This window comes from Pseudoalteromonas sp. SG45-2 (genome assembly GCF_014164115.1).
GTDB lineage: Bacteria > Pseudomonadota > Gammaproteobacteria > Enterobacterales > Alteromonadaceae > Pseudoalteromonas > Pseudoalteromonas distincta.
The window spans coordinates 1-43,522 of record NZ_JACJEO010000032.1; the positions used below are offsets into that span (position 1 = coordinate 1).

General features: G+C 39.1%; 43 protein-coding genes and 1 riboswitch. Of the genes, 29 read left to right on the top strand and 14 right to left on the bottom strand.

The features are described 5' to 3' along the window. Positions 1-51: 51 nt before the first annotated feature. From H5116_RS18450 to tolC, 3 genes are all read right to left on the bottom strand, one after another. Entirely contained in the window at positions 52-624 is a 573-nt protein-coding gene (locus tag H5116_RS18450; protein WP_165723828.1) for a toxin co-regulated pilus biosynthesis Q family protein, read from the bottom strand. 41 nt (positions 625-665) lie between these two features. Continuing rightward, positions 666-1,595 (bottom strand): LpxL/LpxP family Kdo(2)-lipid IV(A) lauroyl/palmitoleoyl acyltransferase, encoded by a 930-nt coding sequence (gene lpxL / locus H5116_RS18455; RefSeq protein WP_149603220.1) that lies wholly within the window; start codon positions 1,593-1,595, stop codon positions 666-668. Between the two features lie 111 nt (positions 1,596-1,706). Further along, the gene (gene tolC, locus H5116_RS18460) at positions 1,707-3,062 is read right to left on the bottom strand and encodes an outer membrane channel protein TolC (protein ID WP_002961956.1); all 1,356 of its coding nucleotides are present in this window, start codon (positions 3,060-3,062) and stop codon (positions 1,707-1,709) included. Positions 3,063-3,213: 151 nt separating this feature from the next. On the opposite strand from tolC, the gene H5116_RS18465 reads away from it, so the two are divergent. The 10 genes from H5116_RS18465 to H5116_RS18510 all read left to right on the top strand — a co-directional run bounded on the left by H5116_RS18465 (position 3,214) and on the right by H5116_RS18510 (position 14,062). Beyond that, on the top strand, positions 3,214-3,840 hold the full coding sequence (locus H5116_RS18465) for an NUDIX domain-containing protein (RefSeq protein WP_002961957.1): 627 nt from the start codon (positions 3,214-3,216) through the stop codon (positions 3,838-3,840). A 26-nt stretch (positions 3,841-3,866) separates the two neighbouring features. Next, complete coding sequence (locus H5116_RS18470) at positions 3,867-4,325, top strand: DUF1249 domain-containing protein (protein WP_002961958.1); 459 nt, start codon at positions 3,867-3,869, stop codon at positions 4,323-4,325. Then, positions 4,312-5,097: a metallophosphoesterase gene (locus H5116_RS18475; protein WP_182716803.1), complete on the top strand. Its 786-nt coding sequence runs from the start codon at positions 4,312-4,314 to the stop codon at positions 5,095-5,097. Before H5116_RS18470 ends, H5116_RS18475 begins: the two co-directional genes overlap by 14 nt. Continuing rightward, entirely contained in the window at positions 5,082-5,642 is a 561-nt protein-coding gene (locus H5116_RS18480; RefSeq protein WP_002961960.1) for a YqiA/YcfP family alpha/beta fold hydrolase, read from the top strand. The genes H5116_RS18475 and H5116_RS18480 overlap by 16 nt, the downstream gene beginning before the upstream one ends. 107 nt (positions 5,643-5,749) lie before the next feature. Further along, positions 5,750-7,639 carry a DNA topoisomerase IV subunit B gene (gene parE / locus H5116_RS18485; protein ID WP_002961961.1) on the top strand — a complete coding sequence of 630 codons (1,890 nt, stop codon included), beginning with the start codon at positions 5,750-5,752 and terminating at the stop codon, positions 7,637-7,639. Between the two features lie 29 nt (positions 7,640-7,668). Continuing rightward, positions 7,669-8,763: a sorbosone dehydrogenase family protein gene (locus tag H5116_RS18490; RefSeq protein ID WP_024605067.1), complete on the top strand. Its 1,095-nt coding sequence runs from the start codon at positions 7,669-7,671 to the stop codon at positions 8,761-8,763. Positions 8,764-8,773: 10 nt separating this feature from the next. Further along, complete coding sequence (parC, locus tag H5116_RS18495; RefSeq protein WP_024605066.1) at positions 8,774-11,068, top strand: DNA topoisomerase IV subunit A; 2,295 nt, start codon at positions 8,774-8,776, stop codon at positions 11,066-11,068. 162 nt (positions 11,069-11,230) lie between these two features. Next, positions 11,231-11,944 (top strand): 1-acylglycerol-3-phosphate O-acyltransferase, encoded by a 714-nt coding sequence (locus H5116_RS18500; protein WP_149603218.1) that lies wholly within the window; start codon positions 11,231-11,233, stop codon positions 11,942-11,944. After that, positions 11,944-12,279 carry a ribonuclease E inhibitor RraB gene (gene rraB, locus H5116_RS18505; RefSeq protein WP_002961968.1) on the top strand — a complete coding sequence of 112 codons (336 nt, stop codon included), beginning with the start codon at positions 11,944-11,946 and terminating at the stop codon, positions 12,277-12,279. Before H5116_RS18500 ends, rraB begins: the two co-directional genes overlap by 1 nt. A 610-nt stretch (positions 12,280-12,889) precedes the next feature. Continuing rightward, positions 12,890-14,062, top strand: coding sequence for a polysaccharide lyase family 7 protein (locus H5116_RS18510; RefSeq protein WP_182716804.1), 1,173 nt, complete (start codon positions 12,890-12,892; stop codon positions 14,060-14,062). Positions 14,063-14,119: 57 nt separating this feature from the next. Here H5116_RS18510 and H5116_RS18515 read toward each other — a convergent pair whose 3' ends face one another. After that, positions 14,120-15,091 (bottom strand): zinc transporter ZntB, encoded by a 972-nt coding sequence (locus H5116_RS18515; protein WP_024605062.1) that lies wholly within the window; start codon positions 15,089-15,091, stop codon positions 14,120-14,122. A 287-nt stretch (positions 15,092-15,378) separates the two neighbouring features. Between H5116_RS18515 and H5116_RS18520 the strand changes: the two genes are divergently transcribed. The 3 genes from H5116_RS18520 to H5116_RS18530 are packed head-to-tail and all read left to right on the top strand — an operon-like array spanning position 15,379 to position 17,766. Continuing rightward, entirely contained in the window at positions 15,379-15,813 is a 435-nt protein-coding gene (locus H5116_RS18520) for an ATP-dependent zinc protease (RefSeq protein ID WP_002961974.1), read from the top strand. 2 nt (positions 15,814-15,815) lie between these two features. After that, entirely contained in the window at positions 15,816-16,721 is a 906-nt protein-coding gene (rimK, locus tag H5116_RS18525) for a 30S ribosomal protein S6--L-glutamate ligase (protein WP_002961977.1), read from the top strand. Beyond that, the gene (locus H5116_RS18530; RefSeq protein ID WP_002961978.1) at positions 16,708-17,766 is read left to right on the top strand and encodes a succinylglutamate desuccinylase/aspartoacylase family protein; all 1,059 of its coding nucleotides are present in this window, start codon (positions 16,708-16,710) and stop codon (positions 17,764-17,766) included. The genes rimK and H5116_RS18530 overlap by 14 nt, the downstream gene beginning before the upstream one ends. A 104-nt stretch (positions 17,767-17,870) precedes the next feature. Here the strand turns inward: H5116_RS18530 and H5116_RS18535 are convergent, their stop codons facing one another. From H5116_RS18535 to recQ, 4 genes are all read right to left on the bottom strand, one after another. Then, positions 17,871-18,443, bottom strand: a complete 573-nt coding sequence (locus tag H5116_RS18535) for a mechanosensitive ion channel domain-containing protein (RefSeq protein WP_138489650.1) — start codon at positions 18,441-18,443, stop codon at positions 17,871-17,873. A gap of 64 nt (positions 18,444-18,507) precedes the next feature. Next, positions 18,508-20,217 carry a BamA/TamA family outer membrane protein gene (locus H5116_RS18540; protein ID WP_033021578.1) on the bottom strand — a complete coding sequence of 570 codons (1,710 nt, stop codon included), beginning with the start codon at positions 20,215-20,217 and terminating at the stop codon, positions 18,508-18,510. 169 nt (positions 20,218-20,386) lie between these two features. Next, positions 20,387-20,671 carry a DUF3630 family protein gene (locus H5116_RS18545; RefSeq protein ID WP_002961372.1) on the bottom strand — a complete coding sequence of 95 codons (285 nt, stop codon included), beginning with the start codon at positions 20,669-20,671 and terminating at the stop codon, positions 20,387-20,389. Positions 20,672-20,678: 7 nt separating this feature from the next. Further along, positions 20,679-22,502 (bottom strand): DNA helicase RecQ, encoded by a 1,824-nt coding sequence (gene recQ / locus H5116_RS18550; protein WP_024605058.1) that lies wholly within the window; start codon positions 22,500-22,502, stop codon positions 20,679-20,681. Between the two features lie 133 nt (positions 22,503-22,635). On the opposite strand from recQ, the gene H5116_RS18555 reads away from it, so the two are divergent. Beyond that, a complete protein-coding gene (locus tag H5116_RS18555; RefSeq protein ID WP_024596241.1) occupies positions 22,636-23,091 on the top strand; it encodes a thioesterase family protein in 456 nt (151 codons plus the stop codon). Positions 23,092-23,142: 51 nt separating this feature from the next. Next, positions 23,143-24,060 carry an EamA family transporter RarD gene (gene rarD, locus H5116_RS18560; RefSeq protein ID WP_039488332.1) on the top strand — a complete coding sequence of 306 codons (918 nt, stop codon included), beginning with the start codon at positions 23,143-23,145 and terminating at the stop codon, positions 24,058-24,060. 16 nt (positions 24,061-24,076) lie between these two features. Here rarD and H5116_RS18565 read toward each other — a convergent pair whose 3' ends face one another. Together H5116_RS18565 and H5116_RS18570 are read right to left on the bottom strand one after the other, a co-directional pair. Beyond that, complete coding sequence (locus tag H5116_RS18565; RefSeq protein WP_024605056.1) at positions 24,077-25,312, bottom strand: response regulator; 1,236 nt, start codon at positions 25,310-25,312, stop codon at positions 24,077-24,079. An 84-nt stretch (positions 25,313-25,396) separates the two neighbouring features. Next, positions 25,397-25,771, bottom strand: a complete 375-nt coding sequence (locus H5116_RS18570; RefSeq protein WP_024596244.1) for a DUF413 domain-containing protein — start codon at positions 25,769-25,771, stop codon at positions 25,397-25,399. Positions 25,772-25,862: 91 nt separating this feature from the next. Here H5116_RS18570 and H5116_RS18575 point away from each other — a divergent pair, with 91 nt between their 5' ends. From H5116_RS18575 to ung, 8 genes are all read left to right on the top strand, one after another. Then, complete coding sequence (locus H5116_RS18575) at positions 25,863-26,735, top strand: LysR family transcriptional regulator (RefSeq protein WP_024596245.1); 873 nt, start codon at positions 25,863-25,865, stop codon at positions 26,733-26,735. A gap of 166 nt (positions 26,736-26,901) precedes the next feature. Next, positions 26,902-27,834: a porin gene (locus H5116_RS18580; protein ID WP_002961381.1), complete on the top strand. Its 933-nt coding sequence runs from the start codon at positions 26,902-26,904 to the stop codon at positions 27,832-27,834. 61 nt (positions 27,835-27,895) lie between these two features. Next, a riboswitch (cobalamin riboswitch) is annotated at positions 27,896-28,030 on the top strand. A 245-nt stretch (positions 28,031-28,275) separates the two neighbouring features. After that, entirely contained in the window at positions 28,276-29,088 is an 813-nt protein-coding gene (locus H5116_RS18585) for an ABC transporter ATP-binding protein (protein WP_182716805.1), read from the top strand. Position 29,089: 1 nt separating this feature from the next. After that, positions 29,090-30,094, top strand: a complete 1,005-nt coding sequence (locus tag H5116_RS18590; protein ID WP_182716806.1) for an iron ABC transporter permease — start codon at positions 29,090-29,092, stop codon at positions 30,092-30,094. 4 nt (positions 30,095-30,098) lie between these two features. Continuing rightward, positions 30,099-31,583 carry a cobyric acid synthase gene (locus H5116_RS18595; RefSeq protein ID WP_182716807.1) on the top strand — a complete coding sequence of 495 codons (1,485 nt, stop codon included), beginning with the start codon at positions 30,099-30,101 and terminating at the stop codon, positions 31,581-31,583. Beyond that, positions 31,576-32,175: a cob(I)yrinic acid a,c-diamide adenosyltransferase gene (cobO, locus tag H5116_RS18600; RefSeq protein WP_182716808.1), complete on the top strand. Its 600-nt coding sequence runs from the start codon at positions 31,576-31,578 to the stop codon at positions 32,173-32,175. Before H5116_RS18595 ends, cobO begins: the two co-directional genes overlap by 8 nt. After that, the gene (locus H5116_RS18605) at positions 32,175-33,035 is read left to right on the top strand and encodes a cobalamin-binding protein (protein ID WP_182716809.1); all 861 of its coding nucleotides are present in this window, start codon (positions 32,175-32,177) and stop codon (positions 33,033-33,035) included. The genes cobO and H5116_RS18605 overlap by 1 nt, the downstream gene beginning before the upstream one ends. Further along, positions 33,032-33,694, top strand: a complete 663-nt coding sequence (ung, locus tag H5116_RS18610) for a uracil-DNA glycosylase (RefSeq protein ID WP_024604200.1) — start codon at positions 33,032-33,034, stop codon at positions 33,692-33,694. Before H5116_RS18605 ends, ung begins: the two co-directional genes overlap by 4 nt. Before the next feature lie 87 nt (positions 33,695-33,781). Here ung and H5116_RS18615 read toward each other — a convergent pair whose 3' ends face one another. Together H5116_RS18615 and tal are read right to left on the bottom strand one after the other, a co-directional pair. After that, the gene (locus H5116_RS18615; protein ID WP_002961395.1) at positions 33,782-33,970 is read right to left on the bottom strand and encodes a DUF3545 family protein; all 189 of its coding nucleotides are present in this window, start codon (positions 33,968-33,970) and stop codon (positions 33,782-33,784) included. 213 nt (positions 33,971-34,183) lie between these two features. Next, the gene (gene tal / locus H5116_RS18620) at positions 34,184-35,134 is read right to left on the bottom strand and encodes a transaldolase (protein WP_002961397.1); all 951 of its coding nucleotides are present in this window, start codon (positions 35,132-35,134) and stop codon (positions 34,184-34,186) included. A gap of 225 nt (positions 35,135-35,359) precedes the next feature. On the opposite strand from tal, the gene yaaA reads away from it, so the two are divergent. Both yaaA and H5116_RS18630 read left to right on the top strand, forming a co-directional pair. After that, the gene (gene yaaA / locus H5116_RS18625; protein WP_002961399.1) at positions 35,360-36,139 is read left to right on the top strand and encodes a peroxide stress protein YaaA; all 780 of its coding nucleotides are present in this window, start codon (positions 35,360-35,362) and stop codon (positions 36,137-36,139) included. A 120-nt stretch (positions 36,140-36,259) separates the two neighbouring features. Further along, positions 36,260-37,216 (top strand): mechanosensitive ion channel family protein, encoded by a 957-nt coding sequence (locus H5116_RS18630; protein ID WP_182716810.1) that lies wholly within the window; start codon positions 36,260-36,262, stop codon positions 37,214-37,216. A 577-nt stretch (positions 37,217-37,793) separates the two neighbouring features. Here the strand turns inward: H5116_RS18630 and H5116_RS18635 are convergent. After that, positions 37,794-38,114 (bottom strand): BON domain-containing protein, encoded by a 321-nt coding sequence (locus H5116_RS18635; RefSeq protein WP_002961403.1) that lies wholly within the window; start codon positions 38,112-38,114, stop codon positions 37,794-37,796. Positions 38,115-38,387: 273 nt separating this feature from the next. Next, complete coding sequence (gene srmB, locus H5116_RS18640; RefSeq protein WP_002961405.1) at positions 38,388-39,614, bottom strand: ATP-dependent RNA helicase SrmB; 1,227 nt, start codon at positions 39,612-39,614, stop codon at positions 38,388-38,390. A gap of 75 nt (positions 39,615-39,689) precedes the next feature. Here srmB and H5116_RS18645 point away from each other — a divergent pair, with 75 nt between their 5' ends. The 4 genes from H5116_RS18645 to H5116_RS18660 all read left to right on the top strand — a co-directional run bounded on the left by H5116_RS18645 (position 39,690) and on the right by H5116_RS18660 (position 43,366). Further along, on the top strand, positions 39,690-40,388 hold the full coding sequence (locus H5116_RS18645) for a tRNA1(Val) (adenine(37)-N6)-methyltransferase (protein ID WP_182716811.1): 699 nt from the start codon (positions 39,690-39,692) through the stop codon (positions 40,386-40,388). A 61-nt stretch (positions 40,389-40,449) separates the two neighbouring features. Then, entirely contained in the window at positions 40,450-42,159 is a 1,710-nt protein-coding gene (locus tag H5116_RS18650) for a DUF4153 domain-containing protein (protein ID WP_182716812.1), read from the top strand. A gap of 155 nt (positions 42,160-42,314) precedes the next feature. Further along, positions 42,315-42,761 (top strand): DUF2147 domain-containing protein, encoded by a 447-nt coding sequence (locus tag H5116_RS18655; RefSeq protein WP_149603205.1) that lies wholly within the window; start codon positions 42,315-42,317, stop codon positions 42,759-42,761. 137 nt (positions 42,762-42,898) lie between these two features. Then, a complete protein-coding gene (locus H5116_RS18660) occupies positions 42,899-43,366 on the top strand; it encodes a YHS domain-containing (seleno)protein (protein ID WP_086993855.1) in 468 nt (155 codons plus the stop codon). Positions 43,367-43,522 lie beyond the last annotated feature (156 nt).

The following is a 43,522-nucleotide window of genomic DNA, read 5'->3' on the forward strand; positions in this document are numbered from 1 at the left end:
CAAGCGCTTGCTTGGGTCTATGTACGTGTAAACCCTTAAACCCTTAAACCCTTAAACCTTTAGTTTTAAACAGTTTGTACGTACAAATTCTGATGGTAACTCGGTAATAACCGCTGCTCTTTGTTTATGGCAAAAGTAAGTATAAACCTCATGCTCAAAATCATCATTTATAGCGCGTCCAATTTGGTACAGTGCTGAAGTAAAGTTACTGTCTACTCTAAAATGATCTTTAACTACGTAATCTTTACTTAAGTACCAGTAAAGCTCAATCCCCTCGTTTTTAGCATATTGATTAAGTACATCTTTAAGAGTTGTGCCATTTTCAAAGCGCCTAGGTTCAACCTCTCCAGTCCAATTTGTAGGCATTGGATCTACTGTTCGCGCACGTTCAGCCAATACTCTATCCAAGGTTTGTTCTGGTGTTTTAAGTTTTAAAACAAATTGATCTCGTTCTTTATTACTTTTTACTTGGTTACGAATGGAGGAGTAAAAGCGTGATAATCCTTCGGCGGCTGCATTTTTAGATTTTTTAATATCAAATACAGAACCATCACCCACTAAAAAGTATACGGCGAGTGCTATTAGCACGGCTGCAAATGATATATGTCTAATCCAAAACCACATGATTATTACCCACCTTATTTGTTCCTATTATTGTTATACCATTACTTTTTGTAAAAAGAAGGCGTATTTTTATCCGGTCGAGTTTTAAAGCGACGGTGTAGCCACATGTATTGCTCTGGAGCGGCATTAACAGATTGTTCCATGCGTTGATTTACACGTGTTACATCAGCCTTATCATCACCACTTGGGAAGTTTTCAAGCTCAGGTACTACCTCTAAATGATACTTACCATTTTCGTCGCGACGCGAGATTAAGCTCATAGTTTCGCAGTTTTTACTGCCAGCAAACATAAGAGTACCTGTTGTCGTTGCAGTGTCAGGGACGGCGTAAAATGGCACAAATTCACAGCGGTTACGGCCGTAATCTTGGTCAGGTAAGTAATAGCATACTTTTTTGTTTTTTAATGATTTTAGTAAGCCTTTTACATCTTTTCGGCCAATTAGGTATTCGTTAGAACGAAGGCGGCCATTCGTTGTAAAGTATTCCATTAGAGCGTTGTTATGAGGGCGGTAAAAGCCTAAACCTTGGCATTTTAATCCCATTACACGACTCGCCATTTCAAGATGCAGAATATGAGGTACAAGTAATAAAACACCTTTACCAGATGCTTGAACGCGCTCAAAGTGCTCCAAACCTTTGATTGAGCCATATACACTTTTTACTCGCCACTGCGGCCACCACCAAGCCATGCCGGTTTCAACCATTGCAATGCCGGTGTTTTCCATATTTTTGAGTACAAGTTCTTTTTGATCTGCTTCGCTCATATCAGGAAAACACAGCTTAATATTTACTTCTGCAATATGGCGACGGCGCTTCATAAATTTATGGACTAAGCGGCCAAGTTGCTTACCCATTGCCAGCTGTAGCTTTTGTGGTAGCCAAGAAATTAAGTATAAAAATAAAACGCCAACCCACGTTAGCCAGTATCGAGGGCCTAAAAAAGATGCTTTAAAAGGAGATGAGGTGACCACAAAAATCTCTCTGAGAATAAAAACGATAGTTTAACGCTAAGCGCTATAAAATACAAAAAGCCAGCTACATGCTGGCTTTGAATAAATCTATATTATGTTTAGCTGTAAAAGTTAAGCTGATTTTAAACCTTGGTTTATAGCAACTAAATCTTCACTTGTTAGTGTACCCGCAGCTTGTTTTAAGCGAAGGGTAGATAACACATAACGGTAACGCACATCAGCAAGGTTACGTTTTGCATCGTATAAATTTTGCGTACTCACTAGTACGTCAACAATGGTACGAGTACCTACTTCAAAACCGGCTTCAGTTGCTTTAAGGGCACTTTGAGCTGAAACAACCGCTTGCTCTAGCGCTTTGTAAGTCGCAATATCTGAAACAACTTGATTATAAGATGTAATTACTGTGCGAGTGACTGCGCGGTAATTTGTTTCATAATCTTGGCTCGCTGATACGTAAAACGCACGCGCTTGGTTTGTTGCAGCAACCGTTGCGCCACCTGAGTATAAAGGTACGCTAAAGTTAAGCCCAACAGAACTTGAGTCTGAACGCGGTTGGTCATCAAAATTAGCGCCATTTATTTGAGTGTCTGTAAGAGAATCACCATAACTTGCACTTAGAGTTAGTTTTGGATAATGACCTGCTTTTGCTAATTCAATTTGATCTTTTGCAATATCAACCGTCACTTTAGAGACTTGTAAGTTGATATTTTTATCTTCAGCTACTTTAACAAAGTCGCTTGAGCGCTTCGTTGGCTTAGTTGTTGAGAAAGTATCTGTATTTAAAAAGTCTAATTTTTCGTGATATTTACCAGTTATCTCACGAAGTTGCTCGCGTGCAGTTTCTACAGCATTACTGGCAATAATTTCTTGGGCTACTGAGTTATCAAACTGAGCTTGTGCTTCGTGTACGTCTGTTATAGCTGTTAAACCTACTGCATAACGTTGTTTTGTTTGCTCAAGTTGACGTGCAATGGCACGTTTTTCAGCTTCGACAAATTCAAGGTTATCACTGGCACTTAATACGTTAAAATAACCTTCAGCAACGCGTACAATTAAATTTTGTTTAGCTGCATCATATAGGCCGCTTGCTTGTAGAGCTTGCTTATCGGCAATATCTAAAGTGTTCCAAGCACCTAAATCAAATAATGTTTGGCTTAAACTTACACCGCGAGAGAATTGGTCTGTATCACTTTCAACTTTTACTTGGTTAGATAAGTCGCCAACGCTTTGGTACGACGTTGCATCGCTTTTCGTATAACCCATAGTTAAACCAATTTGAGGTAATAGTGCACTCATCGCCAAATCGCTTTGGTAAGACTGCGCATCGGCTTGGGCTTTTGCTTTTAAAACAGTAGGATCGTTAGCTGTCGCTATTTCAAAAACTTGTAGTAAATCTTCAGCTTTCACTGCTGTTGCACCTAATGCGCATGATAAACTAACTAGCGCCGCAAGAATGTTCTTTTTCATGTGGGGTTCGGTCCTTAGACAATTTTTGTACTAAAAGCATGTTAACCTGTTTTACTGCATAACAAAAAAAATAATTAGTAAAACAGTATGTTCAAGTGTAACAGAATATATTAACGCATTTTAAAGCTTTAGATAAGTAGGAGGTAGGCACGTGGTTGATAAAAAGCTCGTTCAATTTACACATAAAGATGTAAATTTAAAGCCAATAAAAAACCTTTATAAAGGTTTTTTTCAGGTTGATTTATACCAGTTTGAACATGCTCTTTTTGCGGGTGGAAAATCAGAGCTAATTAGCCGAGAAATATTAGAACGTGGCGATGCAATTGCAGTACTCCCTTATGACCCAATATCAGATACTGTTCTTTTAATTGAGCAAATACGTATTGGCGCTATTAAAAGTAAGCACTCGCCGTGGCTACTAGAATGTATAGCCGGAATGACTGACGGCAGTACGGATTACGAATCAGTTGTAAAAAAAGAAGCGTATGAAGAAGCAGGGCTTGAATTAACTGAACTTGAATTTATGCTTTCATACCTATCAAGCCCTGGTGGTACAACTGAGCGCTTACATTTATATTTAGCGCGTGCTGATTTAAGCCAAGTGAAATCAGGTGTATATGGTCTTGAAACTGAAGGCGAGGATATAAAAACTCATATTTTATCGGTTGATGATGCGCTAATGCGCCTCAATAACGGTGAAATGGATAATGCGGCAACGGTTATTTGTATGCAGTGGCTTGCGCTAAATCGCGAAAAAATGGCAAGCAAATGGGCATAAACTCTTACTAATATTATGGCGGAACTTTGACAGCACAATTAGCAACAAATCGATATATTCAAAGCCTCCCAAAGTATTTAACACTTTGTGAGCATAACTATGTGCGACTATTAAAGTTGTTACCGAGCGAGCGCAATATAGGAAGCATTCGTGAAGTAAAACTTGGCAACAGTGAATTTGCTACAAAAATTGATGGCAGCGCAAAATACACTATGGATATTTCAATTAAGCAGCTAACAGGAATGGTTAAAGGGATAGCGCCGCTGTATTTAACGGCTCGCTTGTATCATGATGCGAAAGTAGCTGAAATTATTCATCACGATTACCATCAACGCATAAAACCATCGTACGGATACCCCAACCCTAAAATGCATCAAAAAGATGAAAAGTATCAACTTAATGCTTTTTTATACGACTGGTTAGTGGCCTGTGTAGAGCACGGGCAAGCAACATTAAATTGGGATGTAAATAATGGCTTGGTTTGATGATACATATACATTTGATAAATCATCTTTGTGCATTGCGCATATTACCGACAGCCATTTATTTGCAGATAAAAATGGTGAATATTTTAATGCAAATACTGCAGCTCATTTTGAACAAGCTTTGGCACACATCGCTGAGCAGCCAGTAGATTGCGTAATTTTTGGTGGTGATTTAACACAAGACCATAGTTTCGAATCGTACTTATTATTTAGTGAACTTATAAATGCCAGTGACATCACTTGCCCTGTATTTTGGGTACCAGGTAATCATGATGAACTAGTAATGCTTAATCGCATAAGTGGCGGAAAAATAAATTCGGCTAAACATATTATTGCTAACGGGGTTGAGCTGCTTCTTATTAATTCTAAAGGGCCCACGCCCGCAGGATGGGTTACTGGCGAGCATTTAGATGAAATAACTGATACTTTAGTCAACTCGAATAATAGTAAAGTTATCTTTTGTCATCATAATCCGCTGCCAATAAATGGCTATCTTGATAAGCACTTATTAGAAAATGGTCCACAGCTTTTAAATATTTTAGTTAATAGTAATAATGTATCTGCGCTTTTTCATGGTCATGTACACAACGATTATGAACAAAACTTTAGAGGCTTGCCTATATATGCAAGTCCTGCCAGTTCAGTCCAGTTTGTAAAATACACTCCAAAGTGGGAGCAAAAAAATGCAGGGCCTGCTTACAGAATGCTAAATATAAAGAGTAAAAAAGATAAAGTCGAAGTAAAAACGGAAGTGGTATGGCTAAGCGCGTAATTTATATTCATGGCTTTAATAGTTCACAAAAATCATATAAAGCTGTGCGCTTTGGTGAGCTTATGGCAAACTATGACGTTGATTATTGTGTACCGAACTTAAACCACGAGCCCCTACAAGCTATAATTGAGCTTGAACAATTACTAACGCCAGATACCGTTTTATTAGGTAGCTCGTTAGGTGGTTTTTTTGCCACGTATTTATCGCAGCGTTATCAAATTCCTGCAGTGGTCATTAATCCCGCGGTCGCACCCTATAATTTATTACAGTCGTTACTTGGGCCTAATTATAATCCGTATCAAGATTATCATTACGATTTAAATAACAGTCATATTGAGGCGCTGAAATTACTCGCTGTAGATAAATTAGCACATCCTGAGTTACTTTATTTATTGCAGCAAACAGGAGATGAAGTGTTGAACTTTCAACACGCAGTAAAATATTATTCGCAATGCAAGCAATTGATAGAGTTTGGTGGCGATCATAGCTACGTTGAATTTGAACGCACCTTTGCAAGTATTGTAGATTTTCTTAAAATCACGTAAAACTAGTTAGCCTGAACTGAGGTTAGTTACTATATTAACGCTTTAGCGCATATAACAATAAAACTAGTAAACGTATTAGAGCCTTAGCGGATATAAAGACAAAAACTATGAGTGATCAAAATTATAACGCCGAAGCCATTGAAGTACTTAATGGATTAGATCCGGTAAAACGACGCCCAGGGATGTACACCGATACCGTACGCCCAAACCATTTAGGCCAAGAGGTTATCGATAACAGTGTCGATGAAGCTATGGCGGGCCACGCTACTCGTATCGACGTAATTCTCCACGAAGATAACTCGCTCGAAGTGAGCGATGACGGACGTGGTATGCCTATTGATATTCACCCTGAGGAAGGTATCCCTGGGGTTGAACTAATCTTCACTAAGTTACACGCCGGTGGTAAGTTTTCTAATAAAAACTACCAATTTTCGGGTGGTTTACACGGTGTAGGTATTTCTGTAGTAAATGCCTTATCTACACGTGTAGAAGTAACCGTAAGGCGCGACGCTCAACAATACAGAATGGCATTTGAAAATGGCGATAAAGTAGAAGATTTGAGCGTAATTGGTACTGTTGGTAAGCGCAATACAGGTACCACCGTTCGTTTTTGGGCTGATGTTAGCTACTTTGATTCACCAAACTACTCAATTACCAAGCTTAATCATTTATTAAAAGCCAAAGCGGTTTTATGCCCAGGACTGCGTATTAAGTTTGTTAATAAGCAAACAAAAGAAACCAAAGAATGGTTTTACGAAACTGGCTTAAAAGATTACCTAATTGAAGCCGTTAAAGGGTTTGAAACATTACCGCAAGACCCATTTGTAGGTGAATTTAAAAGCTCAATTGAAGGCGCTGATTGGGCTGTTGTATGGCTACCTGAAGGTGGCGAATCAATAGCGGAAAGCTACGTAAACTTAATTCCTACTGCGCAAGGTGGTACACATGTAAATGGTCTGCGCCAAGGCTTGCTTGAAGCAATGCGAGAGTTTTGTGAGTTTAGAAATTTACTACCTCGTGGCGTAAAGCTAACACCGGATGATATTTGGGAGCGTTGTAGTTACGTATTGTCGGTTAAAATGCAAGATCCACAATTTGCAGGGCAAACCAAAGAAAAACTTTCATCACGTTCATGTGCCGCATTTGTATCGGGTGTTGTAAAAGATTCGTTTAGTTTATGGCTAAATGAACATACCGATACCGCAGAATTATTAGCTGAGTTATGTATTTCAAACGCGCAAAGCCGTTTGCGTGCAGCTAAAAAAGTTGTACGTAAACGAGTTACTGCAGGGCCTGCATTACCAGGTAAATTGACCGATTGTAGTGCTGCCGATAATGACCGAACCGAGCTGTTTTTAGTGGAAGGTGATTCTGCTGGTGGTTCTGCTAAACAAGCGCGAGATCGTGAATTTCAGGCAATTATGCCGCTACGTGGTAAAATTTTAAATACTTGGGAAGTAGAGTCGGGGCAAATACTAGCATCACAAGAAGTACATGATATTTCAGTGGCACTGGGTATTGACCCAGAATCAACGGATATGTCGGGACTGCGCTACAATAAAATTTGTATATTGGCCGATGCTGACTCGGATGGATTACACATCGCGACGTTATTATGTGCACTGTTTGTTCGTCATTTTCCAGAGTTAGTAAAAACAGGGCATGTGTATGTAGCAATGCCGCCATTATTTAGAATAGATATTGGTAAAGAAGTTTATTACGCACTTGATGAAGAAGAAAAAACCGCTATTTTGGCACGTATAGAAGCCGAGAAAAAACGCGGTAAAGTAAACGTACAACGATTCAAAGGTCTGGGTGAAATGAATCCGTTACAGCTTCGTGAAACCACTATGGATCCTAATACACGACGCTTAGTGCAGCTTACGCTTGATGAAGAAGTAGAAACCATGGAAATGATGGATATGCTACTTGCTAAAAAACGATCGCCTGATCGTCGTCAATGGTTAGAAGATCATGGTAACAAGGCGCTCGTTTAATTGCTTGTGCCTAACACTAGGAGAGACGAATGAAAAAATTACTAGGAAGTTTGCTGTTACTTGGGCTGACTAGCGCTCCTGCAATGGCTAAAAATATACTTGATAAGCTCACCGTAGCACCTGGGTTTGAAATTAGTTTATTTGCAAATGATGTAGAAAATGCACGTCAAATAGCCGTTTCAAAAAAAGGTATTGTGTATGTTGGCTCTCGTAAAGCAGGCAACGTATATGCGCTTATTGATCACAATAGCGACGGCGTAGCAGATAAAAAAATTGTTGTGGCTAAAGGCTTAAACATGCCCTCTGGCATAGCAATTAAAGATGGCGATTTATATGTAGGCGAAGTGCATCGTATTATTCGCTTTAAAAATATTGATACCCAATTAAAAGATCCAAAGTTTGATGTGGTCTATAACAAACTACCGAGTGAGCGTCATCATGGTTGGAAATTTTTACGTTTTGCACCAACGGGAGAATTAATCATTCCGGTGGGTGTACCGTGTAATATTTGTGCTGAGGATGAGCGTTTTGGTCGTATTTTTGCCCTTAATGTAGAAACAAAACAAATAAAAACAATAGCTAAAGGCGTTAGAAACACAGTGGGTTTTGATTTTCATCCTGCTACTCAAGCCTTATGGTTTAGCGATAATGGTCGCGACATGATGGGCGATGATATTCCGCCTGATGAGTTAAACCGTGCAACGCAAGAAGGTGAGCATTTTGGCTTTCCGTATGTTCATGCCGGTGCAATTATTGACCCTGAGTTTGGTGAAGGTAAAAACATTGCCGATTACACATCGCCAGCACTTGCACTTCCAGCGCATGTAGCGCCACTAGGTATTCATTTTTATAACGGTAAGCAATTTCCAGCAAGTTATAAGCAACAATTATTTGTTGCTGAACATGGCTCATGGAACCGTTCTAAAAAGTCAGGCTATAAAGTAGGCCTTGCAACAATCGAAGTAGGTCGCGTAACTAAATATACGCCATTTATTACTGGCTTTATGAAAGACGAAACAACATTTGGACGCCCTGTTGCATTTGCAGAATTAGGTGACGGCAGTCTGTTAGTAAGCGATGATTACGCCAATGTAATCTACCGTGTAAGCTATAAGAAAAACTAGGTAAGCTTTAATGAGTGATACAGATACCTTGCTAATGCAAGGAATTGAGCAACAAACAATGGGGCGTTTTACCGAAGACGCCTATTTAAATTATTCCATGTACGTAATCATGGATCGTGCCCTACCGCATGTAGGTGATGGTTTAAAACCAGTACAGCGTCGTATTATTTATGCGATGAGCGAACTGGGCTTGTCAGCTAACGCTAAGTACAAAAAATCAGCCCGTACAGTGGGTGACGTACTTGGTAAGTACCATCCACACGGCGACAGTGCCTGTTACGAAGCTATGGTATTAATGGCGCAGCCGTTTTCTTATCGCTATCCTTTGGTAGATGGACAAGGAAACTGGGGTGCGGCAGATGACCCTAAATCGTTTGCAGCAATGCGTTATACCGAAGCGCGTTTATCTAAGTTTTCTGAAGTTCTGCTTAAAGAGCTTGGCCAAGGCACTGTTGATTGGACGCCAAACTTTGATGGCACCATGGATGAACCTGTAGTATTGCCTTCTCGTTTACCGCATATTTTACTCAATGGTATAACGGGTATCGCCGTAGGTATGGCAACAGATATTCCGCCACATAACGTACGTGAAGTGGCTAGCGCATGTTGTTTATTACTTGATAAACCAAAAACAGAGCTTGAAGAATTACTTGAGCTTGTACATGCACCAGATTACCCAACAGATGCTGAAATAATTACCCCAAAAGCCGATATTCATAAAATATATAAAACCGGTCGTGGGTCTATCAAAATGCGTGCGGTTTACACCGAAGAGCATGGCGATATTGTTATTACAGCGCTGCCGCATCAATGTTCAGGTGGTAAAGTACTTGAGCAAATTGCAGCGCAAATGAACGCTAAAAAATTACCTATGATTGCTGATTTACGTGACGAGTCAGATCACGAAAATCCAACGCGTATTGTAATTATTCCGCGCTCAAACCGCATTAAAGCTGAGCCATTAATGGCGCACTTATTTGCAACCACCGATCTTGAAAAAAATTACCGCGTAAACTTAAACATGTTAGGCCTAGATGGTCGCCCGCAAGTTAAAGACTTGCGCTGTATTTTAAGTGAGTGGCTAACATTTAGACGCGAAACAGTGCGTCGTCGTTTGCAGTATCGTTTAGATAAAGTATTAGCACGTTTGCATATTTTAGAAGGTTTATTAGCAGCCTTTTTAAATATCGATGAAGTGATTGAAATCATCCGCAGCGAAGATAAACCAAAGCCTGTATTAATGGAGCGCTTTGATTTAACTGATACGCAAGCAGAAGCTATTTTAGAATTAAAACTTCGTCATTTAGCAAAACTTGAAGAGTTTAAAATTCGCGGTGAGCAAGATGAACTAGCCAAAGAGCGTGATAAATTAGCGCAAATTTTGGGCTCAGAACGTCGTATGTCGACACTGCTTAAAAAAGAAATTCAAGAAGCCGCTGAAATGTACGGTGACGATCGTCGCTCGCCAGTGATTGAGCGCTCAGAAGCGAAAGCACTTAACGAAAAAGATTTAATTCCGTCAGAGTCAGTTACTGTTGTGCTATCAGACAAAGGCTGGGCACGCGTTGGTAAAGGTCATGACTTAGATGTACAAGGCTTAAATTATCGCTCAGGTGACGGCTTTAGAGCCTCTGCTCGTGGTAAGAGTAATCAACCTGCGGTATTTTTAGATTCAGCAGGGCGGGCGTTTGCAACTGATGCGCACAGTCTACCTTCGGCGCGTAGCCAAGGGGAGCCAATGACAGGTCGTTTTAACTTAACACCAGGTGCTAATTTTGAGCACGTGGTAATGAGTGAAGACGAGCAAGTATTGCTTATGGCGTCAGATGCAGGTTACGGCTTTATTACCGACTTTAAAGACTTAGTGAGTAAAAATAAAAACGGTAAAGCGCTGGTAAGTGTCCCTAAAGGTGGAATATTACTTTCTCCTATTAGAGTGAACGATGTTGCTAGCGATTACTGTATGGCTATTTCTAACGAAGGTCGAATGCTTTTATTCCCGCTGCGAGACTTACCAAAGTTAGGCAAAGGTAAAGGTAATAAAATCATCTCTATACCAGGTGCTAAAGTACAAGCCCGTGAAGAGTTTGTAAAAGTGCTTGCTGTTGTACCACAAGGAAGCAGTGTTACGCTTCATGCTGGTAAGCGTAAACTAACGCTTAAACCAAGTGATTTAGAGCATTATCATGGTGAGCGAGGGCGTAGGGGTAATAAACTACCGCGCGGCTTACAGCGTGTTGACGAAGCCGTTGTTGAGCTAACCCCACAAGATGATGAACCAATAGAAGCCATTAACGAAGAGTAACCAATTACTTTTTTGTATAAATAAAAACGGTCTGCATTTGCAGGCCGTTTTTGTTTTAAAATAAAGAGCTTGCATATTTCAGCGTACACTTGTGCGCTATTGACTCGTCTGTGTCACAAAATAACGCTATAATAATCATAATTGATCTTTGGAGAAACTCATTTGCTAGCTGTTATACGCGTTTTTATTATGCTGATGTTTATATTATTCAGTTGTATTTTTGGTTTATTACTTTCGATTGTAAGACCATTTCATCCCAATAATGTACATATTATAGCGGGCTGGTTTGGCTCAATGGCTAAAATGATTGGCGTTAAATTAGTTTTAACACGTCATAAAGATGCAATTGATGCAGGCCCTGCAGTTTATGTTGCTAATCATCAAAATAGCTACGACTTATTTACAGTGCCTGCAATGGTGCCTAAAAACTGCGTAAGTTTGGGGAAAAAGAGCTTAAAGTGGATCCCATTTTTCGGTCAGCTTTATTGGTTGTCGGGTAATATATTAATAGACAGATCGAATCGCTCCAAAGCAGCGGGAACTATCTCCAAAGCAGCCGAAAAAATTAAAAATAATGGCTTATCTGTATGGATGTTTCCAGAAGGCACACGAAGCTATGGAAGAGGGTTGCTACCGTTCAAAACAGGTGCTTTTCACACCGCAATGAGCGCAGATGTACCCATAATTCCGGTATGTATGAATACAACACATAAAACCATTAAGCTAAATCGTTGGGATAATGGTACAATTTACATCGAAATGTTAGCGCCTATACCGCTTGATAAAGAAATTAGCGCGCGTGAGCATGCTAAAAGCGTGCATAGCATTATGGCTGCTAAAATAACTGAATTAGATGCTCAAGTGAGAGAAAAATAATGGAAAACTGGCGTGAAATAAGTGAAGACATCGTAAGTTCACTACTAGAAGATGGATCAGATCCTGAAATACTTTATGAAGTAGAACACCATTTTGTGTGTGAAGACTTCCCTAAACTAGAGCAAGCTGCATTGGCTGCTTTTAAATTAGGCTACGATGTTGAAGAGCCAGCAGAGCTTGAGCTTGAAGATGGCAGTAAAATTTGGAGCTTTGACATTGTAGTTGAAGCTGAGCTAGACGTAGACGTTATTATGGAAGACGTTGATAAGCTAGCGCAACTAGCCGTTGAGTGCGATGTTGAATACGACGGTTGGGGCACTTACTTTCAAGAGTAATTAATTACCCAGCATTAGAAAAATAGTAAAGGCGAGCATTTAACAATGCTCGCCTTTTTTTAGTTTTACTCCCTGTTTAAGCTTTAAATACACTCATTAGCCTCTATATAAATCAAAAATGTACATTACCAATTTAAATCTGGTTATTACCAATTTGAAATTAGTCTTTAATTTATCTCTATTTTTATTTTTTATTCATACTAAATTAATATTGTCCATAATTATTGGTAAGCAGTGTTATTTATTTTTTAGTACTTATGTCTGAAATTAAAATTTATTTTTAAAAATTAATTCGTTACTTAATAAAATATAATGTGTTGATTAAATTGAAAATTAAATTTGTTTTTAAGTGGTAATAAAGATGTAAGTAATACTTATTTGCTGTAGTACACTGTGTTGACATATTGGTAACAATAAATATAACCTTTACCCCGCCTTCGGGCATGCTTTTTGGTAATGTTAATTGGTAAGTTTTATTTGCCATTTAAATTACCATTACTATTCATACACAATTAAAAACCTGTATAGCGGTAAGATCTAAGTGTTAGTGAATTTCACTAACCTAATTAGTTAGGTTGTTTTTATGTTCAGGTTTAAAGGAATAAAGATAATGATTAACCACAAGAAATTGTTTATTTGCACTGCAATTACTGCAACCTCAGCGTTATCTCACGCTGCAACTATTAATAACCCTGGCTTTGAAAGCGGTTTTAGTAGTTGGAACGAAACTGAGCCAGCGGCTATTTCATCTGATGCATATAGCGGATCTAAATCGTTAAAAATTCAGGGTAGTCCTGCACGTGTTTATCAATTAGTAAATATTCAGCCAAACACTGAATATACGTTAAGTGCTTATGTACTTGGTAAAGGGCAGATTGGGGTTAACGACTTAAACGGTTTATTTAAAAACAAAACCTTTGATGTATCGTCTTGGACTAAGGTAACTAAAACGTTTACTTCAGCGAATACCAATTCACTGCAAGTATTTGCTAAGCATTACAATAGCTCAAGTGATGTACGCTTTGATAATTTTACATTAGTTGAGGGCAGTAATAATGGCGGTGGCACTGATGATGGTGCAGGATCTGGAGACGGTACAACGATTCCAAGCAGCGTTACAAGTGGTAGTGTTTTTGATTTAGAAGGGGATAGCCCTAACCCGTTAGTAAACGATAGTACGTTAGTGTTTGTACCTTTGGAGGCACAGCATATTACGCCTAACGGGAATGGCTGGCGTCATGAGTACAAGGTAAAAGAAAGCTTGCGTGTTGCCATGACACAGTCTTACGAAGTATTTGAAGCAACTGTAAAAGTTGAAATGTCTGATGGCGGTAAAACAATTATTTCACAGCACCACGCCAGCGATACTGGGACTATTTCTAAAGTGTATGTTTCAGATACTGATGAATCAGGTTTTAACGACAGCGTAGCGGGTAATGGCATTTTTGATGTCTATGTTCGTTTGCGTAATACCAGTGGCAATGAAGAAAAATTTGCGCTAGGTACTATTACAAGCGGTGAGTCATTTAACTTGCGAGTGGTAAATAATTACGGCGATGTAGATGTAAGTGCACTAGGTAATTCGTTTGGTATTCCTGTAGAAGATGATTCTGAATCTTACTTTAAGTTTGGTAACTACTTACAGTCTCAAGATCCAAATACTCTAGATAAATGCGGTGAAGCAGGTAACTCTAATTCATTCAAAAATTGCTTTGAAGATTTAGGCATTACCCAATCAAAAGTAACAATGACTAATGTTACTTATACCCGTCAAACAAACTAAGTAGCCACTTAATTATGGCCACTCAATTGAGTGGCCATATTAAATATGCGTTTTAATTTACAGCCATTTTTTATTTTTAAAATACACACCAATACCGCCAGTGAGCACAATTAAAAATATGACAAAAGCACTAAACGCATAAGGGCTCTCTGTACCAGGAATACCTCCTACGTTTACACCTAAAAGCCCCGTTAAAAAGCCCAGTGGTAAAAAAAGTGCTGCCACTACAGACATAACATACATTCGCTGGTTTAACTGCTCAGAAACTTGGTTAGTGATTGTTTGCTGAATAATTTGCGCACGCTCAATCGAACTATCTAGCTCTTCAAGATAACGAATTAATAAGTTAGTGGTTTCATTAAGTTTTGCTTTATCGTCATCTAATAACCATAGGTAGTGGTTATTTACCATTGAGCTAAGGGCTTCTTTTTGCGGTTTTAAATAACGTTTTAAGGCAATAGTTTGGCGTCGCAATTGTGATAAGCCTTGGTTGTCAAACTTTTTACTTGGTTCATCTATTTCTTCTTCAAACTCGTCGAGTGTTTCATCTAGTGAGTCAATAACGCTTTGCATACGTGAGGTTAATTTTTGTGTAATAGAGCACACTAATTCAGAAATATTGCATGGGCCTTTATTTTCATTTAAACAGGCGAGCGTATCTTGCACCGATAATAAACGGCGCTTACGGGTAGTAATAAGAATGTCTTCGCTAATAAATAAACGAATTGATACCATGTCTTCAGGGCTTTGTGCTGGATTTAAATTTACACCACGTAAAAATAACATGTGCCCGTTAGTTGTAGCCGTAATACGTGGGCGTGTTTCGTCAGCAATTAAAGACTCTAGTTCGTAATCGTTTAAATGAGGCTGTGCCTTGAGCCATTCAACTGCCTCACTTTGGCTATAATCCATGTGCACCCAAAGTTTACCTTGGCTTGGTTGCCAGCTATTTAGCTCATTAGTGCTTCCAATAGGACGAGCGCCGCCTTGTCCATCAAGTACAAGTGCATGTAGTAAACCATTAATCATAATTAGTTCTCATAATAGTGTATTTTTAATACTGTTAACTATAGTGTATCTACTTAGTTGCTTACAGGCTTACCTTTACTTTTAATAAGTTAAGCTTAAATAGCAAAATATATGCAGAGCCTCTGTGTTGAGCAAAGTGGCATTAAAGTACGGCTTAGCAAGGCGTGCATTGTGTGACCAGTTGCTTAAAAAGATCAATTTAATTTACTAATCGACTAGATAAATTTATTTCGTTGGTGTTTTTTGGTCTGTAGCGTATAAGTCACTTTTTTATTAAGGGCACATTTATGACAGCAAAGATCACAGTTGGTTGGCGTGAGTGGTTAAGTTTACCTGAGCTTGGTATTAACGAGATAAAAGCAAAAATTGATACTGGCGCTCGCACTTCATGTATTCATGCAATTAACATTGAAGAATACGAAGTTGACTCAGAAAAATGGGTTAAATTTACGGCCCAACCACTGCAAGATGATGAGCAAACGCAAGTCACTTGCAATGCAAAAGTTAAAAAAATGAAGTACGTAACCAGCTCAAGTGGGCAAAAAGAGCTACGCTACTTTATAGAAACTACATTACATGCAGGCGAGCATAGCTGGCCTATCGAGCTTACTTTAACAAGCCGTGCAACAATGAAGTTTAGAATGTTATTAGGGCGTACAGCCATGGAAAATCGTATAGTCGTTGACCCGGCTTTATCTCAACTATTAGGTCGTAAGGTTTAACTATGAAAATCGGTATTTTATCTCGTAACAGAAAGCTATATTCAACACGTCGCTTAATTGAGGCAGCAGAAGCACGCGGCCACGAAGTTAAAGTGATTGATGCATTGCGTTGTTATATGAATATCAACTCTGAGCAACCAGAAATTCACTATCGCGGTGAAAACTTAAAAGAATTTGACGCAATTGTCCCGCGTATTGGTGCATCGGTTACATTTTATGGCTGTTCGGTACTTCGTCAGTTTGAAATGATGGGTGTTTATCCTGTAAACGAATCAGTCGCTATTTCTCGTTCGCGCGATAAATTACGTTCACTTCAGTTACTTTCGCGCAAAGGCGTTGGTATGCCAGTAACAGGTTTTGCCAGCAAACCCGATGACGTAAAAGACTTACTAGAAATGGTAGGCGGTGCACCTGTTGTAATTAAATTACTTGAAGGCACACAAGGCATTGGTGTTGTACTTGCTGAAACACGCAAAGCAGCTGAAAGTGTTATTGAAGCGTTTATGGGCTTAAAAGCCAATATTATGGTTCAAGAATATATTAAAGAAGCGGGTGGTGCAGACATACGTTGTTTTGTACTAGGCGACAAAGTAATCGCAGCAATGAAGCGCCAAGCACAAGAAGGTGAGTTCCGCTCTAACCTTCACCGTGGTGGTAGCGCTACATTAGTTCGCATTACTCCAGAGGAACGTAAAACGGCAGTAGCAGCGGCTAAATCAATGGGCTTAAATGTAGCGGGAGTTGATTTACTTCGCTCATCTCGTGGGCCACTTGTGATGGAAGTTAACTCATCACCGGGTTTAGAGGGCATTGAAATAGCAACAGGTAAAGATATTGCAGGTATGGTAATTGATTTCATCGAAAAAAATGCCTCAAGTAAAGGAACAGCAACACGTGGCAAAGGTTAAAATTAACCGTCCTTTTTCCTTATTAGGAGAAAATGTAGGCGTAGGCGAGCGTAAAACGCTTGCCTTAGAAGCAGCTAAGCTTTACACCCATTCACCACTTAATATTCCTATTGAAGTGGTTAATGGTGTAATGGAAGGCCCTGTGCTTATGGTGTGTGCGGCTATTCATGGTGATGAGCTAAATGGTGTAGAAGTTGTGCGTCAGTTACTTGCTAAAATAGATCCAAGCCAATTGCGCGGAACAATAATCGCTGTGCCTATTGTGAATGTGTTTGGCTTTATTCACAAATCGCGTTATTTACCAGATAGACGCGATATGAATCGCAGCTTCCCAGGTTCTGAACGTGGTTCATTAGCTGGGCGTATGGCTTATATGTTTTTTAATCAAGTGGCAGTACATTGTACTCACATTATTGATTTGCATACTGGCGCTATTCATCGTACTAATTTGCCGCAAATTCGCGCTAATTTAGAAGATGAAGCAACCGCTGAAATGGCTAAAGCATTTGGTACGCCGGCGGTTATAAATGCATCCCTTCGTAATGGTTCATTACGCAGTGAAGCCGCAAATTTAGGTATACCTGTTATTACTTATGAAGCAGGCGAAGCGCTACGCTTTGACCCTATCGCTATTGCGGCAGGTGTGCAGGGCGTTGATTATGTTATGCGCCATTTAAAAATGATCCGTGGCAAGCGCCCTAAAAAGTTACCAGATCCTATTATTGCAGGTTCGACTAGTTGGATACGTGCAGAGGTTGATGGCATTGTGCGTGCACAAGTATCACTAGGGGAGCATGTAACTAAAGGGCAAGTGCTTGCATATATAAGTAGCCCTCTAGGGGATTCTGAGCTTGAGCTTTTAGCGCCTAAAGGCGGTATTGTTATTGGTCAGCAAACGATGCCATTGGTAAATGAAGGTGATGCGGTATTCCACCTTGCTTACTTTGCAAACGACAATAGTTTAGTAGAGCAGCAACTAGAGAACTTTATTGATGAGATAAATGATTTAGATGACGAGCTTAAAACAGCTGAACTAAATAACTAATAGCTAAACTAAATTCTGTTTAGCTAAGCATTAAAAAGCCGCAGTAGGTAATTACTTACTGCGGCTTTTTTGTGGACATTGCTTTATCAACGATGCTTTTTAAACTATGTTTTTTTAGGACCAATAATACGCTTTATAACAGGGGTTTTAGTTGGCTTTGGTTCTTTATTTAAAACCATGACAGGACGGGTCACAAATAAATTGTTAGGGTAAATTACACGGTGCCCATCAATATGTTCAAGTACTACATTCATTAAGCCCATTTCAACAATGCGCCCTTCAACATGATTCGCACCATCAATAATTCGTACCCAATAACCAACACGGCAATCGTTTTGAATAAACATCAGTAAAAATGCGGTGAGGTTACTCAATAATGACCAAGCGGCAAAAAGTGCTACCCCTAACATGGCAAATAAAGAAGAGCCTAAAACCAATAAGCCACGCAGCTCTATACCCCAAAATACTAAAACCAAACACAGTACTACAAAGGCGAGTATAATTTTTAGTAAAAGCTCTGCACGGTATTTTCGGTGCAAATCTACTTTGCCTTTAATCGCTTTTTCGAGTAGTTTTTTGGTTATTTTTAATAGAAGAGGGAAAACCAAAATAGCGATTATAGTTACAACTAACTTATATTGTGATGCAAACAATTCTAAAACTTCTATTATTTCCACATTAGGTCCTGAACTTTCATAACAATTTAATGCAATTGGTATTAGTTTAACGTGTTTGTATTATTTAAAAAGTGTTTTTAACGCTTACTAGCCACTGGACTGAGTCTACATCATCGTAGCTATCAACAGGGGCGGCAATATCAATGTGGATCATGGTTCCTGAGTTTGCGCGACTCGGTGCCAAACGCAGACCAACGCCTACATTTTTCAATACATGTGCATTTTCACCGTTATCTTCATCGTTAAACCATGCTCTGCCTACATCTACAAAAGCTGCGCCACCCACTTTAAATAGTTGCAGTAAATCGTACTCCCAGTAATAGCGCTTTTCTAAATTAACTAAAAAGCTGCGGTCGCCATGTTGATAATCCATAGGGTAACCACGCAGGCCTGTTTCGCCACCTAAAGTAAGCTGTTGATCAGCAGTCAGGTTTTTGGCGTATTGCACGCGGGCTTTAACATACCAAGATTGGTCTTCACTGGTATTTAAATAATATTGTACTTGGCTGGTGGCCATAAAGTTTTCGAGTTTTTTCTGTTCTTTATTCCAATAGCCATCAATATCAGCACTAAAACGCCATAAAGTATTATCGTTAGTAAAGTGGGCTTTTTTAAAGTTAAAAGAATACACCGCGCGGCTGTCGTCATTACTTAATGACTCATCTGAATAGCCAATTAAGCTTTTAATATTCCAACCTAAATTTAAATCCTCAGTGCGAGATATACTGTCAAAATTGCGTACCTTTATGTAGTTATCTTCAAACCAATGGCCGCTTATAAAGGGGTAACTTAAACTTCTGTCATCGGCAAGTGGTGCAAATGTAGTGTCTATAGCTTCAAAGGTATGTTGCTCATCGGTATAGCCTAACGTTAGTCGCTGGGTCCAATTATTATTAAGCGCTTTAGAGTGTCCTATAAATACACGGTTTAAATCGGTAGTTTGATCAAATTCGCTAAACTCTTCGCCGCGTTTATATAGTGACTCTTCGCGCTGCTCAGAATAGCTTAAAATACCGTAACTAAAGGGGGTGTCAATTGCGTAAAATGGATAGGTTAGCTCAAGCAAATGGCGCTTGCCGTCGCTGTTATCGGCGTACTCTAAACGGCCTCGGTAGCGAGTAGATAAAATATTCGGATCGTCGTAAACAAATAAGTAACCGCTGCGATCGCTGTCAGTGGTACGCGAAAAAGAAAGGCGCTTACCCCACCCAAGCAGGTTAGATTCTCTAAAACCTATACTCGATTTGTTTTCTCCACCGCTTCGACTAAAGTTCACTTCAGGTAAAAGTGTCCATAAATCACGGGTAACCACTTCTACATTAACGTCGCCGTCGCAGTTTTCGGTAGCACTAATTTGTGCATCATATAAGTAGCTTTCTTTGCGAAGTAAACGCTCTGATTCTGCGAGCTTTTTAGCGTCGTACTTGTCACCTGGGGAGAATAATAAAAGGTTATTAATGACATCGGGCTCTGTTTGAATGTGAGCGCGATTAGCAAAACGGAATAGGGCAATATTTTCCTCTTCAAGCTCAGTATTAAATACATTAAGTTGCTTGAGCTTTATTGAGGCTATTTTAGCGTTACTATTACTGTGCGTGAGGGTTGTTTTGTCTTGAACTTCTCGGCGTAGGTTTTTATTTGTGCTTAAATCTGTCTGTTCTACAAGGCAGTTATCAGTTTTCATTGAAGATTGTTGTGCGAACGTATTAGGCACATAAAAGCTTAAAACCGTTAAACTAATACAACATTGTGCTATCCATTTCTTGCTCACCATTAAACCTCTTACTGCTACGTAGCAAATGACTATCGTAATATCAGCTTACATCATTGTTATTATAATGTAAGTAAAAGGTATGGATTTTGAAATTAATTAATTGTTACCCATATTCACTTTTGTTAATAGCCAGCTGGTTTGCAGCGACCTATGCGCTAAGCATTAAAAGCTAGCTTAAATAAAATGCTAAAGCGGCGAGTAAGTGTTCAGCTTCATGACCTTCGGCATTAATCCAGATGCTTTGGCTGTAATGCTCATAGTTTAAATTAAAGGTTTGATGATTATAGGTAAAGCGAACTTGATGGCGATCGGCGCCTGCAGAATATTCGTTGAGTGTTACTTCGTCTGAGTGTAAAAATAATGTACTCCACAGCTCAAAGTCTTCATCGTTTGGTAGCTCAATGGGATTAATCAAAATACATTTGTGTGTATGGTCATATTCTATTTGGGTCATAATGCTCTTAATTAGTAGCTAGGTAATGTCGAATTGCCGTTAAAAATTCGCCGCCGTACTTATTTAACTTAGTAAAACCAACACCTGAGACCTTTAAAAATTCACTGTCGTTTGTTGGCATAAGCTGCGCCATTTCGGCTAACGTTTTATCATTAAATACTACATAAGGTGGCACATCGTCGGCATCAGCAAGTTCTTTACGAAGTGCGCGCAGGCGAGCAAAGAGTTTTTTGTCGTAATTAAATTGCGCTAACTTATCTTGATAAACGTGTTTGGCTTGCAGGCGTGGCTCGGCTAATTGCAGTGCGTATTCACCTTTTAAAATTACACGCGCGGCTTCTGTTAATCTAAGTGACGCACCTTGTGTTATATCTTGGCTAAGTAAGCCTTGATGAATAAGTTGGCGTAAAATACTGAGCCAAAACTCACTGCTTTTATCTTTACCTATGCCGTAGGTACTTAATTCATGATGATTATTATCGCGGATGCGGCTCGTGTTTGCACCGCGAAGTAACTCAACAATATAACCAAGTCCAAAACGTTGTCCCGCTCTGTACACACACGAAAGTGCTTGCTGAGCGACTAACGTACCATCAAAGCTTTTTGGCGGATTTAAGCAAATATCGCAGTTGCCACAAGGTTCGCGTTGATATTCACTAAAGTAGTTAAGTAATATTTGACGACGACATGTTTGCGCTTCGGCAAAGCTTGCCATTGCGTTAAAGCGTTGTTCTTCTACGCGGCGGCGTTGTTCGTCGTCTATGTCTTCAAAAAAGCGCCTTACGCGACCTATATCAGCTGGGTCAAAATACATTATAGCTTCTGCGGCAAGTCCATCTCGCCCAGCTCGACCAGTTTCTTGATAGTACGACTCTATACTTTTTGGAATATCGTAATGCAGTACAAAACGCACATTAGGCTTGTTTATGCCCATACCAAAAGCAACGGTTGCGACCACTATCTGTATATCGTCACGGGCAAACCCGGTTTGTACAAATTGTCGTTGCTCGTTACTCATACCAGCATGATAAGCGGCAGCGTTTAGTCCTGCATCTGCAAGCTTTTCAGCAATGTCGTCTACGCGTTTACGGCTGGTGCAATAAATGATACCGCTTTGGCTTTTTTGCTCCTTTAGGTAGCGAAGCAATTGCACCATAGGTTTAAATTTTTCTTCTATGGTGTAACGAATATTGGGGCGATCAAAGCTGCCAGTATGAATATAAGGCTGTTGTAGTTTTAATTGCTCAACTATATCAAACCGTGTGGCTTTATCGGCGGTGGCGGTTAATGCCATCATTGGGACATGTGCAAAACGTTGCTTTAATTCGTTTAAGCGAAAGTAATGAGGTCTAAAGTCATGACCCCAATGCGACACACAGTGCGCTTCGTCAATAGCAAATAAACTCACATTTAAATGCGATAAACGCTCTAAAAATTCGTGTTGTAATACTTTTTCAGGCGCCACATATAAGAGCTTAATTTGCCCCTGATGAAGCTGTTGATACACCAATTGCTGTTCTTCTCGTGCTAAGCTGTTATTAACGTAAGCGGCTTTTACCCCAAGAGCTTGCAGTTGCGTTACCTGATCTTGCATTAGCGATATAAGCGGAGATATAACAATGGTTACGCCTTCGAGTACTAAAGCAGGGATTTGGTAGCACACCGATTTTCCGCCGCCAGTAGGAAGCAATACAAGCGAGTCTTGACCGTTAATAGCGGCATCAATAACTGCTTTTTGACCGTCGCGAAATTCACTGTAGCCAAACACTTGTTTGAGGACAGTTTCGGGTTTACGCACAAGGGTGCTAGAAGGTGGAGTTGATGTATTCATTGGCGGGTATTTTAGTGGTTTTTTAGTGAGATGTCTTTAGCTGAGTTACTTGATAAATTATTTAAGTGGAGTCTCGTAGTTTTACACTATGTATGCTTTACTCATCTTACCTGTTTTGACATAGAGAATAATAATGAATAAAGAAATGTTAATTGAACAAGTAGGTGCGTTATTTGTAAATGGCATGCCGTTTAACCAGTTTTTACAAATATCGGTTGAGTCGTTAAGCCCTGAACAGGCCAAAATTACGTTCCCGTGGCAGGATGTACTAATTGGTAATCCTGCGCAAAAAATACTCCATGGTGGTGTTATTTCAGCCGTACTTGATAATGTAGGCGGTATGCTCGCTGCAGCAAGTGTAATTGATAAACTCACCGATTTAGATATTACAAGCGTGCAAACAAAATTAGCCACACTTGGGACTATCGACTTACGTACTGATTATCTGCGCCCAGGTAAAGGAGAGAGCTTTACTGCCAGCGCAACACTTATTCGTTCAGGTAATAAAGTATGTGTATGCAGAATGGAATTACATAACGAACAGTCTGTTCAAATTGCTTTTGGAACCGGCACGTATTTAGTTGGATAAAACGCGTATGGCAAGTAAACTAGCGGCCTTTTAAATCACTAAGTGTGTATTATGTCGATTGATACTGAGCAGCGTAAAGGTGCTATTTTTGCTTGTCTTGCTTTTTTAATGTGGGGCCTTGCGCCAATATACTTTAAGTTGATTCAGCATGTTTCTGCTTTTGAAATTTTAATGCATCGGGTTATTTGGTCGGTTGTGTTTTTAGTATTGGTAGTAAGTGTTTTACGGTATTGGGGTAAAATTAAACGCATTATCGTTCAACCTAAGCTTTTGCTTATGCTTGTTATCACCTCTGCACTGCTTGGGTTTAATTGGGGTTTATTTATATGGGCTATAAATAATAACCACATGCTTGATGCAAGCTTGGGCTATTACATAAATCCTCTTTTAAATGTATTACTGGGTATGCTTTTTTTAGGCGAACGCCTGCGTAAGTTCCAAGGCGTAGCAGTAGCCCTTGCCTTTAGCGGTGTAGTGCTGCAGCTAATTAGTTTTGGCTCGTTTCCGGTAGTTGCCTTTTCACTGGCTATATCATTTGCACTTTATGGTTTATTACGTAAAAAGTTACCGGTTGAAGCCTTGCCTGGCATTTTACTCGAAGCACTTATATTACTGCCTGTCGCACTTATTTATTGGTGGTTAATGGTGCCTACAGCAACATCAAGCCTGCCAGCTAATGATTGGCATACTAATGTACTACTGATTAGTGCAGGTATTGTAACTACATTACCACTGCTGTGTTTTACCGGTGCAGCTAAGCGTTTGCAATATACTACACTTGGCTTTTTTCAATACATTGGGCCAAGCTTAATGTTTATACTAGCTGTGGTGTTTTATGGTGAAGTGTTTGATGCAGAGCGTGTAGTAACATTTGCATGTATTTGGAGTGCACTGGCTATTTTTAGTTGGGACTCTTACCATCAATCACGCAAACGTAAAAAAGCGGCTATTACAGCCGCAGAAGTATAATTAACTAATAAAATGGTTAACTAACTACTTTATTACGACCAGATTCTTTAGCGTCGTAAAGCTTTAAGTCGGCCTGTTTTAAAAGTTCATCAATTTGATAAACAGGCCCGTTTGCAAAGCCAATAGAAATGGTGAATTTTATTTTAGCTTTACTAAACTCTTGGCTATTCATTTCTATAAAATACCTAAAGCCTTCAAGGCGTTTAAGGGCTTCTTGTTTATCTGCATCTATAAAATAAACTGCAAACTCTTCACCACCTAAGCGCGCTACTAAGTGCTTTTTAAAGTATTTACTGAAGCAAATAGAGAGCCCTTTTAATACTTCGTCGCCAACATCGTGTCCGTATGTATCGTTAATTGATTTAAAGTGATCAATATCAAGCATAGCTAAAGCACCGTCACCTTTAGTATGTTTTATTTGCTTTAATGATTTTTCAGCTTCTTCAAAAAAGTAACGACGATTTGGTAAATTAGTTAAATAATCCGTGTTGGCTTGTCGCCTTATGGTGGCTATAAGGTCTAACATATCGACGTTTTGACTAAGCCTGCAGTAAAACTCTTCGCTATTAAAAGGTTTGTGCAAATAATCGTTTGCGCCATTTTTTAAAAATAAACTAGAAAGCCCTACAGAGTCAGAACCCGAAATACCAATAATAGCTTTTTCATCATTGCTGTATAAGCGGCGAATCTCGCTACATAGTTCATCGCCATTCATATTGGGCATTTCATTATCAGTAATAATAACTGAAATATCAGGTGAAGCTTCAAGCAGGTTTAACGCTTCTTGTCCGTCTTGTGCTTCAATAATTTGATACTTATGGCGCACTAATAAACTACAAATGTATCGTCGGGTCGATTTAGAGTCGTCAACAACGAGTACTTTTACATTTTCGTTGCGAGGCAGGCGCTGTAACTGTTTTTCGAGGTACTGATAAGCTTGTTTATTTTCTTTAATGATGTAATCGATGATTGGGTATTTTTCTACAGTGTCGCGAGTTTTTTTATCAATATTGCCCGTCATTACAATAGTTGGAATGTCTGCATTAATAGTACAAGGTATTGCCTCACCTAATGGGGCATCAGGTAATATGAAGTCAACTACAGCGCAAAAATAGCTATTTTTACTTATAAGCTCTTTTGTTTGCGCTAATGACTCAGCTATATCAACTTCATAACCAGCCTTAAGCGCGATGTGCTTTTGCACTCGCGCCATGGCAGGTGTATCTTCAACTATTAGTATTTTTCGCGTCACGGAACAACCCTATATATTTTGCAAAAATATTTGCTTATACAAGTTGTAACTGTTAAAACGCAAAAAAGCAAATAACTTAAATACTTACAGATTATCCGCTTCTGAATAATACTCTTGGCTAATCGGCGCCGGGCTCGACATTTTTGAACGGCCAAATAAAGTATGAAACTTAGTTTTGCAGGTCGTTAGTTTTAAGTATTTTACCCAAGCTCGTTCGATTGGGTTGGTAGGTTCTTGTGAGCCAGTTACGACTGCTACAAACTGTTCTTGGTGTTCGTTTTGCGGCTCAATTGTTTTACTGTATAAGCCTTTTAAAACAACTCCGTGTTGTTCAAGTATGCTGGCTTCTAATAAGGTGAAGTTTCCGCTGCGGCTAAAGCCTCGTGGAAAGTTTTGATCATCATAAAATTGACGTTGGCTAACAAATGCTTGGCGTAGTAATGAAATGTTATTGCTCATAGCTTTATCCTCATACCTTAGTAATTAGCTGGAGTATGATGCAAGTTTGGCAATTTATTAAACAAATTATTTTTATCGTGAGGATAAAAAATTGGATATCGATTTATTAAAAACATTTGTTGAGGTAGTGCGTACGCGTCACTTTGGTAAAGCGGCCGAAAACCTTTATATTACGCAGTCTGCAGTGAGCTTTAGAATTCGCCAATTAGAGCAAGGACTTGGTGTTAATTTGTTTATTCGCCAGCGTAATAACATTCAACTTACAGCACCTGGCGAGCGTTTATTACCCCATGCACAAATGATTATTACGGGCATGCAACGCGCCAAAGTGGATGTTGCGCTTGCCGATAATATGCATAAGCAAATTAGCTTAGCAGGAACGCCCAATATTTGGGATGCTTTTTTACAGTTTGGTATAACAAATATTGTATCAGCGATGCCGGGCGTGTCATTAGTCGCAGAAGTTAAAGCACAACAAGAAAGCACTCGGCTGTTATTAGAACGCACGCTTGATTTGGCAATATTGTTTGATCCACCAAAAGTAGACGAGCTAGTGGTAGAGCGAATCTGTGAGTTGCCAATCATTCCCGTAAGCGGATACGACACTGCAACGAACGAAAACTTTTTTGATAATCAGTATGTATATGTTGATTGGGGAACTACTTTCTCACTTTGGCATGCGCGTCAGTTTACCGGTAAAACACCGCCTTATTTTAGAACCAGCACAGGACGTATTGCACTTGATTTAATACTGCAATGTGGCGGCAGTGCATTTATACCTCAAGTATTGGTAGAAGGGCATTTAGAAAAAGGTGAACTGTTTCATGTTAAAGATGTAGAAAATACCTCGCGAGACGTGTTTATAGCGTATCACAGAGACAACGAGCAAAAAGAGTTAATAGAAACCTTAGTTAATTTACTATCGCAAATGACCCCAAGCTTGTCATTAAAGAAAAGTAAGTAAGTTCGGCCGTTTATTAGGCTTTCATGTTATTTTGATTTCAAATTTAATGCATTTTTATTAATAAAAAAAGACATTAATATTTCCATTGTAATATTACTGTCATTTAGCGGTGACAAAATGCAGCAGTTTTAAAAATTAGTCTTTTGTGATTATCCAAGGAAATAACATGAAATTTGTAAAATCGAGCTTATGCTTAGCACTATTAAGTGGTTTATCTTTTAATGCACTTGCCGATGTAGACATTTACGGTAAAGCGAATGTAACAGTGCAATCATCTGATGACGGCGAAGGATCTTTTACTGAGATAAAAAGTAATGCATCTCGTCTTGGTGTTAAAGGTTCTGAAAAAATAAATGATAGTTTAGAAGCGGTATATAAGTTTGAGTTTCAAGTTGATGTGTCTGATGCTGATTCAAAAGGCGATAACGACGACAATATTTCTGCGCGTAACCAATACGTTGGTTTAAAAGGTGCGTTTGGCCAAGTGGTTATTGGTCGTAACGATACTGCGCTTAAACAATCTCAAGGTAAGTTAGACTTGTTTAACGACCTTGAAGGCGATATTAAAAATGTATTTAAAGGTGAAAACCGTTTAGGGAATACTGTTAGTTATTCATCAAACTCATACGAAGGTTTTAAAGTACTTGCTACTTTTGTAGCTGAAGATGATGTAGACGCTGATAACGGTTACTCAATGGCGGTTACTTACGGTGACGTGGCACTTAAAAAGAGCGCAGTATATGCCTCTATCGCAGCCGATAGTGAAGTAAATGGCTACGATGTAGTACGCGCGTCAATCCAAGGTAAAGTTGAAAACTTTAAGTTAGGTGCAATGTACCAAACACAAGAAAAAGTTGACGGCAGCGCAGAAGCGGATGGTTATCTATTAAATGCAGCTTACAGCATGGGTAACAACACATTTAAAGTACAATACCAAGACATGGACTTTGACGACAGCGACGATAAGTCAGCAATATCAGTTGGTCTTGATCACAAATTAAATAAAAACATTAAAGTATTTGGCTTTTACTCAAGCTTCGACATGGACAACAACGTTGACCAAGACTACGTAGGCTTAGGTATGGAATACAAGTTTTAACTATTCGCTAAATTAGTTAAAACACTCCCTTTTTAACCGCGCTCTTTTGAGTGCGGTTTTTTTTGCTTTAAATTATTTACTTAGCCGCCCATAATAGAGCTTCATTTGGAATGAGGTGCGAGTCCTCGACTGTTCCCGCAACTGTAATTAGCGCAAAGCTTTAAGTCAGATACAAATGGTATAATACCAATTTTATTAAAAACATGATCTTTCTAGCGAATTAAATAACTTACTAACTTCGTTAAAAATTATTCATATAGAACAAGTATATGTCATAATTTCCGCTTTGTTATTAAGCTATTTCTTTGTCGCTATAATAAATCACTAATTTAGTGCAATTGGTATAAATTCTTTTAACGAGCGGGTTTACTCATTTTTTCTTGTAGTGCATTAGTATTTTTATCGCATTTTAGTGAGTTTAATCCCGTCTAGGACTGACTATTGCACACTCAAACGCCATTAAATATACCATTACTAAACGTTAAAAACGTATCGTGGGGTATTGGCAATAAAACGATCCTCAAAAAAATAAACCTTAAAATAACCACAGGTAAATTTGTTGGTTTAATTGGACCTAATGGCGCAGGTAAATCGAGCTTATTGCGTTGTTTATATCGTTTTAATAAACCCAGTGATGGCGTTGTAGAGTTTAACAACACCGATATTTGGCAGCTAAAAAGCGATGAGTACGCAAAAAAAGTAGCGGTTGTTTTACAAGAAACCCCGTCGCAATTTAACTTAAGCGTATTTGATGTTATTGCACTTGGGCTAACGCCTCATAAATCGCTATTTAGCTCAGTAACTAACATTGATAAACAAAAAATTACCCAAGCTATCAACACTGTAGGGTTGGCAGATCATAGCGATCAAAGCTTTGAGTCACTTTCGGGTGGAGAAAAGCAACGTGCCTTGATAGCCCGCGCCATAGTTCAGCAACCTCAGTTGTTAATAATGGACGAACCAACTAGCCATTTAGATGTTAAATACCAAATACAGGTAATGGAGCTTGCTAAATCGTTGGGTGTAACGGTGTTTGCATCGTTTCATGATTTAAACTTAGCTTCTGCAATGTGCGATGAACTAGTGGTTATTAAAAATGGTGAAATTACACATACAGGCACGCCAAGTGCGGTATTAACCGAAAACATGCTAGGCGACGTTTTTGGTGTCTGCGCCCAAGTAAATAATCACCCGCAAATATCGAAGTCGGGAAATAGCATCCCTCATATCACTTACTTTTATGGTTACGAATAATATGAGCGCAGTTAATACTCGCCACTCACTTGCGCTATTCATCAGTGCTGCGGCTGCTTTATTTAGTTTATTTGCAGCACTTAGTTTTGGTGCAGCAGAGACCTCACTTCAAGACGTACTTAATAGTTTTTTGCTCTCAAATGATGCGTCTTTTAATTCGCGTATTATTTTTGAACTAAGAATGCCACGCACATTACTCGCCTTTTTAGCCGGCTCTGGCTTAGCAATTGCGGGGCTTATTTTACAAACGGTAACGCGCAACCCTTTAGCCGATCCTTACTTATTTGGTATATCGTCGGGTGCTTCATTTGGGGTGGTGTTACTTATGGCATTAGCAGGTATTAGCGCAGGTTTTATGTTATCGGCAGCAGCATTGCTGGGTAGCTTACTCGCCATGAGTTTATTAATACTTATTGCAGGTAGGCAGCAAAGTGCACAGGTAGAATCAATGTTATTAGCTGGTGTTGCTCTGTCGTTTTTATTTAGTGCATTTACCAGCTTGCTGCTTTATTGGAGCGACCCTCAGGCGGTAGCCGCTATTTTATTTTGGACACTGGGCAGCTTTTCGCGTGCGCAGTGGGCTACGCTTTGGTTGCCTTTATTGGTAATTACATTGTGTACGTTTGTAATGCTGAGCTTTAGAAGGCAGCTAAATGCTATGTTACTGGGCGATGAAAGCGCAATTACATTAGGTGTGAGGGTTCAGCGCTTTAGAATACTTATGCTGGTTTTAAGCTCATTAATTACCGCTGTGCTGGTGGCTATGTGTGGTGGTATTGGGTTTGTAGGATTAATGGTGCCGCATATTGTGCGCTTTTTTATATCCCAAGGCACCATCGCTGGCTTACTGGTAACCAGCTTGGTGGGCGGTACATTTATGGTGTGGGTTGATGTACTTTCGCGCTCATTGCTGAAAAACCAAGAACTGCCCGTAGGTGTTATTACTGCAGCTATTGGTAGCGTGTTCTTTTTGAGTTTATTGTTTTTTAGAAAGCGAAGGGTGTAATTCCATGAAAACCTTAATGGTGCAAGGCACTACATCAGATGCTGGTAAAAGCACTTTAGTTGCTGCCCTTTGCAGGGTGTTTGCTAAGCGTGGGGTAAAGGTTGCGCCTTTTAAACCACAAAATATGGCACTCAATAGCGCAGTAACAAAAGATGGCGGCGAAATTGGTCGTGCGCAAGCTTTGCAAGCAATAGCAGCTAAAGTAGAGCCAGAAATAGACTTTAATCCTATTTTACTTAAACCTAATAGCGATACTGGTGCACAAGTGATTATTCACGGAAGAGCCATTAGTAATATGGAAGCGGGCAAATATCACGACTATAAAAAAGCGGCGATGGATGCAGTAATTACCTCACATAACCGCTTAGCTAAACGCTTTGAATTACTCCTTGTTGAAGGGGCAGGTAGCCCTGCTGAAATAAACCTGCGTGAAAACGATATTGCCAATATGGGTTACGCCGAAGAGGTAGATTGCCCAGTAATTATAATTGCTGATATTGATAAAGGTGGTGTGTTTGCACATTTGGTAGGTACGCTTGCGTTGTTAAGCGAGTCAGAACAGGCGCGCGTAAAAGGCTTTGTTATAAACCGCTTTAGAGGCGATATAGGTTTGCTGCAAGGCGGGCTTGATTGGCTTGAAGAATACACAAACAAACCCGTACTTGGCGTATTACCTTATTTACACGACCTTGCGCTTGATGCTGAAGACGCCGTCGCAATTGATAATAACGTAACCAACGCCTCAATTAATATTGCAGTGCTGCTTGTACCCCACATTAGTAACCACACCGATTTTGATGCACTGCGTTTGCACCCAAACATTAATATAAATTACGTGCGCCATATGCAAACGATCCCAGAAGTTGATCTGATAATTCTTCCAGGCAGTAAAAACGTGCTGGGCGATTTAACCTTTTTGAAAAATGAAGGTTGGGACACTCAAATTAAACGCCACTTACGCTATGGTGGTAAAGTACTTGGCATTTGTGGCGGCATGCAAATGCTGGGCAATACGCTCAATGATCCAGATGGTATTGAGTCATCATTAAAGCAAGTAAATGGGCTTGCTCTGTGCGATTTTGAAACCACGCTAACAACACAAAAAGTATTAACTAAAATAACCGCTACACTGCTTTTAAATAACCAATCAACACCCTGTAGTGGTTACGAAATACATGCAGGGATTAGCCAAGGTGCAGCGCTTAATAAGCCATTTTTAACCTTTGATGAAAGCCACCCACATGGCTTTACGTTTGATGGCTTTATTAGCGATGATAACGCCATTGCGGGCACTTATTTACATGGCTTATTTGATGAAGCCGATGCTACATCGCAAATTTTAAAATGGGTAAAACCAAGCGCCTCAATTAACCCAATTAGTATTGCCGCTCACCGCGAGCAGCAGTTAGAACGATTAGCAACCATGTGCGAAACGCATTTAAACATACAGCAAATTATCTCGATTTATGAAGGGTACAATAATGACTGAACAAAACAACGATAAGCATAAGCAGCGCCAACAAAAAGTAAAAGAACAAGTGGATGCACGTGTTGCCGCCGCACAAGATGTAAAAGGTATTTTTCAGGTAATTACCGGTAATGGTAAAGGTAAATCAACCTCAGGCTTTGGCGTTGTAGCACGCTGCGTTGGACATGGTAAAAAAGCAGCCGTTTGCCAATATATTAAAGGTACGTGGGAATGTGGCGAGCGTAATTTATTACAAAGTGCAGGTGTTGAGTTTGTTGTAATGAACACCGGTTTTACTTGGGATACGCAAAATAAAGAAGCCGATACTGCAGCCGCGCAGGCAACATGGCAAGAGTCAAAACGTATGCTTGCTGATAGCAGTATTGATTTAGTATTACTTGATGAGCTTACGTATATGGTGACTTACGGCTACGTTGATTTAGATGAAGTAGTAACAACCCTTAATAACCGCCCACCCATGCAGTCAGTTATTATTACAGGGCGTGCAGCACATCGTACTTTAACCGACCTTGCCGACACAGTAAGTGAAGTGCGTAATGTAAAACATGCATTCGACTCAGGCATAAAAGCGCTCGAAGGGTTTGATTACTAATGTTTAAAGCGTTTTTTATTGGGGTGCTGCTTTTTTGTGTATCGGGCAGTGCACTTGCAGAGCTGGCTAATGATTCTAAAAAACTGCGAATAATCGCGCTTGCACCGCACATTGTCGAAAACCTATTTGCCATAGGGGCGGGCGATAATATTGTGGGCACGGTTGATTACGCCGACTACCCAAGTGAAGCCCAAAGTATTGAGCGCATAGGGGGGTATTACGGCATCTCGCTTGAAAAAGTATTGGCGCTTAAACCCGACTTAGTTATTGCGTGGAAAAGCGGAAATCAAAGCGAAGATTTAGCCCAAATAGAGCGTTTAGGTATAAAAGTGTATTTGAGTAATCCCACCACAATCGCGGGTGTAGCCCACGAGTTACTTACTTTTGGTGAATTTACAGGGAATATTGAGCAAAGCCAACAAGCGGCAAATGCATTTACACAAAAGCTAAACGCGATTGTTAAAAGCCAGCAAGATAAAAAAGATATTACCGGATTTTATCAGTTATGGGCTGAGCCCATGATGACAGTAAGTAAAAACACATGGATAAATCAGCTGATTGAAACATGCCATGTAAGTAATGTATTTGCCGATAGCGTTACAGATTATCCGCAAATTAGTATCGAAAATGTTATTGTTACTAAGCCGCAAGTTATTATTATCCCTGATGAAAAATCAAAAACACCACAGCCGGTTGTTAATTGGCAAAAGTGGCCAGAAGTACCAGCAGTTAAAAATGATCAATTTATTAGCGTAAATGCCGATTTATTACATCGTTTTACTCCGCGCATGCTAGATGGACTCGCGGATATGTGTGTTAAAATAGACGCATCACGTAAACAGATTAAGAGTACACAATGAGCAATTGGGCTACATTTTTAGAAAGTGAATTACAGCAACCTTACATGCAGCAAACGTTAGAGTATGTGGCTAATCGCCGCAATGAAGGTGTTGCTGTTTACCCGCCTGAAGCTCAAGTATTTAGTGCTTTTGATGCCACCGCACTTAATGACATCCGCGTTGTAATTTTAGGACAAGACCCATACCACGGGGAAGGGCAAGCGCATGGCTTGTGTTTTTCGGTATTGCCTGATGTAAAAAAGCTGCCACCGTCGCTTAAAAATATGTACAAAGAGTTAGCTGTCGATATCAGCGGGTTTATTATTCCTGAGCATGGTTACCTGCAAAGCTGGGCAGATCAGGGCGTGTTTTTACTCAATACAGTATTGACCGTGGAGCAAGGGCAAGCGCATTCACATAAGCATTTAGGATGGGAGCAATTTACCGATAATGTAATTGCCCATATTAATAAGCACTGCGAAGGTGTGGTATTTATTTTATGGGGGGCACATGCACAAAAAAAAGGTAAAGGCATAGATAGCGCTCGCCATCATGTTTTAAAAGGGCCGCACCCATCGCCGCTTTCGGCGCATAGAGGCTTTTTTGGTTGTAAGCATTTCTCACAAACGAATGAGTTATTGCAAGCCCAAAAAGATAAGCTAATTAACTGGCAAATCTAATTTATTCTAAAGAACTCAAATTGTTTAAACCATTAAAAAAGGCTTCCAGATTCTGGAAGCCTTTTTGTTTAGTTGGGGCGTATTGAATTAAAAATCGAGCTCATCAATTGCAATACTGTCTGTAAAGTAGTCTAGTTCTTGTAGTTCTTTACGTAGGCGCTGTTTGTCTTTTATTGCTTCTATTTCACGCCATTTTCTTTTTTTATTTTTTTGAGAGGTTTTTCTTGTTGTATCTGGTCCTTCTAATATCTCTAATATATCGTTTAGGCTATCCATGAACTTCTCCTATTGATTTTATTGACCTCAAGAATACCTATACCACAGGCCTAGTTAAAATAGAATAAAAAAGTGACAGTTATGTTACATAAGTGTGATTAATTGATGAAGGTTTATACGAAGATTATATGAAGGTTAAATAGAGAAGTAGCCAATTTTAGGCATAAAAAAACGCCGCTATTGCGACGTTTTCTAAAACACGATTATAGCAAATTACATTGCTTTAAAACGCGCTTCTAGTTGTTCTTGTGCATCAGCAAAAGAGCGAATACCTTCAGCCAGTTTTTCAGTAGCCATAGCATCTTGGTTATGTAACCAACGGAACTGCGCTTCTGTAAGTGGCTCTGGTTTTGGCTCTTTAGGAATATCTGTTTCTAGCAAGTATTCCTGTGCGCCTTCAAGGTTACCTAAATCTTCTAAAAGATTAGGGCTAATAGTTAGCTTGTCGCAACCAGTAAGAGCAATAATTTCGCCTGTATTACGGAAACTTGCACCCATCACAACTGTTTTGTAATCATGGCGTTTGTAAAATTCAAAAATGCTGCGTACAGACTGAACACCTGGATCTTGTAGCGGATCGGTTGGTTTTTCCATACCGTTAGCAACATGCCAATCTAAAATACGACCAACAAATGGCGAAATTAGAAATACGTTTGCATCGGCACATGCGCGAGCTTGGGCATCGCTAAATAGTAAAGTAAGGTTACATTTAGTACCTTCTTTTTCTAGCTGCTCAGCGGCTTTAATGCCTTCCCACGTAGACGCTACTTTGATTAAAATTTTATCTTTGCTTACACCTTCTTTTTCGTAAAGGCTAAGTAGAGTATGTGCTTTATCAATAGTCGCTTGCGTATTAAACGAAAGGCGTGCATCTACTTCAGTAGAAATATAACCAGGTACAATCTCACTAATTTCTTTACCAAGTAACACGGCAAAGTAATCACATGCTAGTTCAAGCTGTTTAGCTGGCTCTTGCTCGGTTTCTTTTGCATAGCTCCAAGCTTTATCTAGGTAAGGCTTATATGCTTCAATCTCGCTCGCTTTTAATAAAAGCGACGGGTTTGTAGTTGCATCTTCTGGTTGATGCTTTTTAATAGCTTCAATATCACCAGTGTCGGCTACGATAGATGAATGTTGTTTTAGCCTTTGTAGAGCTGAAGTCATTTGCTTTCCTCATTCCAAGCAAGTTAAAAGAAAAATCTAATCACTCTTAATATATACAATCCATACTGCAACAGTGTGACAATGCTTGATAGGTCTTATGTCCTTATCAATAGAAAAACGGCAGTGCATGGGTTATTAAGAGAGGATTTATTTAAACAAAACGTGCTTTTCGTTTCATTTAATGTTGAAATTGACACTAAATAAATTACAAGTCAATAGCTAACTATGATCACTGTTATTTCACCTGCAAAAAATCTTGATTACGAAACGCCACCCGCAACAGACAAGTTCACTCAGCCTGAATTACTAGAGCACAGCGAAGAGCTCATGAAAGTATGCCGTGAACTAACACCAGCGCAAATTGGCAGTTTAATGAAAATTAGCGATAAGCTATCTGGGCTTAACGCAGCACGCTTTAGCGAGTGGGCGCAGCCGTTTACACAAAGTAATGCTAAACAAGCAGTGCTTGCCTTTAATGGCGATGTATACGGCGGTTTAGATGCAAGCACGCTTAAAGCTAGCGAGCTTGATTACGCACAAAACCATTTACGTATCCTTTCTGGCTTATACGGCTTATTAAAACCACTTGATTTAATGCAAGCTTACCGTCTTGAAATGGGCACCAAGCTTGAAAACTCGCGTGGCAAAAACTTATACGAGTTTTGGGGCAGCGTAATAGCGAACAAACTAAACGACGTATTAAAAGCACAAGACGCGCAATACTTAGTTAACCTTGCTTCAAACGAATACTTTAAAGCGGTAGATAAAAAAGCATTAAATGCACAAATTATTACCCCACACTTTAAAGACTGTAAAAACGGTCAATACAAGGTAATTAGCTTTTACGCTAAAAAAGCACGCGGCATGATGGCGCGCTACATTATCGAAAATAAAGTAACGCAATTAAGCCAACTTAAAGAGTTTACTGTGGCGGGTTATTACTTTAGCCCTGAGGCAACAGTTAAAGAGCTTGAGCCGGTATTTATGCGCGACGAACAAAATTAGGTCATAAGCTTAAATAAACAATTGAAAAGCCATGCATTGCATGGCTTTTTTGATACTGGCGTTATATTTGCAACTATATCTAATATTAATGAGATTATTAATTAAATAGGTGCAAACAAAATGATCAGTATTCCGTCAGTTGGCGAAGCCGAAAAGCTAATAGAGGAAAAGCTCGGAGGGTGGTTTGATGTTGTTATCAGCCATATCCCTAATTTTATAGTGGCAATTGTAATTGCCATAGTATTTTCAATATTGGCACGCTTTGCTGGCAAGCTGATGAAAAACGTATTACACCGCTCACTCGACTCAACGCAAATTGCCGATTTAATGGCGTCAATATTTAAAGTTATTGTGTTGTGCATAGGTTTATTTATAGCGCTCGATTTTGTTGGCTTAAAAGGCACCGTTACTTCGCTACTTGCTGGTGCGGGTATTGTGGGTTTAGCCATTGGTTTTGCGTTTCAAGACATGACCGAAAACCTAATTGCAGGTATAGCAATGGGTGTACGTAAGCCATTTAAAACAGGTGATGTAATAGAAACCGATGATGTGTTTGGTTCGGTGCATTCTATAAACCTACGTAACACGCTAATAGAGAGCTTTTACGGGCAACTAATACTTGTACCAAACAAAGTCTTATTTAGAAATGTACTAAAAAATTACACTACGCTAGGTATAAGGCGCATAGAAGTACCTGTAGGTATTTCGTATGGCGACGACATAGAAAAAGCAAAAGACGTTATAGTCGATAAAATTAACGAATTTGACTTTGTAATACGTAAAGACGAAACCGCTGTATACGCTGAAGGTTTTGGCGACAGCAGCATTAACTTACTGGTGTGGTTTTGGATTAAATACCCAGGCGAGCCTGACTTTATGACGGTACGCCACAAAGGTGTTGTTGCCGTTAAGCAAGCATTAGACGAAGCTGATATTAGTATTCCTTTCCCAATTCGTACTTTAGATTTTGGTATTAAAGGCGGTGAGAAACTCGATGCCATGATAAGCGATAAAATAAGCCAGCAGTCATCCAATAAAGACAGTAGCGACGGTGCTGACTCTAGCCAAAGTGAGTAATTTAGTTAAAACTCATTAGGCAAAAGCATTGGGAAATAGTTACTTACCAGCAGCGCATTTTTACAGAGTAAAATTGCGCTTTTTTTATAAACGGATTATTAGCTAAAAGTTTAAATACCTAGTTTTGTGTTTATTGAATATTAATTCAGATTAGTTGCGTTTGGTCATGGGAGTATTAACAAGTAAAAGTAGTGTTTACCCAGCGATTTTTTTACTGCCTTTGCTGCACACTCTGAAAAAACGCTCTCATCTATTTCAATAACTAAATAAATCATCCTTTTTAAGCCCGTTAGGTCGGCTAAAGAATCTGTGTAAGCTTTTTCAGTATCAATTGGGTTAACTTAAGGGTTAAAAGAGCAAAGACAAACACGCTAGCGTCAATTCTAAATCTATCTTCTTAAGTATAAGTGTGAGCTATCGTTTTAGGGGGAGGAATAATCGTATTGCTTAGGCTTTATTTTATCTTTTTCACAGCTGCAAAATTTGCCTTAAAACAGAATATAAAAAAGCGCAGCTTGTGTTGGAGTAACAAGCCGCGCTTATGAATTAGTTATACAAATAGGTTTTGTGGTGCGTATTAAATAACGCTAATTTTGTTACGAATGATTTTAACCCCATCTATATTTTCTAAAAACTTTTGAGCTAGTGCGCGCTGAAAACCAGTTTGTGCTTCACCGTATAAATCTACTTCACCATTTTTTACCTGCACACGAATATCACTTAACGCTAGGTTAGGGTTAGTTCGTAGGGTGTTGGTGATAGTTTGTTGTAGGTTAGGTTGAGTGGCTACACTGCTTACTACGGCCATATTGGTTGCTGCACTTACCTTTGTAGCGCAAGCTAATAAAAATAAACAACAAAATGATACTAAAGCGATAGTTAACTTGAAGCGGTTCATAACTTAATCCTTACATTACGGTGAATAGTGCAGCCACAAAATGGAAATTCCATCGGCTAGGTTATCTTTGTAGTTACAATTTCGGTGCCAATATTAACGCTATGAAATATAAGATAATTTTATTAAGTGGAAATTAAGGTGGGCAAAAATTACATTTAAATGAGTATGAGTTACATGCTTGGGTTACATATGTAACAGGTACAAACACCAGAGCCTGTAAGGCTTGCATTAAAAAAGCCGACAAAAGTCGGCTTAGAATAAAAATATGTTAGGTTACTTTTTCTTTTTAACCTTGGCCTTTTTCTTGGCTTTCATTTTTACTGGATCTTTACGCTTTTTAGCCGGCGGCTTAGCTTCTTTATGCTGTGGCTCAACACCTTTAATTACACGGCGTTTTAGTTTTTGTTCAACGTAGCGCTCTACTTTATACAAAATACCAATGTCGTGTGCTTCAACTAACGATATTGCAATCCCTTTTTTACCAGCACGGCCAGTACGACCAATACGGTGTACGTATACGTCGGCAGTGCGCGGCATATCAAAGTTAATAACGTGGCTGATGTCAGATACGTCAATACCACGTGCAGCTACGTCGGTAGCAATTAAGATACGTGTTTTACCACTGTGGAAGTTTTCCATGGCTTTCATACGTTTGTCTTGTGGCATTTCGCCGCGTAACCAAGCTGCTTTAACGCCATTATTGGTTAGCTCGCCAATCAGTGTTTCTAAACGCTCACGGGTTTTAACAAATACAATTGCTTTAGTCACGTCTGGACCATTTAAGGTATTTACTAAAAGCTCTAGTTTATGATGATAGTCATCGGCTAAATGTACCCACTGGTGAATTTTAGCTTTTTCTTTACGTGACGATTCAGCTTCTAATAGAGCAGGGTCGTTTAATGTTTTTTCAGCAAACCTTTCTACGCTGTCACCTTCGAGTGTTGCTGAGAATAAAAAACATTGGCGACGATTTTTAGCTTCGTCACAAATACGGCTCATTTCTTTTTTGAAACCCATGTCTAACATGCGATCTGCTTCATCGATAATAAGCATTTCTACGTGTTCAGCATGAAAGTTTTCGGTTTCTAGGTATTCCATTAATCGACCTGGTGTGGCGATTAAAATATCGTTATTTTTTTCGAAAATTTCTTTATGCGTGCCGTAGTTAATACCGCCTGTTACTACACCAATTTTTAGGTGTGTGCGTTTAGCTAGCAGTTCACATTGTTCATGAATTTGATAAGCCAACTCACGAGTCGGGGTCATAACGAGGACGCGCGCAAAACCAGGATCACGACGTGGGAAATCCAGTAAGTACTGAATAGCCGGAATTAAAAATGCCGCTGTTTTACCTGTACCAGTAGGCGCAGATGCTAAAATATCGCGCCCCTGTAGTGCTTCAGGAATAGCTTGTTGTTGAATGCTGGTTGGCGTCTCGTAGCCCATTTTATTAATGGCATCGAGTAGCTTGTTATCAAGATCAAATTCAGAAAATTGCATAGAGTGTCTAAAATAAGGGACAATTACCCTGATTATACGCGCTATGCTGCGCTTGGTGAATGAAAAGGTGAAAAAATGTCTGGTTTTGTATTTAAACAATTTAAAGTTGAACACGACCACTGTGCAATGAAAGTTTCTACCGATGGCATTTTGCTTGGCGCATGGGCTAATTTAAGCGGTGCAAAGTCATTACTTGATATAGGCACAGGCACCGGCTTATTAGCATTAATGTGTAAGCAGCGCAGTAATGAGCTTGATATAACTGCGGTAGAAATTGACGAAAGCGCCTATACCCAAGCATTACAAAATGTAGCTAATAGTCCGTGGCCAACAATAAGTATTAAGCACCAAACTATTCAAAGCTTTAGTAGTGAAGTTAAGTTTGATGTTGTTATCTCTAATCCACCGTATTTTAATCACAGTTTAAAAGGCGATAATGCTGCGCGTAATACCGCGCGCCATACCGACGGCTTAAGTTTTGAAGAGTTAATAAATGCGTTTAAACGTTTAAGCCATAGTGGTTCTCGCTTTAGCTTAATACTCCCAAGCGTTGAAGGCGCATTATTTATTGAGCTTGCTACTCAAAATGGGCTTTATTTAAATGCTCATTGCCAAGTAAAAGCCACGCCTAATAAAGATATTAGCCGCAGTTTAATGGCATTTAGCTACGTAAAAAGCGATTTAGAAACATCAATTCTGTGTATTAGAAACTTAGATAATACCTACACCGCTGATTATATAGCTCTGTGCAAAGCATTTTATTTGAAAATGTAAAGCAATTGTAAAATAGGAACGAATAACGCAAACTGACTAAAACCTATTGTTGAGAACAGATATGGATAGTCAGTTACCAAAATCTTTTATAATTATACTTGCCGTATTACAGGCTATTGCTCTTACCCTTTTGTATAGCAGTATAGAAAATAATGTGTGGCCAGCAACAAGCCCTACATTGTTAGTCTCACTTATTACATTTTCTATGAGCTTTCCTTTATTAATGCTAATGACCGTTAATAAAAATAATATAAAAACGTCGTTGCTTTTAATCCTTCCTTTTTCATTGTTGTTATCTTTATTGGGGGCGTATGTTGGCTTTCAGCAAGAGCCTCAAGAGTACGTAAGTAATAACACTTTAATGTCAGTTTTTATTTTTACTAGTTTAATAGCTGGCTTTAAAGGCCTTATGTACATACAACAATTTGGTAGCTCAGAAAATGTTAGTTACAGTCGTTTATTTAAGCTCTCTTGGCGTAATTTTATAATATTTGGAGAATGCTGGCTGTTTGTACTTATTTTTTGGGGAATTCTAAATTTAGGTGCGGCTTTATTTGATATTTTAGATATAGAATTTTTCTCTGAGCTACTAAGAAATGAATGGTTTTGGATCCCAACCTTAACGCTCGCATTTGCCTTTGCGAGTGTCATATTTAGAAAGCTTTTGAACATTGAAGATAATATCGCTTTTTTACTACAAACTTTAATTAAGTTTTTATTGCCTGTTTTATCAGTTATTTCTCTCGGTTTTTTAGCAACACTTCCTTTTACCGGACTCAATAAATTATGGGAGACCGGAAGCGGCAGTTTATTAGTAATGTGGCTGCAGGTGCTCACGTTGTTTTTTGTTAACACTGTTTATAAAGATGACTCATCAGTTCGCCCTTATCACATGCTCTTGCACCGACTCGTTTTTATAAGCGTTGCGTTACTTCCAGTTTATAGTGTTATTTCTGCCTATGGAATTTACTTACGGGTAGAGCAGCATGGGCTAACAGTAGATCGTTGTTGGGGCATTTTGATTTGGTTTTTATTGGCGTGTTTTTCGTTTAGTTATCTTGTTGGAATTATAACAAAGCGAGACAATTGGCTAGAGCCGCTTAGCAAAATAAATATTGTGATGGGGTGGGTGGTGCTCGTTAGTATGCTTGCTGTTAACTCCCCTTTATTAAATTTTCAAAGCTTATCTACAAACAGCCAAATAGCGCGTTTAGATGCAGATAAAGTAACAATAGAAAAGTTTGACTATTACTATTTTGAGCACAGCTTAGGTCGCCAAGGTTATTTAGCTATGCAGTTATTAAAACAGAAAATTGAAACGAGTCACCCAGAGCAATACGCTATCATCGATAGGATGTATGTAAATAATGAGTTTGCTTTAACGCTTGAACACACAGTCGATGATTTTATTGAGCGCAGTGTATTTTGGCCATCACAAGTGCTAATACCTCAAGGTTTAATAGAGGCAGTATTTTCTGAACAACATTTTTACGATCGTAACTCTTTAAAAGAACATACTTACTATTTCATTGGCATGGATTTAAACAAAGATGATGAACTCGATTTTATAGTGATTGACGAAAGTAATGAAAATATATCCGCATATTTCTGGTTATTCTACATGGGTAAGTGGCGCTCAAAGTATATGAATGTCGAAAATCCTGAAGAGATTAGATACCTTAAAAGCATGATTGATAATAACGAATTATCTTTAGTTGAGCCTGAATATTCAAATCTAAAAATAGGGGATGTTGTTTTTAAAGTAAGGTAATACGTTGCTTTGTTTTTTATGCTACAGATCCTTAAACCTAAACTAATGATTATTAGTTTAGGTTTGTTGTTATTTTAGGTGGGGCGCTTTGGTAGTGTGTTTATAAATCACCTGTTATGATTAAGTAATTAGTCACTTGATTTAAAGACAACACAATGAAAAAGTTAAATAAAATAGCATTACTTAGCACGTTAGCAGCCACCATTTTTGCAAGCCAAGGTGTGTTTGCTGCTATTACGCCTGTAGGGCTTTGGAAAACGATTGACGAGGATACAAACCAAGCTAAGTCGTATGTACGTATTACCCAAACCAACGGTGTATTAAGCGGCAAAGTTGAAACCATTCTTAACCCTGCAAAACAAAATGATATATGCAGTAAGTGTGATGATGAGCTAAAAGATCAGCCTATTTTAGGAATGACCATAATCACCGATGTAAAAGCACAAGATGATGGCGTATGGGGAGACGGTGAAATACTCGACCCAACAAATGGTAAAACCTACACTTTACAACTAACCCCGCAAGATGAAGGTAAAAAGCTCGAAGTGCGCGGTTACATTGGCTTTTTTTACCGAAACCAATATTGGCTAAGAGTAGAGTAAGTTTTACTACTTACTTAATTACTAAACGTTAAATAATTAAGCATTAACTGAAATCATTTTTACGCTTTGCCTTTCTTACTCACTAAGCCTGCCATATTTAATTGGCATAAAACTTTGAGTAAATAAAAGGGTAAAATATGATTAAGTACATAGTTGCTTTAATAATGCTTAGCACACTGTTAATAAGCGGTGCGGCAAACGCAAAGGATGATGCTGTAAACACGGGTTGGTTTAATAACACGGCTATTAAAGGGTATGACAGTGTTGCTTATTTTACCCAAAATAAAGCCATTAAAGGCAATGACAAATATACGTTTAGTTATTTAGGTGCCGACTGGCATTTTTCGAGTGAAGAAAACAAAACGGCATTTGCAGAAAACCCAAAGCGTTATGCTCCGCAATACGGTGGCTGGTGCGCTTATGCAATGGCTGATGAGGGGAATGCCGTAGGGATTGACCCAGAAGCATTTTATATTCACGAAGGTAAGCTTTACTTAAATTACAGCCAAAGCGTACAACAAAAATGGTTAAGTAATTTATTGCCGTACATTGTAATGGCTGATGGATATTACCCACAAACGACCAATGTTATGACGTTTCAATAAATTACTCATATTATTAGAGTCTGTTGAACTTTGCGGATTAAAATTTGTTCAAACTAGGGGCTATTTAATCGCGGCGCGAGATTTGTAACCTAGTGGGCTAAGTAAAAACCGAGCAAAGCTTCCGCGTCCTGCTCACGCCCCTTACCTACATCCATG

Bases quoted from the DNA above. Each gene is read 5' to 3' on its own strand.
- H5116_RS18615 (WP_002961395.1), bottom strand. From the start codon at position 33,970: ATGGATAGCCTAAACGATATATTAGAGATATTAGAAGGACCAGATACA.
- yaaA (WP_002961399.1), top strand. From the start codon at position 35,360: ATGATCACTGTTATTTCACCTGCAAAAAATCTTGATTACGAAACGCCA.
- tolC (WP_002961956.1), bottom strand. From the start codon at position 3,062: ATGAAAAAGAACATTCTTGCGGCGCTAGTTAGTTTATCATGCGCATTA.
- H5116_RS18645 (WP_182716811.1), top strand. From the start codon at position 39,690: ATGTCTGGTTTTGTATTTAAACAATTTAAAGTTGAACACGACCACTGT.
- H5116_RS18630 (WP_182716810.1), top strand. From the start codon at position 36,260: ATGATCAGTATTCCGTCAGTTGGCGAAGCCGAAAAGCTAATAGAGGAA.
- H5116_RS18515 (WP_024605062.1), bottom strand. From the start codon at position 15,091: ATGATTAATGGTTTACTACATGCACTTGTACTTGATGGACAAGGCGGC.
- H5116_RS18580 (WP_002961381.1), top strand. From the start codon at position 26,902: ATGAAATTTGTAAAATCGAGCTTATGCTTAGCACTATTAAGTGGTTTA.
- H5116_RS18660 (WP_086993855.1), top strand. From the start codon at position 42,899: ATGATTAAGTACATAGTTGCTTTAATAATGCTTAGCACACTGTTAATA.
- H5116_RS18480 (WP_002961960.1), top strand. From the start codon at position 5,082: ATGGCTAAGCGCGTAATTTATATTCATGGCTTTAATAGTTCACAAAAA.
- srmB (WP_002961405.1), bottom strand. From the start codon at position 39,614: ATGCAATTTTCTGAATTTGATCTTGATAACAAGCTACTCGATGCCATT.
- H5116_RS18540 (WP_033021578.1), bottom strand. From the start codon at position 20,217: ATGGTGAGCAAGAAATGGATAGCACAATGTTGTATTAGTTTAACGGTT.
- H5116_RS18590 (WP_182716806.1), top strand. From the start codon at position 29,090: ATGAGCGCAGTTAATACTCGCCACTCACTTGCGCTATTCATCAGTGCT.
- H5116_RS18595 (WP_182716807.1), top strand. From the start codon at position 30,099: ATGAAAACCTTAATGGTGCAAGGCACTACATCAGATGCTGGTAAAAGC.
- recQ (WP_024605058.1), bottom strand. From the start codon at position 22,502: ATGAATACATCAACTCCACCTTCTAGCACCCTTGTGCGTAAACCCGAA.
- H5116_RS18605 (WP_182716809.1), top strand. From the start codon at position 32,175: ATGTTTAAAGCGTTTTTTATTGGGGTGCTGCTTTTTTGTGTATCGGGC.
- parE (WP_002961961.1), top strand. From the start codon at position 5,750: ATGAGTGATCAAAATTATAACGCCGAAGCCATTGAAGTACTTAATGGA.
- H5116_RS18545 (WP_002961372.1), bottom strand. From the start codon at position 20,671: ATGACCCAAATAGAATATGACCATACACACAAATGTATTTTGATTAAT.
- cobO (WP_182716808.1), top strand. From the start codon at position 31,576: ATGACTGAACAAAACAACGATAAGCATAAGCAGCGCCAACAAAAAGTA.
- tal (WP_002961397.1), bottom strand. From the start codon at position 35,134: ATGACTTCAGCTCTACAAAGGCTAAAACAACATTCATCTATCGTAGCC.
- parC (WP_024605066.1), top strand. From the start codon at position 8,774: ATGAGTGATACAGATACCTTGCTAATGCAAGGAATTGAGCAACAAACA.
- rimK (WP_002961977.1), top strand. From the start codon at position 15,816: ATGAAAATCGGTATTTTATCTCGTAACAGAAAGCTATATTCAACACGT.
- H5116_RS18555 (WP_024596241.1), top strand. From the start codon at position 22,636: ATGAATAAAGAAATGTTAATTGAACAAGTAGGTGCGTTATTTGTAAAT.
- H5116_RS18450 (WP_165723828.1), bottom strand. From the start codon at position 624: ATGTGGTTTTGGATTAGACATATATCATTTGCAGCCGTGCTAATAGCA.
- H5116_RS18635 (WP_002961403.1), bottom strand. From the start codon at position 38,114: ATGAACCGCTTCAAGTTAACTATCGCTTTAGTATCATTTTGTTGTTTA.
- H5116_RS18655 (WP_149603205.1), top strand. From the start codon at position 42,315: ATGAAAAAGTTAAATAAAATAGCATTACTTAGCACGTTAGCAGCCACC.
- H5116_RS18510 (WP_182716804.1), top strand. From the start codon at position 12,890: ATGATTAACCACAAGAAATTGTTTATTTGCACTGCAATTACTGCAACC.
- H5116_RS18520 (WP_002961974.1), top strand. From the start codon at position 15,379: ATGACAGCAAAGATCACAGTTGGTTGGCGTGAGTGGTTAAGTTTACCT.
- rarD (WP_039488332.1), top strand. From the start codon at position 23,143: ATGTCGATTGATACTGAGCAGCGTAAAGGTGCTATTTTTGCTTGTCTT.
- ung (WP_024604200.1), top strand. From the start codon at position 33,032: ATGAGCAATTGGGCTACATTTTTAGAAAGTGAATTACAGCAACCTTAC.
- H5116_RS18475 (WP_182716803.1), top strand. From the start codon at position 4,312: ATGGCTTGGTTTGATGATACATATACATTTGATAAATCATCTTTGTGC.
- H5116_RS18650 (WP_182716812.1), top strand. From the start codon at position 40,450: ATGGATAGTCAGTTACCAAAATCTTTTATAATTATACTTGCCGTATTA.
- H5116_RS18490 (WP_024605067.1), top strand. From the start codon at position 7,669: ATGAAAAAATTACTAGGAAGTTTGCTGTTACTTGGGCTGACTAGCGCT.
- rraB (WP_002961968.1), top strand. From the start codon at position 11,944: ATGGAAAACTGGCGTGAAATAAGTGAAGACATCGTAAGTTCACTACTA.
- H5116_RS18570 (WP_024596244.1), bottom strand. From the start codon at position 25,771: ATGAGCAATAACATTTCATTACTACGCCAAGCATTTGTTAGCCAACGT.